The following is a 47,830-nucleotide window of genomic DNA, read 5'->3' on the forward strand; positions in this document are numbered from 1 at the left end:
GCAACGGGAGATACCGGGGCAACCGGAGTAGGGTTAGCTGGTATTTTGGCATTTGACCCAGCAACAGCTCCAACCTATACAGTAGGTCAAGTGGTGACATATGAAGGTGGAACTTATGTCGTAAATACAGCACCACCAACTGGCACACCAGATACGTCTCCAGATTACACGTTATTGGCAGCCGCAGGTGTGACAGGCGCCACGGGAGCAACCGGTGTCACCGGAGATACAGGTCCAACAGGAGCGACCGGAGTAACCGGAGCCACAGGTGTAACAGGAGATACGGGTGCAACAGGTGCTACAGGAACAGGCGCCACGGGAGCAACCGGTGCAACAGGCGCCACAGGTGCGACAGGATCAAGTGCGATTATTCCATTTGCATCTGGTACACCAGCTGTTTTAACCACAATCGCAGGCGGTCTAGTTGGAACATCTAGTTTGGTCGGATTCGGTAACTCGGCGACAGGTGTCAGTATTGTAGGAGGAATCATTGATTTAACCGGAGCAGCAGGAACATTGTTAAACATGGCATTCTCCGTTCCAAGAGCTGGAACCATTACGTCATTTGCCGGCTATTTTAGCACGACAGCAGCCCTTTCTTTAGTTGGCACGAGTATTACTGTAACTGCTAGTCTGTTTGCTTCACCAACACCAGATAACAGCTTCACTCAAGTAGCGAGCGTCACATTGGCTCCAGCGTTAACCGGTGTTTTAACGATAGGGGCTATTACAAACGGTATCGCTACTGGTTTAAATGTACCAGTCACACCGCAAACAAGATTGCTTGTCGTATTCTCGGCAACAGCTACTGGTCTTTCCTTAGTGAATACTGTAGCAGGCTATGCAAGTGCTGGTTTATCCATCACGTAATAGGCACACAGGGATGACTCAATACTGAGTCATCCTTTTTTGTCTGTGTGAATTTTCTCTTAACTTCATGAGAAAAAATGATATGATTTTCTTAGAGTATATTCGGGTGAATCTACTGAATTAGGGGTTGTGCGGTGAGGATGGGCAAAAGGAAAGTCACTTTACAAACAAAAATTTTGGGGTTAATTATTGGTCTTTTACTTGTTGTTATTGCCTTATTGACCATTTGTTTTGGTTTTTTGCAGACATCAGAAAGGCAGAGCCAAGCTGAACAGCTGGCGGTGCAAACTGCTAGAACGATATCTTATATGCCGCCTATTAAAACATCGGTGGCCACGGGAGATTCGCAAAATGAAGAACAGGCTGTGCTTGAGCAAATGAAAGAGCAAGTAAGAGCGCATGCCATTTTTATCACCAATCAAAAAGGAAAGGTTCTTTTTCATACGAATCATGAGGATGTAGGGAAAACCATCAGTGTGTCGGAAGGAAGAAGTACACTGCTATTTGGAGGAACTTCCATATCAACGGGTGATTCTGATGGTGAAACCGTTGTCAGAGGAAGTGCTCCGATCATGAAAGAAACTGGCAGTTATGAAGAGATTATTGGGACCGTCAGCGTCGAATTTTTAAAAAGAGATATCGATCAAGCGACAGCTCATCAACTCTTCAAATTAAGTTATATTGCCCTTCTTGTGCTCTTGCCTGGGGTTTTTGGAGCGATTTTTTTAACAAGGAGTATTCGAAAAGATATATTAGGGCTTGAACCGCATGAAATTGCTTCATTATATCGAGAAAGAGAAGCGATGCTGCATGCGATTAAAGAGGGAATTATTGCATTTGACCGTAAAGGTGCCATTACGATGATGAATACGTCAGCTGAACAGATGCTACGCGTCTCTTCAACGCTGCCTCTTCATATTGATCAAGTGTTGCCAAATGCCAATCTTCTTTCCTATCTAAAGGTAGAGACGATTGAACCTAACATAGAATCAGTCGTCAATGATAAAACCTTCGTGCTAAATGTCAAAAAAGTGGTGCAGGACAATCGAGTATTTGGAGGAATTGTGAGCTTCAGGGAGAAAACCGAGCTGACAAAGCTACTGGATACATTGACAGAGGTCAGTCAATATTCAGAAGACCTTAGAGCACAAACACACGAATTTTCGAATAAGCTGTACGCTATTTTAGGCTTGCTTGAGTTGAAACAAGTGGATGAAGCCATTGAGTTAATTAAAGAAGAGTATACACTTCAAAATCGCCAGCATGATTTACTCATGAAGCAAATTCGCTCTCCGAAGATACAAGCCATTTTACTTGGGAAGTTAGGAAAGGCATCTGAGAAAAAGGTTCATTTTCACATTGATGAAAATAGTTCATTGGAGCCACTCCCAGCCCATTTAAGTTTATCTCACTTTATCACCATCATTGGCAATCTCGTAGACAATGCGTTTGAGGCTGTATTGAATAAAGAGAAAAGAGAAGTCAGCTTGTTCATCACAGATATTGGATTTGATATTATCATAGAGGTATCTGATTCAGGGGACGGTGTAGATGAAGGAGCCATTTCACAACTTTTCACAAGAGGGCATTCATCAAAGGGAGAGGGGCGAGGTTATGGACTTGCCAATGTCAAAGAAGTGCTAGATGAACTTGGGGCCTGGATTGAAGTTGCGAACCAAAAAGAAGGTGGTGCCATCTTCACTGTTTACATACCGAAAGGCACAAAGGGGGAATAGGTTGTGATCAAGGTACTCATTGCGGAAGATGATTTTCGAATCGCTGCGATTCATGAATCTTATATACAAAAGGTACAAGGCTTTCAAGTGGCCGGCAAGGCAAAGAGTGCAAAGGATCTGTGGGAGGCACTTCAAAAAGAACAAGTGGATCTCATTTTACTTGATGTCTACATGCCTGATGAGCTCGGCACGAACCTTTTGCCGCTGTTAAGAGAGCGCCATCCTGAAGTGGATGTGATCATTATCACGGCTGCAACGGAAACGATGCTGTTAAGAGACGCCCTGCATTATGGAGTCGTTCATTATTTAATCAAACCAGTGACCGCCCAAAAATTCACGCAGGTGTTAACCGAATATAAAGAGAAGAGAGAGTTAATCAATTCAAAAGAGGAAGTCAATCAAACGATGATTGATCTGTTTTTTGGTCAAATACAGGAAGAATCGCAACAAAAGGATGAGCGAGACTTGCCAACAGGCATTAATTCACTGACTTTGGACAAAGTGAAAACATTCATGGCAGCAGAGATGAACGGAATTACAGCAGAAGAACTCGGAGAAAAAATGGGCGCATCACGCACAACAGCAAGACGATACGTAGAGTATCTTGTGACAACGGGAGAATGCCGGGCAGAGCTGGCATATGGAATCATTGGTAGACCAGAACGAAAATATTATCCCGCCAAAAAACAAACGGAGTCATAAAAATGAAAAAAGGAATACTCTTACTCATTTTGGTCTGTCTTTGTACAACGCTCACCTTTAATGAAAAAACAGCAAAAGATTCTTTCCTGGAGCACAGCCCATTATACATTGTGGTATCAGGTGTACCTGATGGCGGATTTGACCAAACAGCTCAAGTGATGAAAACCGTGCTAGAACAAGAAAAGCTAGTGGAAGAGCCTGTGCATATTCTTTATCAAAGAGGCGGAACGGTTGATAAAGGATGGACCTATATGATGGAGCGAGATGCCAATTATATCAGTTTAAATTCAAGCTTATTATTAAGCCGTAATTTGCTGGGCAGCAGTAACGTGACCATGAATGATGTTACCCCGCTCGCTATTCTTGCGGAAGAGTGGCAGGTAGTCGCAGTGCCAGTTGATTCTCCTTTCTCAAATGGAAAAGAGCTATTACACGCACTAAAAAAGAAACCGGATTCCTTAAAAATTGGGTTTGCCCCGGACTTTGGAAATGATGATCAAATCTCATTCGCACGGGCTGCCGAAATGGCAGGGATAGATCCGTACCGCATTCAGTTTTTAAAATTTGACAGTGCAGATGATTTATTCCAAGCACTCATTGACCATGAGGTAGATGCGGCAACTACAACCATTACGGAGGTTCGCCACGATTATGAAAAGAAAAGACTGAAGCTTGTTGCGACCACAACGAATCAGCGTTTAGAAGGATTCAAAGACGTGCCCACTTGGAAAGAACAAGGGATTCCGCTCATTTTCTCTCATTGGCGTGGTGTGATGGGACCAAAGCAAATGAATCAGCACGACATTCGAGCATGGGATCAGCTTCTTCAAAAAATGACGCAAACGAAGTCATGGAAAAAGCAGTTAAAACAAAAAGGCTGGACAGGCCGTTATATGAATAGTAAAGAAGCAAAGGTCTTTATGGAAGATCAATTAAGGCGATATGAGCAATTTATACAAGGAGAACAAGCGGTCAAATGAGACCGCTTTTTTCATGGAACCAACAAACAACAACGATTACACAAAATGAACAAAAAGCATTTATCGACCAAAAAAGAATTAAAATTCATAATATTTACTTCAATTCAGGTGTCAGATATCATGACAGAAAGGGTTGGAAATGGGATACCAACATTTAATGAAAGCGTATACAACATAAGGGGTGAACGAAATGTTAGCGATCTTAGGATTTCTTATGATGATTGTATTTATGGTTTTAATTATGACGAAACGTATGTCTGTTTTAACGGCATTGGTATTAACACCGATTGCATTTGCTCTTATTGCAGGTTTTCATTTTACAGAAATTTCAGACATGATTGTCAAAGGTGTACAGCAAGTTGCACCAACGGCGGTCATGATCATGTTTGCCATTTTGTACTTCGGGATTATGATTGATGCAGGTTTATTCGATCCAATGGTGGCAAAAATTTTAAACATCGTCAAAGGCGATCCATTAAAAATTGTTGTCGGAACAGCTGTCCTGACGATGCTTGTCGCACTTGACGGTGATGGAACCACAACGTACATGATTACAACAACAGCCATGCTTCCACTATTTACACTGCTTGGCATTCGTCCGATTATTTTAGCGGGTATCGCCGGAGTCGGCATGGGGATTATGAATACGATTCCATGGGGAGGGGCAACACCTAGAGCGGCAAGTGCACTTGGCGTTGATCCATCACTTTTATTTGGCCCGATGATTCCAGTCATTGGCGCAGGGGTTTTGAGCATGATTGTGGTGGCATACTTTCTTGGGAAGTCTGAAAGAAAACGTCTTGGTGTTATTGAGCTCGAACAGCCGATTCATGCCAATGAAATGGCAGCGGCACTGCAAGATGATATTAAGCGACCGAAACTTTGGTGGTTTAACCTGACACTGACTTTGCTATTGGTTCTCTTGCTTGTGTCTGGAAAAGTAAGCTTAACGGTTCTGTTTGTTCTTGCCTTCTGCGTTGCCATTATCGTGAACTATCCGAATTTAGAGCAGCAGCGTGAGCGGATTGCGGCTCATTCAACAAATGTTTTGGCGATTGCTTCGATGATTTTTGCGGCAGGTGTTTTTACAGGCATCTTAACTGGGACGAAAATGGTTGATGAAATGGCGATTTCGATTGTTTCAGCTATTCCAGAGCAGCTTGGCGGGTTTATTCCAGTCATTGTCGCGCTAACAAGCGGGATCTTCACTTTCTTTATGCCGAATGATGCATACTTTTATGGGGTACTGCCGATCCTATCAGAAACAGCGGCAGCATACGGTGTCGATAAAATTGAGATTGCGAGGGCATCTATCATTGGTCAGCCGATTCACATGTTAAGCCCACTTGTTCCATCAACTCATTTACTTGTTGGACTCGTTGGGGTATCACTAGATCAGCATCAGAAATTTGGCATGAAATGGGCGGTTCTTGCAGTCGTCGCCATGACAGTGATGGCGGTTCTCATTGGGGCCATTTCGATCTGGTAATGAGAAGAGTGTCTGCTGCTTATGCAGGCGCTCTTTTTTAGGTCCTATTGCAGGGCAAGCTCCATTCAATTGCCCTATATAAAGCCATACATGATTCCTCCAAAAGATATATTTTTGAAAAATGCTGACACTTTTGCTGTTTTTTTCTTTATAATGCAAATCAACGAAGGGAGAGGATAGCATGTCCAAACAGAAAAGTACCATTCTTTTTGCTGCTGTATGCCTCATGGCAGGAAGTTTGTCGATGGTGACCCCAGCTTCAGCGAATGCAGAGACCCCTTATTATGGAAAAAGCTATGAGCAGCCAGCCTCGGTTCAAAAACTGTATCCTGAGCCTGACGAAACGTTTGATACCCCTGCTTTTCAGAAAAAAGGAAAAGCATTTACCACACAAGAAGAGCTTCAAGATTTTTTACGTGACATTGTCAGTAAAAGTCCTTACGCCACGCAGAAACAGATTGGAACATCCATTGAAGGCAGGTCCATTCCAGCCCTCTATTTTACAAAGGATCGTCACATCTCTCCACTGTCAAAAAAGCCAACGATCTGGCTTCAAGCACAAATACATGGAAATGAACCAGCCTCCGGTGAATCTGCCCTTGTCATCGCTAAACGACTAGCAGGTGATGAAGGAGAGCGCATACTGAGCCATGTCAACGTCATCATTGTCCCAAGAATCAACCCAGATGGTTCTTATGCATTTGACCGCAGGCTTGCAAACGGAATGGATGGCAACCGTGACCACATGACACTAGAATCTCCAGAGCTGACAGCCCTTCATCAAGAATTTAATCGCTATGCGCCCGAGGTCGTCATCGATGCCCATGAATATGATGTTGGTCAAAAGCAGTTTGAAGACATCGGTGCATCAGGTGCTCTCAAGTATCACGATTTGCTGATATTATCCGGTAAGAATTTGAACATTCCTGAAAGTATTCGTTTCACGTCAAATGAATTGTACGTCAACGGAGTGCGTGAAACATTGACGAATAAGGGATTTTCCAACGATTTATATTATACAAACACAAGAGGGAAGGACGGAAAGATCGACCTTTATGAAGGCGGAACTGATGCACGAATTGGCCGAAATGCCCTGGCGCTTTCACCAGCTTTATCCTTTCTTGTAGAAAGTAGGGGGATTGGAATTGGCAGAGAGGACTTTACCCGGCGCGTGGCAGCACAAGTCACCACTCATGAAAAAATCATTGAGACAACAGTGAAGCATGCTAAGCAGGTGAAGCAGCAAATGGTGACGGAGCGGCTGAAACTTGTGAAAAAAGGTCTTCAATCAAACGATGATGATCAAGTGGTCATTCAAGATGCTTTCAAAGCGCCTGTGAACGATTCACTTGAAATGGTGGATATTGAGAAAGGACAAACCACCAATGTCCCGGTACGTTTTCATAGTGCAAGTGATGCGGTTCCTGTATTGACAAGAGAACGGCCGACAGCTTATCTTATTCTCCCAGGACATGAAGGAGTAGATAGAAAGCTCAGGACTTTAGGGTTAAAAAGTGTGACATTGCCTGTTGGCATGAAAGTGCCAGTTCAAGCCTATGAGGTGACAAAACGAGTGGAAACAAGCAAAACAGATATTCAGCTTGAAACGAGGCTCGTTGAAAAGAAACGTCAACTGCCAAAAGGAACAAAGGTATATGTGACTGCACAGCCAGAGACCAATTTGTTGTCACTTGCCCTTGAACCAGAATCAAAAGACAGCTATATGTCATCAGGTTTTATTGCATCGAAAGTAGGCGATGAACTACCAGTTTACCGATTCTTGTTATCTCAAAAGACGTTAGGTATAAATAAAAAGGACTAAAATCAAGTTCATTTTAGTCCTTTGTCAACCACCCTAGAAGCGGCACAGTGCGTGCCGCTTTTTCTATTTTCGTCCAGCTCTGATCTCATCTGTCATGCCTTCATACGGTGCTTCTGCGATAATCGTTTCATCGTTTACCCCAGCATGGTGGATGTACGTAATGTCTGCGAATTCTGGTACGACATACTTCGGATAGGTTTCATATTTTTCACGGGATTCTTTCATGAGGTCGATATAGTCATTTTGATAGCAAACTGTGATATCTGGACGTTCATGCACCCATTTTGGGAAGAAAATGACCCCATGCATGCGTTTCTCCTCAGGCATAAAGTTCAAAGACACGTCTGTCCCAGTCGGTTCCGTCCAGGAAACTTTGTATACCCCTTTTGTCAGTTTCACAATATTCACTTCTTGATCACGAACCCAGCGGCCTCCAACCATTCCGCTATGAATGCGGTAATCAATGGTGTGATCATTTTTAATGTAAATCTCATATTCCCAGCCATTTTCATACGTATAAATCATATGAAGTCCAACGAATTGATCCATGTTTATTCCTTCTTTCAATTAAAATGATGTTGTTTCAAACATGTCATGATTTACATGTTTATTTTAGGGTGTATGGTATACTATTGTCAAAGAATATGCGTTGGAGGCATGTCATGAGAGTACTGAAATATGCCATTCTTGGCTTACTAGATCAGCGTGAGCTGACGGGATACGATATGAAGAAACACTTTGAAGATTCCCTTGGACAGTTTTGGAGTGCGAAGCATAGTCAAATATACCCTGAATTAAAGCGGCTAACAGAAGAGGGTTTTATTGAATTTGATATTCACATACAAGGAAAGAAGCTAGAGAAGAAGGTTTATCAAATCACTGATGCAGGAAAAAGAGAACTGCATCAGTGGTTAAGGAAAAAAGGCCCGATTCCAGACACAACAAAAGATGAATTTATGTTAAAAACGTTCTTTATCTCATCTATGGATCAAAAAGAAGCGGCCGGTCTCTTCTCACATCAGCTGCAGGAGCGAACAAAGAAAGTAGAGATGCTTGAACAGAAACTGAACATTTTAACAGAAGAAGATCCATCTGCCCAATCACTGCATTCAACACAATTCGGGCATTATTTAGTGCTGACAAGAGCAATTGAAAGAGAAAAAGGGTATGTTCGCTGGCTCCAAAAGACCCTTGAAGTCATTGATTCATCCATTGTCTAAGGACAATCGTCGCACGATATGATAAAAAATGGTTTGAAACAAGTGAATTTATCAATAGAAACCGCTACAATGGATATATTCGTATTAAAGTGAGGCGAGTATGTTTGAGTAACCAAGAAGCGTTGTGGAATGAAGCAGAAGCTTTTATTTCTGTATGCTATGAAGAATTAGGCAAGTCAAATGAAGAAAAAGCAGCACGTCTGCATGAAATAAAAAAAGAAATTGAGTCTGACGGCATGTATACTCATACGCAGGAAGAATTAGCTCACGGGGCAAAAATGGCATGGCGCAACAGTAACCGGTGCATTGGGCGCTTGTTTTGGTCAACACTGCATGTGCATGACTGCCGGCACGTGACAACAGAAGATGAGGTGAAAGAGGCACTCTTTCATCATATTGAGTATGCGACAAATGGGGGTAAAATCAAACCGTCCATTACCATCTTCCCACCAGAGAACAAGGGACGGAAGGAAGTCGTTATTTATAATCATCAGCTCGTTCGTTATGCGGGATATGAGTCTGAATATGGCATCATTGGGGACGAGGCATCACTTGAATTAACCAAGTTGTGTGAAGCGCATGGCTGGAAAGGCGAAGGCACGCATTTTGACCTTCTGCCACTTATGTTTCAGCTAAAAGATCAGCCGCCGGTTTTGTATGATCTTCCGAAAGAAATCGTTCAAGAGGTAGAGATCACTCATCCTGAATATGATGGGTTCGGTGATTTAGGACTGAAATGGTATGCTGTTCCGATTATTGCTGATATGAAATTAGAAATTGGCGGCATTCATTACAATGCGGCACCGTTTAATGGATGGTATATGGGAACAGAAATTGGCGCACGTAATCTAGCTGACGAAAACCGCTACAATATGTTGAAAAAAGTCGCTTCTATTTTAGGGCTCGATACAACAAAAAATTCGTCACTTTGGAAAGACAAAGCCATTGTCGAATTGAATGTCGCGGTTCTCCATTCTTACAGGGAAGCAGGGGTGACCATTGTGGATCATCATACAGCTGCCCATCAGTTCAAGCAGTTTGAAAAACAGGAAGAAAAAGCTGATCGTAAGCTGACTGGTGATTGGACATGGCTGATTCCGCCAGTATCACCAGCTGCTACGCATATCTTCCATCGTCACTATGACAATACGATCGTGAAACCGAATTATTTTTATCAGGAAAAACCCTACCACGGGACGGAAAGAGCCTAGCGAAAAGCTAGGTTTTTTGTATGAAATGAGTCTTTGGAATGTTGTTTGATTTGGAAAATGATGGTTTAATGGCGGTGAAATCAAAAAGGGGGAATATAGATGAAAAAAATGACGTTGCTCATATTTTTGGCTGTATTCAGTTTCAACGGATTTCTACCACTAGGTGATGAAAGAGCTAAAGCAACGACTGGAGCAATGGTTCAGAATGACATCGATTTAAAGGTGACAACCGATCGTTCAACTTATACTTCGCTTCATCCTCAGGTCAACGTCAACATGACAGCAATAACAAATGAAACACTTTATTATACAGCTGCTATTCGAAAACTTACTTTCCCAGTGACACCAGTCTTTACACACGAAGGGTCTATCTCTGGACAAAACGCTTTCGCAGCACCTACTCGTTTATTATTTCCTAACAGTGGATCAGCCAACTATGATGTTCATGTGAGTCTCTACAAAGATGTTTCACGTACAACCTTGATTGGTTATTATGTTGCAAACCCATTTACTGTTGTGAAATAAAGGATACACATCAACTATCCTCTAATCCGAAAGTCTTGATAATGGGCGAACTTGGTGAGCGGCTCCATGTCCAAATGTGTGACTTTTGAAAAAGGACTACCTTTACGGACGGTCTCTAAAAAGTCAAACACCTCCTGCTGCTCTCCTTCTACTTTTAACTCCACGTGACCCTCATCTGTGTTGCGTACCCAGCCTTTTATCCCTCGATTGACGGCTTCTCCTTGAACAAAATAACGAAAGCCGACTCCTTGCACTCGTCCTTTTACAATAGCGTGATAATGAACCAATGTCATCTCTCCTTTTTTCTCATCGTACCATAACCTGTCTCGTTCCTTCACGTACCGACTATGATTTGACTGTCAAACCATGTAAAATAAAAGCAATCAGACAATCAAAGGAGATGGCGAGAGTGGGGCAGACAAGGTACGACATCGAAGGAATTCAAGTAGGACAACCTATCACCACCTATGTGAATGGTAAAGAAATCAAAACAGCCATCAACAAAAAGCGTATTCACGAGCCTGTTTATTTGAGTAAGCTCAATTTTGATGGAGATGGACAAGGTGATTTGGTCCATCACGGAGGTGATGATAAAGCCGTTTGCGTCTTTCCATATGATCACTATACTTACTTTGAGCAATTTTTAGGGGTGCCGTTACAGGAGGCAGCCTTCGGTGAAAACGTGACCGTGCATCAGCTTGTAGAGACAGAAGTTCGTATTGGAGATGTATTTCAGCTTGGGGATGCGCTAGTTGAGGTCAGCCAGCCAAGACAGCCATGTGTGAAGCTCTCTCTTAAGCATGGAAACATGAAGCTTGTAAAGGAAGTGCAGCAAACGGGATATACCGGTTTTTATTTGCGTGTTCTGAAAGAAGGAATGGTCTCTCCTGATGAAGCTCTTGTGTTAGTCGAAAAAGCGCCCCATCCCATCACAGTCCACGAAGTCAATGAAGTCAAATACCGTCAAGTAGATCAAAACAGGCTGAAAGCAGTTCTTGAAGTAGATGCCTTAGCAGATGTGGTCAGAAAATCTTTAGAAAAACGTGTTCAGCCCATATAAAAAAGCCGTACATCTGCTATGGATGTACGGCTTTTCAACATTTAAGAGCTCGTTTTCTTTTGCTCAAGAAGATTTGCAAGGAAATAAGTTTTAAAGCTTTGAAGCTTTCTTCCTTCATGCTTGGTCACACCAAGCTTCTTTAATTCTTCGACATACCAGCCTTTGCTACCATAATGCATGATAGAAAACTCCTTTCAATGGAAACTGCCTGCATTGTAACATCTCAAAAAAGGACGTGAAAAGTGTGCAGGTGTTTAGAAATGAAAACTGATTCTATCTGCCTATGATCCATGTATATGCTGGAAATAATCATTTATGAATTTGGCGGGTTGAGGGTAACGATGATCATGCCGACTGTCATAATCATGATGACAATCCCGAGGTAGGTCATCATGGATTGTTTTTTCTTAATACCTACAACCGTTAAAATAATACTTTCAATAAAGAAGATAACACCGATGATGATGAACCACATATCAAATAAGACCCCTTTCGCATATCTTTGCCTATTTTACCACAGGCATTTTTGTTTAGTCGTGACAGATTCGTGAAAGGGATTGCAGATTGTTGAGAAAGGTCTAAAATGAACTTGATTTTAGCCCTTTGTCTTCTCTTCAGCGTGATAGAAAACCTTTGAAGTCTAGGAAGGACGAGTACTGGCGCGCAGGACTGACACCGAATGCGAGGGTTTGTCTACACGCTGAAACCCCCTCCAGTGAAGGAGGGGACCCGCTTACTTACAGCTTTGTTAAAATAATCGGTTCGTCTTTTGTGATCACAATCGTATGTTCAATCTGTGCGACCAGGCTCTTATCAGGTGTTTTAAATGTCCAGCCGTCATCTGCTTGATAAATCGATTCAGCATTTGTTGAAATGAAAGGTTCAAAGGCGATCACTGTCCCATTCTTAAACAAAGCATTATCGAATGGATCATAATAGTTCAAAATATGGTTAGGTGCTTCATGCAGGCTTTTCCCAATGCCGTGTCCTGTCAGGTTTTTAATGACGGTAAATCCTTGTTCTTTCGCCGTATTGTAGACTGCACGGCCAATTTGATTTTGTCTTTTTCCGGCTTTCGCGTGCTTTAATCCTTCAAGGAATGCATCCTCTGCACACTGGCATAATGCTTCAAGACGAGCATCTCCTGTACCTAAAACGAATGAAATCCCAGTATCGGAATAATATCCATCAAGCTCTGCTGAGATATCAATATTAATGAGGTCGCCCTCTTGTAAAATGGTTTTTTCACTTGGAATGCCATGTGCGACTTCATCATTGACACTGATGCAAGTCGTACCGGGGAAATCATATTCTTTTTCAGGAGCTGAATTGGCTCCATGCTCTTCTAATATTTTTTTCCCAATCAAATCTAATTCTTTTGTAGACATGCCTGGTTTCGCTTGGCTTTTCATTTCTTCTCTTGCCAAAGCGACAATTCGGCCGACTTTTTTTAAGGCTTCTAACTCATGATCATGTTTGACAATCACTGTTCATTCCCGCTTTCTATAACTTCATTCTATTCAATAGCTTACCACATTTTACGCCAAAAGAGTAAAGGCTGAGATTTGGGTGAGATGTGGACAAATTGGTATAGATAACTAGATGTGCATATGATATATTTTTTATGAACATCATGAGAGATTTGTTCATGATGATGACGAAGGGGGGAGAAATAAGATGGTGTTTCAGTTTTTTCAAAAGTTAGGAAAATCATTTATGCTTCCAATCGCTGTGCTTCCTGCAGCGGGTATCATTTTGGCTATTGGGCGTGAAGATGTATTCAACATCCCGTTTATTCATGCGGCAGGAAATGCAATTTTTGCGAATTTGGCTTTAATTTTTGCTATGGGTGTAGCGATTGGTATTTCAAAGGACGGTAACGGAGCAGCGGCGTTATCTGGAGCGATCTCTTATTTTATTTTGTCAGCTGGTACCACGTCGATCAATTCGACCAACAATATGGGGGTATTGGGTGGTATTTTGTGCGGACTTTTGGCAGGTTACGTTTACAATAAATTTAAGGACACGAAACTGCCGGAATACTTAGGTTTCTTTAGTGGAAGACGGCTTGTGCCAATTATGACAGCACTTTTTACCATTCTATTAGCAGCCGTTTTTGGATATGTATGGCCTCCAATTCAAAGTGTGATCAATGATTTAGGGGAGTGGATTTTAAGTCTTGGAGCAACGGGTGCCGGGCTGTTTGGCTTCTTTAACCGCTTGCTCATTCCATTAGGACTTCACCATGTGCTGAATAATCTATTTTGGTTTCAATTCGGTGAATTCAGCGGAGCGACAGGTGATTTAGCGCGGTTCTTCAAAGGCGATCCAAGTGCAGGTGTCTTTATGACTGGTTTCTTCCCAGTGATGATGTTTGGGCTGCCGGCGGCATGTCTCGCGATGGTTGTGACCGCAAAGCCTGAAAAACGAAAAGCAACAGCCGGTCTTATGATTGGGATGGCACTGACGTCATTTATTACAGGGATCACAGAACCAATTGAATTCTCATTTATGTTTTTATCTCCACTTTTATATGGTGTTCATGCGATATTAACGGGTCTTTCGCTCTTTATTGTCAACACCTTAGGCATTCATAGCGGTTTCGCTTTTTCAGCCGGTGCGATTGATTACGTTTTAAGTTTTGGAATTGCGCAAAAACCCATTCTGTTACTTGTGGTTGGGGTCATCTATGGCGTGATTTACTTTGTTGTTTTCTATTTCCTGATTAAATTGTTAAAGCTAAAAACACCGGGCAGGGAAGATGATGACATCGAAGATATCCCAGGGGATGATACACATACTGCCGGAGCAAGTATGCTCGTAGAGGGACTAGGCGGCAAAGACAATATCACCACAATTGACCATTGTGCGACCCGTCTTCGTTTAACAGTAGAAGATACAGATTTATTAAATGAAGGTACATTGAAAAAAGCAGGTGCCAAAGGGGTACTGACGTCAGGAAAAACTTCCGTACAAATCATCATTGGAACAAATGTCGAATTTGTAGCCGATGATCTTCGCAAGGAAGTCGCTCGGGACTAAAAAAAGCGTTCAGCCAGATCAAATGGGCTGAACGTTTTTTTGTTTTCGCTGTTCGATCACCAGTACAATGCTGATGACAACAAGTAAAAACCATGAACTGATTTTACCAAGATGGACGAGAGACCAAACATGCTGCTGATTTGGATATTGCCATGCTCCTAAAAATGTCGTGACATTTTCGGCCACCCAAATAAAAAAGCCAATCAGCAAAAACGAGATAACAAGCGGCATGCGAAAGGTCGATGAACCGACCTGAAAGGACACGGTTGTTTTTCGAAACACAACCACTAGGAGTAATGTCAGCCACCAGCGTAGATCATAAATCCAGTGATGAGTAAAGAAATTGAGATAAATACATAAACTGATCCCCACTGAAAGAAACGGGTGAGGCCACGCATTCACCTTCACGCGAAGCCGAGTCAGTGCTTGATAAATATAGCTTGCCACACTGGCATACATAAAACCGCTATAGAGCGGAACCCCAAAAATTTTCGAATAAGCCTCTTCAGGATAGGACCAAGAACCCATATGTACTTTGTAGATTTCTAAGCCTATTCCAATCACATGAAAGAGACAAATAACCTTCAACTCTGTCAGTGTCTCAAGCCGCAGCATCAGCATGAGGAGCTGTGCGATAAGGCAAAGCAGAAGAATAACATCATATCGAGGAAGAAAAGGAATAGACACGATCTTTGATAGGGCAAGCGCTGTAAAGATCATGACGGGGAATAGGCATGAAATAGCCTGTAAATAAGCAAAATGAAATAATGTTTTCATACAAAATGTAACCCCTTTTTACTGTCTGAAATAACTTAGACGGTGATAACAAGGGAAAAGTTTACCTCTGTGAAGCAGCAGCAAAGTTTTAATAGTATTCAGACATGCTTATTCTAAAGGAGTCTCTAAAGGTTCCTTCTCTTATAATCAGAACTAAATTTGCAACAGGTCACAGTATTTGGTCACTACTGGTTACAAAGAGGTTATCTTTCTTAGATATCTCTTTAAAAGTCCAGTAGGGGGAATGCACGTGAGAAAGTATTCGAAGAATAAGCATTCAGGAAAGAGAAAAAGGCGGCATCCAAAGAAACAAAGTCAGATCAATTATGATATGCTGACATGTCTCGCGCAAATTATGAGGCTCTTATTATGGTGTATCGATAAATACCGTAATATTTCTTGAAAGAGAAGCAAAAGGAAGAACACCCTCTATTTAGAGGGTGTTCTTCCTTTCTAAGATTACTCATAGCTTGATGAACTATCGGTACTCGTTTGTTTAATAAGGAATGTAATTAAATTTATTGTAATCAACCATCATTATCAATCTCATTTTTCTTTAAGAAATCCTAAATAAATTGTGCGTATTCTTCTTAATATGGTCCAAAAATGTATAAGTAATTCCAAACTGTGATGCTACTTGCTTTCTGTTTTTATGCGGTAACAGTCTTTCTCTTTAAGAAACGTCTTTCTACCAAATATACGACGAACATAGACAACAAGCCGACACCGATCGGTATGCTGAACGCTTCGTACGAAAATGGTGCTCCTTTAAGCTTAAGCTGGTTTGTGGCGCGGTACTCGAGCCGCTTGGCGGCGAATTTCGCCGTCAAGATATCTTCTTGCTTCGCCAAATCTTCAAACGCAGGTTCCATCGCGAATCGCTTTGGCGAATCACTGTGCAGGAAAAGCTGCTCTGCCTTTCCACCGTTCACGTTCCAGTTTCGGATATCATCTGTAGCGCGCGTCTTAACGTCCGGTCCTACAAAAATCATTTTGTCGAGTTTTGGTGCATCCTCTATTTGATATCGGGCGATCAGTTTCAGACCGTGTCGAGTAACCACTGGCTCGCGTTTGTTGGATATCGTCAATGTTGTTGTCGTTCCGGAAGCACCATACGTGTCAAAAGCGGAGGATAACATCAACTCGTCGGCACCGTCATACAGCAGGACCCCGTTCTTTTTCTTGCTCCATTGAAACGCATTGTTCAAAATATAGACGATATCGCTCAATCCGGCCGTGAAAGGCTCCATTTGCGGATGCTGAACAAAATCGTAGGAAGGGTAATTCATTTCCTTCGCTACTTTCTCCGCTATAGAATTTCCCATTTTATGGGATATAACATACAGCGTGGCATCAATCCCCGAAGTCAGGCCGGCCGAGGAGACTATGTTACCGTCATGCACGTAACGCTGATCCCTTTTCCAAGTAATCTCAGTATATTTCTTTTCCAATCTGCCGATATCTCCCCAATGTGTTGCTGCAGATTTCCTGTTCAGCAGGCCGGTATCCGCCAAATTTTCCGCCCCATTGCAGATGGATAACAATATCGTTTCCTTGCCGGAGTGCTTCCTTATCCAATCGCGGACGGGCTTGTATTTCGATTCATCCAAAATCGGCATGAAAGGAATCACGATGATATCCGGACTTTTGCCTGTCAATTTGTCCACCTCGTCGAAAGAGTAATGCGGTACGACATCAAGCCCGCCCGTCAACGATTTTATGTTTTTGTCGGGAGCTGCCGCAAACACATTGTACGAACCCGTCATGGAGAACATTTCGTATGGTACGAGAAAATCAAACACCTCGGTTACTTCATTCGCCAAAATAACGACCACTGTTGGCTTTTTCGAATCATAGGTAGGAGTTTGGATGCTTTGTAGAGAAGCAGGAACTGGCTTATCATAAACCGACATAGCCTCCTGCATCGTGCTCATGAAACCGATCGCTCCGGTTCCTCCAACAACCAGAACGAAAACGCATATATACATGATGAAACGCCATACTTTATTCAATCGCCTTTCTCTCCCTTAATTTTCTCTAGTAATTGTGAAGTGTTACTTACTTCGATAATAAAGAAAGGAGGAAATTGAATAAACCCGCCCGAGGCTTATATTTTCTCTGACTAAGGTCTTAGTAAAGGACCTTTTTCTCAGCAGACGAAAGCTTCTTTTAAAATATTAACTGACTGCACTTTTCTGAATATGACTCGACCGTGCTATTCCCACAGCGCCGAAGAAGCATGGTCTGTATATGCCTGGTGTTATACAGTTATTGCTGGTAACTAAGCAGTATGATAATGCTTAAACTACTTCAACAAGTCCTATTCACACGCACAAGTTACTACCAATCAATACCTCATCACTTCAACAATTTTCAACTTGGGTAAATGCTATTTCCATTTAGACAAATTCACAGAAACTTTATCGTACTTTGACACAGTAGTTGAGTGTCATGTTCCAAAAACTTATTTCAACAAGCTGAATTCACTGTTGAGATTAGGACAAATTAGATATTCATGAACAATTTGTGAATATATATGTGAAAAGGATCACAAATGTATATTAAGCAGTATAATAAGATCATAAAGAAAATGTGAAATAATTCACATAAATTAAAAGGAGGCATCATCATGTTTACAAAATTCTTACAAACGAATGTATGGGCAGCGGTTATCCTTTTGGCAGCAAGACTTTATATCGGATGGACTTGGCTGACATCTGGTATTGGAAAACTAACAGGTGGATTCGATGCATCAGGATATTTGCAATTTGCCATAGCTGAACCTGTTGTGAAAGATGGACATCTTGTTTATCCGTTCTATGTCTGGTTTTTAGAAAATGTCGCGTTGCCAAATGCCGGACTCTTCAGTGTCATGGTCATGTGGGGAGAAATCTTAGTTGGTCTAGGACTAATTGTTGGATTGTTTACAACAACTGCAGCCTTTTTTGGAAGCGTGATGAATGTCTCTTTCTTACTAGCTGGAACCGTCTCTGTTAACCCGCTTCTTCTTCTGATCGCCGTCTTTATCATAGCAGCGAAAGGAAATGCCGGAAAATTTGGTCTTGATTATGTAGCAGGTCCAGTCCTTAAGCGAAAACTGAAAAGAAAGCCGCATTTAGAAGTGGCATCATAATAAAGAAAAGCATCCTGAGTTTTTGCTCAGGATGCTTTTTATTTAAGAATCACTTTTTATAAGGTTGATATGCAAGACTGTTAACGAATGCTGACTGATATCTGGATCATGTCCGACGATAAATTCGAGCTCATAATCACCGGTCTGATAAACGTATTTTTTCTCTTTTGTTTGCGGGATGGTGCTGACTGAATCTGCTGATCCAAGCTGTTTCTTTAATAGGGAAGGAGTCATTCCTCCGATATTCGTTTCTTTTTCTACATTTGTTCCAAAATAACGGATTTCGTTAATCTTGCCTTTTTTGTCATAGTGAAAAGCAAATCCAGGGTTGCCCATCTCAGCATGATACAAATCAAAGCCGCTTTGACCGGTTTCTGGATAAGGCTGTCCTAGTTTATGCCGAACGTCTTTTTTTGTTTGAACCCCTATTTTGAGTCCTTCTGCATAGTATGGCATTTGTCCTTGATGTGCTAGCTGATAAATGCTGTTTAGCGCTGCTTTCGGCCCTTGAGGAATGGACTGTTCTGTCTCCGTTTTGGTTATGGTGTGCGCTGAAATCGCCGGGCTAAAACCGAATAAGGTGGAAGAAGCGAGTGAAGCGGTCACGACAAAAGCTGCTGTTTTTTTCATGATTAATCAATCCCTCCTTCTTCAACTATACCCGGTGCCATGTGGATCAAACGTAAAAAGCCCCAGCTGATCTTGGATCGGCTGGGGCCTTAAATAAGAAAGTTATTTGGAAGACGAGCTGGATTCATCTTTGGCGGAAGAGGAATCTTTTTCATCCTGTACTTTCTTTGTGTAGTCATAATCATTTCGCTCAATTGGTGTAAAGCCTTTAGGTTTGTAGAAACGGAGTAAATCTTCCGTGACAATCTTATCAGATGTCTCTAGCATTTTTTTCACCGTTTCGTTTTCTTGTGATGCCTTTTCAGTCGGCTCGATTTTTTCACCTGTTTTGTTGCTGTAATAGTTGTTGCCTACTTTCGTGTAGTCCTTAGACACGAAGTCTCCGTTTCTAAATGGCACAAGCTCTTTAAAGTTCTTCGATAAGATATCAGAACCAGACATTAAATAGTTCTTCGTATCATCTCCGAGCAGGTGGAGAAGGGTAGGCGCAACATCGACTTCACCAGAGTATTTATGAATCTGTCCGCCTTTTACGCCTGGCACATGGATAAAGAGCGGCACACGCATAAGCTGGGCATTTTCATAATCTCCAATTTTTTCGCCAGTCACTTTTTCCATCGCTTCATTATGGTTTTCTGAAATGCCGTAATGGTCACCGTACATAATGACGACGGTATTGTCATAGAGACCGGATTTCTTCAAGTCATTAAAGAACTGTTCAATGGCTTCATCTAAATAATGAGCAGATTGGAAGTAGTTATCAACGACGGAGTCTCCGAAGTCGCCAGGTTCAAAATCGGTATCACCTTCATCCATACCAAATGGGAAGTGGTTTGACAGCGTAATGAATTTCGAATAAAACGGCTGTTTTAGATTTTCAAGCATTGGCATGGATTCTTTGAAGAAAGGTTTGTCTTTCAATCCATAGTTCTTCGTATCTTGTTCATTCATATCGTAGTACTCAGAATCGTAAAATCTGTCATATCCAAAGGACTTAAACATTTCATTTCGGTTCCAGAACGTTTTCGTATTTCCGTGGAATTCAGCGGACGTGTATTGGTCCTTTTTCAAAATGCCAGGAAGCGCCTGATATGTGTTTTGAGCTTTGTTAATAAACACAGAGCCTTGTGATAATGGGAAAAGCCCCGTATCCATCATAAATTCCGCATCAGATGTCTTTCCTTGTCCTGTTTGATGGAAGAAGTTATCAAAATAAAACGTTTTGTTGTCATGGGCTAATGAATTGAGGAAAGGAGTGACCTCTTTTCCATTCACTTTGTAATCAATGACAAAGTTTTGCAGTGATTCAAGAGAAATTGTAATGACGTTCATGCCTTTCGCTTTCCCGTAATAAGCCGGGTTAGGATCAGCGCTGTTCGCCTTTAGATAATTCTCTACATCTGTTACGTCACTTGAATTTGCCAGGGCACGCTGGCTGTTTGATTTCACATTTTGAATGGCATCAAACACCGTAAAATTATAAGCACCCAAGTATTTGACTAAATAATTGCGGTCGAACGATCTTGATAAAAGCTCTGGGCGATCAATTTCTGCTGCGATTAAGTTGACAACAAAAATCAGAACAGAGGACACAAGAACGAGTCTAAACGATTTTGTTTTTTGAACAGGTACAGTCGCTGTACTTGTTTGCTGCTGTCTTTTCATGCGGACTGCGAGTACGATCAAGATGATGGTATCGAGAAAATAAAACATATCAGTCCAACGCATGAGTGAAAATGCACTATCACCTAATTGTCCGCCATTCGTTCCTGCCTGCATCACTGTAGGCAGCGTGATAAAGTCATTGAAGAATCGATAGTACACGATATTTGCGTAAAGTAAAAAAGACATGAAAAAGTGAATCACAATGATAGCGGCAGGCTGCCATTTTTTCTTGAACAATAAAGCAAAGCCAAGAAAGAACAAGCTGGAGCTAATAGGATTCACAAAAAGCAAAATATGCTGAAGCACATTTGATATACCAAGTTTAAATTCGATTAAATAAGCTGTATACGTCTTGAGCCATAACAAGATGGCTGCAATTACAAAGAAGCCGAGGCCCCTTTTTTGAATAAATGTTTTCATTTAAACACTCCTTTTCTCCGTTAAACGGAAGAGGCGGAACGAAAGAAAACGAACCATTAGAATATACCATGAAATGCACAAATAGAAAAGTCATAACCGGTGAGCACCTAAGGCAACCTGTCCGAGCTAGAAATGGGAAGACATCGAAAATATTCGATCTCCGAAAAACTTTTTGTGAAATTCATCCTAATAATTACAGAAAATTCTGTAATTTTCCTGTTGCTATATCAATAAAACAGGTAAAAAGACACAAGTCTAAAGAATTAATTTGATTTCTACAATGGTGCATTTAGGCGGATTTCCAGTGTTTATTAATGTTTATGCAGGTTAAGTAAAAAAAATGAATGAATAAACCGCTGAATTGTCTGGATAATAATTCCTTCAAGAAAGTATATTGATATATATTGTTGTTTCACAAACATAATGGTTTTGATGTGTATTGTAAGGGTTTTATTCTTTTTGACAGGTGAACAAATTATCTAAATATACTTAAGTGAACAGTTCGACACTATAAACTTTTGAAACGGGGTCGATATAGACAGTGACAGGAAATCTTCCATTGAAAGGATTGATAGTATATGACTGTACGAGCACAGAACCTCGTTCAGAACTGGTTTCCGAGTGAGGACGGAAATGCAGAAGAGCGGAAAGAACTCATTAAATTAATGGAACAGATCATTTCAGGGGTCGATGACCTGAAGGATCCGAACCGTGCTCACCTAAAAGGTGAAAAGAATCGTGAGGAGGACTTTTACAAAAAGCTCACTGAAACAAGTCAAATTCCGATGAACGGACAACAAGCGGAACTTGTGAATGAAGAATTACTGAAGCTTTTACATAATCATCCATACCACACGAAGTATTTCTTCACGAACATTTTGCCAATGGCAAGTACACCAGGAATTCTAGGCATGCTGACGGCTATGCTGGTTAACGGAAACAACCTTTGGGATGTGTATGGACCAGCAGGCGCAGAAGCTGAGGTCAGAGTGGTCTCAATGATGTCTAAGCTCATCGGGTATGATCCAAATGTGAGCGGGGGCTACACAACATGGGGAGGTCAAGGGGCTATTTTCTCGGGACTTCGTTTAGCGATTGCGAAAGTTGCACCGGAGTCATTACGAAAAGGTGTCCCGCAAAATCTTTATGCGTTTTGTTCTGATGCAGCACATTACAGCTTATTTAAGTCAATGGAAGCAACAGGGATTGGCACAGACAACTTAATCAGAATTAAGACGAATAAAGATCATTCGATGGATATGGAAGATTTGCGTTGTCAAATGGAACATGTTGCCCAAAATGGCGGAATTCCCGTTTATATTGTGGCAACAACCGGAACAACAGATGCCATTGCAATTGATGATGTAAAAGGGGTGCGTGAAACGGCAGAAGCCATTGCTGAGAAGTATGGTCTCAAGGTGCCGCATATTCATGCAGATTCGGCGCTTGGTGGATTCTTTGCTTTCTTTAATGAGTATGATGTATCTGAAAACCCGCTGCAATTCTCAGACGGTGTTCTTCGTATGCTAAAAGAAATCAAAGCGAAATTCCAGCATCTTTCTCTTGCTGACACGATGTGTTTTGACTTTCAAAAACTCGGACAAACACCATACACATCTAGTTTATTCTTAGTGAAAAACGCTGCTGACTTAAAGCGCTTGGACCTAGAAGAACAAGAAACACCATACGTTGGACATAGAGGATACGGGGAATACCATACCGGTTATACACTGGAATGCTCAAGAATGGGAAGCTCCATCAGCATGCTAAGTGTGCTGCTAACGTTTGGAATTGAAGGATACCAGCGCTTGCTCGGTCAATTTTTAGAGGTGAACCTTGCATTTAGAGAAGCACTTCGTCAGGAAATTCCACAAGCAGAAGTCGTCAATGATGACAATGTCGGAATGGCTACATTGTTTAGAATTTACCTAGACGGCTCTCCTCGTTTTAAGGAAGAAGTGTCTGGTGAAGCAACTGCTATGGAAATTGAGCGCAACAATGATTTGAACAAAATCCTCTTTGAAAAGCTTGGAGAGAAAAGAGACGAAATGTTCTTTGGCGATACAACGAAGTTTTTACAAGTCAATGCCAAAGAAGGTCAAGAATTTTATCTAAGTGTGAGTAAATTTTTTGTGATTTCACCTTATACGTTACCGGAGCATATCCCTCATATCGTATCTTATTTAAAAGATGTCATTGCATCTGTTTGTGGACAATTTGAAAGTGTAGAGGCTTAAATTAAAATTGAGAGTGGAGATGTAGAAAAAAATGGCGAAACAAAGGAAGTTTGGAGGACTTACGATATCCTCCAAAATCATGTCAGTCGTTGTCGTAACATTACTCGCAACCGTTGCATTATTCGTTCTAACATTTTATTTAGTTAGCCAGGATTTATCTTCCCAATTATTAAAGCAATTTGATTATCGATTAACAACAGATATTGATACAGCGAAAAAAGAAATCGATAATATTGATGGAAATGTCCTTAGCATTAGCGGGAAGGATGATCCCATTTATGTGGAGATCAAAAAGAAATTCACAGAGTTACAAAAAGATCATACGCTTGAGAACTTATACGTGTTATCAAATAAGGGCGGCAAAGAAAGAATCATCGTACTAACAGGGCAAGACAATGATTTTGATCAAGATTATGTCTTTTCAGATGAAATGAAACAAGCTCTTTCTGAAGATAAAATGGTCAAAAGTGATATTTACGTTGATTCGTTCGGGACTCATAAATCCGTCTTTTTACCAATTAAAGATTCAGGCGGTGAACTCACGGGGATTTTAGGAATTGACTTAGATGCGTCTGTTGTTCCAGCAACAACGAAAAAGCTGACAATTTATATTACAGTAGCATCTGCGATTGTGCTCATCGGTGGATTACTCTTCTCATTCTTCATGGGAAGAAGAATTGCAAAACCAGCACGTTCATTAATGGAATCAGCAGATCGAATTGCAGATGGTGATTTAACTGGCATGGTAGAAGTTCAAAGTAAAGATGAGATCGGTCAATTAGCAGCTTCCTTCCAGAAAATGCAGGGACGGATCAAAGAGCTTATTGGAAAGATCTCAAACTCATCAAGTGAAGTGTCGAAAATGTCTTCACAGCTTCGCACAGTGACAACAGAATCTAGTCAAAGTGCACAACAAGTGTCAGAAGCGATGACGAATATGAGTGAAGGAATCAATGATTCAGTCGCAAACATTACAGACTGCACAACATCTGTTGCGGAAATCGATACTCAAATCGAAGGCGTGACAAAAGAAGTGGATGAAATGAAATCTGTTTCATCAGAAGTACAAGAGCAGTCAGAATCTGGTCAAAAATTGGTGCAGCATGTGCTTGAACATCTCAACATGTTACACGACATGATGACAAGCTCAAAGCAGGCGGCAGAAGAATTGCAATCACATTCAACAGAAATTGAAAGTGTCATCTCCATTATTACGGACATTTCAGCGCAAACGAATCTGCTTGCACTGAATGCTTCTATTGAAGCTGCACGTGTAGGAGAAGAAGGAAAAGGATTTGCTGTTGTGGCTGATGAAGTCCGTAAGTTAGCTGAACAGTCAGCTGATGCAGCTAAAACGGTCTCAGACTTAGTCATTGGCACACAGGAAAATAGTCAGCGTGTCCTTGAAAGCGTGGAGGAAAGCAGTAAAGCAGTGGAAGAAGGCCGGGAGCAAATGAAAGGCACCTCGCAGAACTTCGCTGGTATTTATGATGGAGTGTCTCAATTTGCAAGCAGAACGAACAATTTGCTTCAATCTATTCAGCAGGTAGAACGCGCTTATCAAACAATTTCTACATCGATTGAACAAATTTCGGTCGTGTCAGAAGAACATGCGGCAAGCTCTCAAGAAGTAGCGGCAGCAACAGAACAGCAAAGTGCTGGCATGCAGCAAATTTCAAGTGCGATTGAACAGCTCTCTGACATGTCAGAGGACTTGGCACAAATGGTATCTACTTTTAAAATCGACAAAAAATAACGAGAAAGCTGGCTCTTGTGAGAGAGTCAGCTTTTTTGCTATGCTTAACCAAAATATCAGACGATCTGAAAGGAGACGTGTCATGGATTTTGCGCAGAGATTGTCAGAAGAACGGATCAAAAAGGCGATGGACCATGGAGCTTTTGAAGGACTAGCAGGTTTTGGGAAACCTCTGCCAAAGGATGATGCTGCTCATGTACCTGAAGAACTGAGGATGGGCTATCGAATCATGAAAAATGCTGGCTTTGCCGGGGAAGAAACCGCTTTGAAAAAAGAACTAATGACGGTCAAAGAGTTACTGAAAACGAGTATAGATGGAGAAGAAAGAAAAAAACTCTCTCTCGTATGTGAGGAAAAACAAAAACGCCTTGATGAACTCACATCCAAGCGCCAAACATTTGCTCGTCCAGCCTCCTCCTTTTATAAGAATAGGGTCTATGAAAAACTAACGGAGCATAAAAAAAGATGATGACACGCTGCCTCTCTGAGCACATTGAGGGAGCTTTTTTTATGAAAGCGCTACATTTTATTGTTGACTACATGTATATACAAATATAAAATATGAAATATGAAGTGGACATGTATATACAAGTTTTGATTCTTTTTTCTTATAAAAAAACGATCTCGGAGGGGATAGCATGGCTGATTATCAGGCAGCGGCAGATCAGATTGTGAAAGCCATTGGCGGCAAAGAAAACATTGATCAAGCCACACATTGTGTGACAAGACTTCGTTTTGTGCTAAAAGATGAAGGTAAGGTGGATGAGAAAGCACTAGAACAAATTGATGAAGTGAAGGGATCTTTCTCAGCGAATGGCCAATACCAAGTGGTCATTGGTCAAGGAGTGGTGAATCGGGTTTATGCCGAAATGGTCAAACAGACGGGAATCGGCGAAGCGACAAAAGAGGACGTCAAGCGTGCCTCTGATCAGAAATTAAATCCACTGCAGCGTGCTGTGAAAACGCTTGCAGATATCTTCATTCCAATCCTTCCAGCTATCGTGACAGCTGGTTTATTGATGGGGATTAATAATATTTTAACAGCTCCTGATATTTTCTTTGATCAAAAATCCATTGTGGATGTGTATCCGGCTTGGGCGGATTTAGCAAATATGATCAACTTGATTGCAGGCACTGCCTTTACCTTTTTGCCAGCATTAATCGGTTGGTCGGCTGTCAAGCGGTTTGGAGGTAATCCACTTTTAGGGATGGTCCTTGGACTGATGCTTGTACATCCAGATCTGTTGAATGCGTGGGGATATGGGGCGGCGGAAAAGACAGGTGACATTCCTGTTTGGAATTTGTTTGGACTTGAAGTACAAAAGGTAGGTTACCAAGGGCAGGTTCTTCCGATACTCGTCGCCTCCTATTTACTCGCAAAGCTCGAATTATTTATTACAAAGCGGACACCTGAAAGTATTCAGCTGTTAGTTGTTGCACCAATTACATTACTACTCATTGGATTTTTATCATTTATCGTCATTGGTCCCGTTACATTTGCGATCGGAAACGTATTAACATCTGGACTCGTCACTGTATTCCAGCAATTCGCAGCACTTGGCGGCCTTTTATATGGCGGATTATATGCAGCGTTAGTCATTACAGGCATGCACCATACGTTCCTAGCGGTCGATATTCAGCTGATTAACTCAAAACTGCACGGCACGTTCCTATGGCCAATGCTCGCCCTGTCTAATATTGCTCAAGGATCAGCGGCACTTGCGATGATGTTTGTCTTAAAAGATGAAAAGCAAAAAGGGCTCTCGCTGACATCAAGTATTTCTGCTTACTTGGGCATTACTGAACCGGCGATGTTTGGGGTGAACTTGCGCTATAGATTCCCGTTTATTTTTGCCCTGATCAGTTCAGGGATAGCTGGTATGTTTATTGCCTCACAAGGGGTACTGGCAAGTTCAGTCGGCGTTGGAGGCATTCCAGGAATCTTCTCGATCATTCCGAAATATTGGGGGGCATTTGCCATCGGAATGGTGATTGTGCTGATCGTCCCATTCATTGGTACCCTTTTATATGCAAAACTTAAAAAGAAGGATGTATCACAAGAACTTAACTAGTGGTGGTGAAGGAAATTGAATCAACAAACAAACGAACCGTGGTGGAAAAAAGCCGTGGTCTATCAAATCTATCCGAAGAGCTTTTTAGACACAACAGGCTCTGGTACAGGTGATATCAATGGCGTGACGAAAAAGCTCGACTATATCAAAGAACTAGGGGCGGATTGTATTTGGCTGACTCCTATGTATGAGTCACCACAGCATGACAACGGTTATGATATTAGTGATTATACAAAAATCCATGACATGTACGGCACAATGGCCGATTTTGAGCACATGCTGAAAGAAGCACATGAACGAGGGATTCGTGTCATCATGGATCTAGCTGTGAACCATACATCTATCTTCCATGAGTGGTTTCAAGCCTCCCGAGAGTCGAAGGAGAACCCGTATCGAGACTATTATATTTGGAAGGAGCCGAAAGCGGACGGCTCTCCTCCGAATGACTGGCAGTCAAAGTTTGGCGGCCCAGCGTGGGAATTAGATGAAGCGACAGGTGACTATTATCTTCATTTATATGATGTTACCCAGGCAGACCTCAATTGGGAACATGATGAAGTGCGCAGGAAAGTATATGACATCATGCACTTTTGGTTTGAAAAAGGGATCGATGGATTCAGACTGGATGTCATCAATAACATTTCAAAGGATCAACGCTTTTTAGATGATGCCGGGCAATCAGTGCAAGGTGATGGACGTATGTACTATACAGATGGGCCGAGAATTCATGAATTTTTGCATGAAATGAATCAGGAAGTGTTTTCGAAATACGATAGCATGACCGTGGGGGAAATGTCTTCAACGAATATTACAGACTGCATTCGGTATACAAGACCTGATCGGCAGGAGCTGGATATGACGTTTAATTTTCATCATTTAAAAGTCGACTATCCTAACGGTGAAAAGTGGGCCATTGCGCCATTTGATTTTCTAGAGTTGAAATCAATTCTGTCAGAATGGCAGACGAAAATGCATGAGGGCGGCGGCTGGAACGCACTCTTTTGGTGCAACCATGACCAGCCACGCATCGTGTCTAGATACGGTGATGATGGCACGTACCATCAGCAATCAGCGAAGATGCTGGCGACCACCATTCATTTGATGCAAGGCACTCCTTATATTTATCAAGGTGAAGAAATTGGGATGAAGAATCCTCGCTTTGAGGACATTTCGTCATACCGCGATATCGAATCACTCAATATGTACGAAGTCATGCTTGAAAAAGGGAAAACAAAGGAAGAAGCTTTGGCGATTTTACAGGTCAAATCAAGAGATAACGCAAGGACACCTATGCAATGGACGTCGGAAAAAAATGTGGGGTTCTCAAAAGGTACGTCTTGGATTGAACCAGCTCAAAACGGCATTTCAGTAGAAGCTGCCTTAAAAGATGAGACGTCGATTTTTTATCATTATCAAGCCCTTTGCAGGCTTCGTAAGGAACTTGATGTAATCACCTATGGGAGCTTTACTTTACTGCTGGCAGATGATCCAAAGGTGTTTGCGTATGTCCGAGAAGGCAAAGATGAGAAGATTCTCGTGATCAACCATTTTTATGCAGGCGAGACGGACTTTACACTTCCAGATGAGCTTGCAAAGGATGTCAATGAAATGGAAGGGCAAGTTCTGCTGTCCAATTATGAGGATGTGCCGGCAGATATCAAGGGATTTACGTTGCGCCCATATGAGTCAATCGTTTATCATTTAACCAAACGCTAGTAAATGGGGCGGAAGGAAAATGAAAGAGAATAAGTTTCGAGTGATTTATGATCAGCTCGCAAGACGAATTGAACAAGGTGAATGGCAGGATAAAGGCATCCTCCCATCAGAACATGAGCTGTCTGTCATGTATGACACATCCCGTGAGACGGTGAGAAAGGCATTAAACATCCTTGTGCAAAATGGCTATATCCAAAAAATTCGTGGGAAAGGCTCAGTATTGCTGAATCGAGAGAAAATGCAGTTCCCAGTTTCGGGTCTTGTCAGCTTTAAAGAGCTTTCCCAAACGCTTGGACGCAAGACGGTAACAACGGTTCACGAGTTCGGTTTAATCAAGCCAGATCAGTATATTCAGTCTCAGCTGAAAATCAGTGGGCAGGAGGACGTTTGGGAAGTCATTCGCTCTCGCAATATTAGCGGAGAAGAAGTCATTTTAGACAAAGATTACTTTTTGCAAAAACATGTGCAGGTCTTGTCTAAGGACATTTGTGAAGGATCGATCTACGAGTATATTGAAGGAGAACTTGGGGTTTCGATTAGCTACGCACAAAAGGAATTTGTGGTCGAGCCATGTACAGAAGAGGATGAAAGGTATCTCGATTTGAACGGGTTTGATCATGTGGTGGTGGTGAAAAATTATGTGTTCTTGGAGGATACGAGTCTATTCCAATACACTGAAAGCCGCCACCGGCTAGATCGTTTCAGATTCGTGGATTTTGCTAGAAGAGAGAAGTAGACAGGGCCGAAGCTCTGTCTATTTCAGGTTGTAGGGAAACAAGGGATTAAACAATAACGAGAGCAACATCTCAGGAGGAAAAATGATCAGACTGAATAGACCACTCAAATTACGAGATTTAGAAATTTTTAGCGTGATGAAAGGTCACAGGATTTTATGTTATGTCATCATTGAAGACACGCGAAAACCGTTTACGGAAGAAGATAGAAAATTAGAGCCATTATGTTATATGGATGAAGAAGACATTCAAGCGATTTTGAATGTATTTCATATTTCAATTATCAGTGATGAAACATTAAGTGAAGAAGATTTAACCCTTGTGAAATCGTACTTTGCTGAATTTGTGAATAACACGAACTTAACGAATTTCATTACGAGAGAATATGTTCAAAAGGATTTATATGCCGTTGATGATGAAGATGATATCACGTTCTTTAATAGAATGCTGCGTCATATAGGGTCAGATGATGTGAAAGAATTTGATGACCGTCATTGGATGTATTTATCCCAAGATTGATAGTGAGATGCAAAAAAGGACAGAGCAAATGCTCTGTCCTTTTCTATTAAGATGATACTTTGTTTCGTGTGCGCTTGCGCTGGTAGTAATAAAGGATACCGCCTGAGGCGAGCATGAGTAAGCCAATCAATACCGCTGTATACATCATCGTTGCCGTATTCGGCAGTGTGCCGCCTGGTAAGCCGCTTCCATCCTGACTTGGATCCGAACCGCCTGGAGCAGAAGTTCCACCGTCTCCGCCATTTTGGTCTGGACTTGTTCCAGCAGCTTCACTTTGATTGAGTACGGTGTATTCACTAAAGTGCTCCGTTTTACCTGAGACAATCCCGTTTTCGAATGAACCGTTACTTGTTTTGGCATAGCGGTTTTTCTCACGATCGACATAATAGACACCTGGTTTTTTCGCTTTTTCAGGCGCATCTAATGTAAAGAACAGTGTGACGGGATCTTTAAAGGTAGACACATTTTTCTGATCTTGTTTGATTTGGAAATCGTAAGTGTCGGTTAATGCGTTTTTCACCTTATTTGTTTTTGCCATCGATATATCTGCATGTTGCTCTGACAAATTGGAGAGCGGTAATGCTAGACCGACTTTGTCATGATAGATGGTGACGTTTGGATCTTGCTCTCGTTTCTTCAGTTCAGCTACCTGCCCTTTTGATAGAGACAATTGAACCTTTTTCGCTTCGGTTGCTTTGTCTAAATAGAGCAATGCTTTGTTCGTATGCTGCACATACGTTTGGAATTTCTCATCATCTTGAATGTCATAGGCGCCTTTTCCTTTCAAGCGAGGAAGGAATACTTCTTTCACTCGATGGTCGATGACTGGAGAAATATGACCGTCTGCCTGTTCAATTTGCTCTTTGAAAATTTCATAGTCAACATAGCCTAAGTCTTCACCATGAGACGCTTCTGTAAAGACGCTGTAGCCATCACCGCCTGTGCCGACAAATGCATTAGTCGCCACGCGGTATGTTTTCTGATCATCAATGTCAGTCAGATTGCCCTTTTGATCTTTCAATTTGACATCAATCAGTCTGCTGCCAGCTGGTTTACTCAGTGTAAACGTATATTCAATACCGGCTACATGAGGGAATGCGCCTCCGCCTTCTTCAATGCCTGAAAGACCTTGTTCAAGCGCTTTTTTAATTTGACTGCCTTTTAAATCTGCGACATATAGTGTGTTTCCAAAAGGCATCACGGTTAAAATATCCCCTAATGTGATATCTCCTTTTTCAATGCTGCCTCGAATACCGCCGCCGTTTGTAATGGCAAGGTCAGCCCCAGCAGATTCTTGTGCTTTCTTTAACATGCCATCTGCAATAAAGTTTCCAAGGTTCGTTTCCTTTGCACGGACGTGTTCACGTTGTCCATCTAAAAAGACATCTGACGTCCCGACTTTTTCGGTTTTTAAATCTTGGATATCTGCTTTGTACTGATCAAGAATCGCTTTTGCGTCCGCATCTTCTTTCACAGAGTCGTCGATCGTGATGAGGTCAAAAGTAGATTCTTTTGGCTGTACAACGCCTTTTTTGTCAAAGGCCACGTCTACTTTTCCTAAAAATTGTCCGTAGTCTTTTACTTGCGCAACAATCGTAGGTTCTTTTTTATTGATGACCTTTAATTTTTCAACAAGGGTGTGGGTGTGACCGCCAATGATGAGATCAATGCCATCTACTTTTTGAGCCAGTTCTAGATCACGGTTATAGCCAATATGTGTAAGCGCAATAATTTTATTAATTTTTTCCTCAGTTTGAATGGTATTGACTGTTTCTTTTGCTTTTTTGTATGCATCTTGAAATTGAATGTTTGGACCACTGCTGGATGTAATGGCTGTGTCTTCAGTGGTTAGACCGAATACAGCGACCTTTTCACCATTTACGTCAAGTAGAATGTAAGGGTAAATGCCAGCTTCTTTTTTCTCACCAGCTTTAAATGTTGCTGGTTTTTTCACTAAATCGCTTAACTGTTTTTCCTTAGAGACATTCACGTTTGATGACACGATCGGGAAGTTCGGTTTTTCAAACTGGTGACGGTTTTGAGCATCTACGCTGGATGCATCACCTGTCAGGAATTGACGAAGGACAGATGGACCTTTGTCAAATTCATGATTCCCAAACGTCATGGCATCGTATTTCATTAAGTTCATCAGTTTCAGATCGGCAAGTCCTTGCCATTTTGTGAAATAGAGATCACCAGAGAAGACATCTCCAGCGTCTAATAAAATATTGTTTTCGCTTTGGGCGCGAACTTCTTTGATCTTAGTTGCGCGTCTTGCTGCATCATCCAGATGGGCATGTGTATCGTTTGTATGCATCACCGTTAAATGCCAATTGTCTGTTGCAGGTGGTTCTGTTGTACCATCATCTTTAAACGCTAGCTTGTACACGCCAAGTCCGTCTGTGCTGGCATTTCGAATAAAGTCGACGCTGTTTGATTTCTCTGCGAACGGTTTTGCAAGTAGAGAAGATTCAAAGGTGACTGTTGCGCCTTTTACTGGTGCAATGGACCAGTTTTGATCTGCGCTTGGGTTAATGGTTTTTTGTTCAATAATATAATCCATCAGCACTTGGCGGTTCTCATCTGCTGAGGCAAGCACCACTTTATCTTGTGTGAGGTGCGGGAAGCCTCCGCCGCCAGATGCACGGTAGTTGTTTGTCACGATTAAAAATTCTTGATTGTCAGAAACGGGTTTTCCGTTGTAAGACAAGTTTTTGATGCGGTTCGCATTAGCGTTAACAAGTGTGCCTGTTGTGCTGTATTTAGCAGGCTGTGTGACATCTACTTGGTACGTCACACCATCGATCACATCAAAATTATATGAGCGGTATTCTTCGTTTAAAATAGGCTGTTCATTTGAAGTATTTGGTTTGATTTGGTTAAACTGACCAGCAGACATTTCAAGCCAGTCTTTTACTTCACTGCCTTTTAGTTTTACAATCTGTACGGTGTTATCGTAAAGATAGAGATCGCCGATGTTTTTAATCGCTAAATCACCTTTTGCGATATTTGTATAATAGTTCACACCGTTGCGTCCACCGGCTTTAAATGGCGCACCCGCAGAGAGAATCGGCAAGTTTTTGTACGAAGTATCTTTCATTTTTTCTTGTGCATACCATTTCTGGGCATCTGTCACGATTTGAATAGAAGGGTCATCCATCACTTGAGCGAAAAAGCTGTTAATGTCTGCTTCTGTTTTTCCAACTGGCTTTCTGACGTAATCCAGGGTGTTTTGGTGAGTTGTTTGAATGGCATCTTTCACTGTACTGTTTTGAGATGTCACCCCGGCAACGGATTCGATTTTGCCTGTTCCGTCTGTGACTTTCCATTTGCTGCCGTCTGGTTCTAGTGTTAAATCAATGACTCCGAGGTAGCTTCCCCAGTTTTTTGACATGACGACAGGAATGCCATTAATGGTTCCCTTTGCGACATCAAATTTGTCAACGCCGCTATATTCAGCGCTTGGGAATGTGCCATGCTGGTGGCCAGACACAATCGCATCAATGCCTTTTGTTTTTGTGGCAAGGTCAAAGATCATATTTTCTGATCCTTTAGGTGAAGCTGTTTTTTCAATTCCTGTATGAGCAAGAGCGACGATGACATCTGCGCCTTTTGCTTTCATTTCTGGAATGGTTTCATTGGCAGACTCCACAATATCTTGCACTTGAACTTGTCCATCTAAATGTTTCTTATCCCACGTCATAATTTGTGGTGGTACGAATCCTATGTAACCGACTTTCACAGTTTGGGAGGCTCCGTTTGCATCTTTAAAGGTTTTATCCTGAATGACATAAGGAGTAAATCGGTGTTCTCCGTTTAACTTTTTGACGTTCGCATTGACAATCGGGAAGTTGGCGCCCGCAATGGTACCGTCAAGAAAAGATAAACCGTAGTTAAATTCATGATTGCCGAGTGTACCTGCATCATATTTTAATTTGTTGAGTGTATGAATAATGGGGTGAACCTTTGTTTGATTGATGATGCTGTCTTTTTCATTTTTATAAACGTATTCTCCAAGAGGGGTTCCTTGAATCAGGTCTCCGTTATCAACAAGGAGTGTATTAGGATTTTGTGAACGGTGCTTGTCAATCAGCTCGGCTGTTTTTGCCAAACCGAATTCATTTGTTTCTTTGTCGCTGTAATAATCGTAATTCATCATGTTCGCATGAACATCCGTTGTGGCTAAGATACTGACCTTTACGGCGCTGCCGCTTTCTGTTTCTGCATGAGTAGGTACTGCTGGGAGAATGAGACTAATCAACATCATGGAAGTGAGCAGAATAGACAGGTTTTTCCTTCGTTTAGACCTATGTGCTTGCTTCTTCACCTGATCTCCGCCTTTCTAATTTTTTTGACCACAATACCTATTGTAGAAATGTTTCGTTAACTTTTGTAGTTATTTTTTGCAGATTATTGTAAAGATAACATAAATCATACGAATTACCTTGTTAAGGGAATGTGAATGAGTCTAAATGCTTATTTTTATGAAAGGGGGTTTTCTCATAGGGATAGGATGTTTGATTTCAATTGGCGGGGGTATAGTGTGTAGTGTAAACGATAATCAAGCAGGAGGGTTTCTACATGGGTAAGAAAATTGCAGTTGTCTTAACAGATTACTTTGAGGATGTTGAATTCACCGAGCCTGCAAAAGCCTTTAAAGACGCAGGCCATGAGATCACAGTCATTGAAAACGAAAAAGGAAAAACAGTGAAAGGAAAGCAAGGAGAGGCAGAAGTAAGAGTCGATGCGTCTATCGATAACGTGAAACCAGAAGACTTCGATGCACTTCTGATTCCTGGCGGCTTCTCACCAGACATTCTGCGTGCGGATGATCGCTACGTGCAATTCACAAAAGCCTTTATGGACGAGAAAAAACCAGTATTTGCGATCTGTCATGGACCGCAATTGCTTATTACAGCGAAGACGCTGGAAGGAAGAGGCGCGACCGGCTATACATCCATTCAAGTAGATATGGAAAACGCAGGCGCCAAATTCAAAGATGAAGAAGTCGTCGTTTGTCAGGATCAGCTTGTCACAAGCCGTACACCTGATGACATTCCAGCATTTAACCGTGAATCATTAAAACTGCTCGCCAAATAAGTAGTTTTGACAGGATAAACAAAGCCAGCACCTTGCGAGGTGCTGGCTTTTTCTGTGCATGGATATAAGAAAGCGGCGTCAACCGCAATTCAGTATCAGGTGCACGATTATTTTCTTAAGCTTTTCAGCTCGCTTGCAATGGCTTGCATTTCACTTGGGCTGAATGAAGATTTTTTCATCACCATTTGGTGAAGAAATTCAATATCTTCATACTTATCTGGACTGAAGTCTTCTGCTTTGATGACTCCAATATTCAGCATATTGAGCTTTTGCGAAATGTCTTCAATCAGCTGATTGACTTCAGCCGCTTTTTGCTGTGACAAGGGCGGCACGTCCTTTCCTGCATGTGTCGAATAATATGTCTATTTTAACAGAAAAGCAAAAGAATAAAAGGGCTATTATGACGACACTGAAATGTTTTTTTCCTTTTTCTCCTCTTTGATCTTATCAATGATTCGTTTGGATTCAAACACCACAACACCTGATAAACCGATGAGTCCAATTAAGTTTGGAATGGCCATCAGTCCATTGAGCATATCTGCTACGCCCCAGACGAAGTCATTCTTAAACACGGCACCGAAAAAGACAGCTATCACAAACACGATACGATAATACATGACGTACGAATCCTTCGCCAAATATGTAAAGCATTTTTCCCCGTAATAGGACCAGCCAATGATGGTTGAATAAGCAAACAGGAGCAGCCCGATTGCCACGATGGTTGAGCCAGCTGGACCGAGGAAGTGAGCAAAGGATAACGAAGTCAGCGCATCACTTTTTTCTGTTAAATACATATCTGCCATGACAATCGTAATGCCAGTGATAGAACAAACAATGATGGTATCAATAAACACTTGCGTCATAGAGACGAGAGCTTGACGGGCAGGCATATCCGTTTTCGCAGCTGCAGCAGCAATTGGTGCTGATCCAAGACCAGCTTCATTGGAAAAGACGCCTCGTGCGACACCCCAGCGAATAACGGTTCCAATCGCACCACCTGCCACGGCTTGACCTGTAAAGGCATCTGAGAAAATAAGACTGACTGCGCCAGGAACAAGATCAGCATTCATGACAAGAATGATGAGCCCGCAAATGACGTAAAATAAAGCCATGACTGGTACAAAAATAGATGTCACTCGGCCGATACTTTTAATTCCGCCTAAAATCACGAGTGCCGTAAAGGCGGTAATGATGATACCTGTTACCCAAGTTGGAATTTGAAAAGTAGAATTCATGACGCCTGAGATGGAATTAGACTGTACCAGGTTGCCGATCCCAAAGGCAGCACTGGCACCGAAAACAGCAAATAGCACCCCTAGCCATTTCTGTTTTAAGCCATGCTCTAAATAATACATAGGTCCGCCAGACATTTCGCCTTTTTCGTTTTTGACCCTGTATTTTACAGCCAGAACAGCTTCTGCAAACTTGGTGGCCATCCCGAAAAATGCAGCAAACCACATCCAAAATACTGCACCAGGACCACCTGCAATGACAGCTGAGGCAACACCGACGATATTCCCTGTACCGACAGTTGCAGCAAGAGCCGTCATTAATGCTTGGAAATGGGAGATATCTCCCTCTGATGTTTTGTCTTGTTTTGAAAAAGCGAGCTTTAAAGAATAAGGAAGTAATCTAATTTGAATGAAGAGGATCCGAAAGGTGAGGTAGATTCCAGTACCAACAATTAAAATTAATAGGGGAGGCCCCCACAAAAAATTGTTCATCGTCGTGACAAATTGCTCAATGATTCCCATCTAATGTCCCCCTTTGTTTGTGTAATTCTCCTAAAGTTTCTCCTTTTTTTGTGTATTTTGTCAATGCCGATGGGAGTTTTTCTTGCAAAGTTTCCAAAAGAAAAAGGGCTTGATATGATAGAGAAAAGGTTTTCCAAAGGGACTCTTAGGGAAAAGATAGGAGGAGAATGAAGGATGATTCATGTATTATTTGTATGCCTCGGCAATATTTGCAGGTCACCGATGGCAGAGGCGATGTTTAGAAAACGAGTCGAAGACGAAGGGCTGAGTGAACACTTTGTGATTGATTCAGCAGGCATTGGCGGCTGGCATCAAGGCAGTCCTCCGCATGAAGGAACACGAAAGCTGCTTGATGAAAAGGGCATCAGCTATGAAGGAATGACGGCAAGACAAATCATGGATAAGGATATCACCACATACGACTATATCATTGCGATGGATGCTGAAAATGTAGGCGCCCTCCGCAGTTTAGCCGGCTATGGAAAACATCACTTTATTGGCCGTCTTCTTGACTTTGTAGAAGACGACGATCGAGACGATGTGCCAGATCCTTATTACACTGGGAACTTTGAGGAAGTACATGATTTAATTGAAACAGGAATTGATCGTTTTTTGACGTATGTAAAAAAAGAGAAACACCTTTAACTGAAAGGAGATCAGATGAGATGGAAGAGAACAAACAAATCGTGCTTCGGGGAGCTGTTATAGGCGCAGCCTGCGGCATATTGCTGACATTATTTCATCGTCCAACAAGAACTGCACTGAAAGAAAAATGGAATGACTGCCAGCAAAAGCTGGATGAATACCGCCTGGAGCCTGGCAAGATGTCTGCTTGCGTGAAGGAAAAAATGGAAGAAACGAAGCAATTGATGAGAACGGTCTCAGATGATTTGTCTTTTCTGAATGAACAGGTGAATCAGTTAAAGGAAACAACACCAAAGGTATTAGAGATTATTGAAGAAACAAAGGATCACTTTCAAAAGAAACAGAAAGATTGATCATTGGAGATGAGGCGTATGGGTTTTGTTAAAGCGTTAATTGGACGCTTTTTGCTGCATGAAGGACCGGCAAAATCAGCTGAACTTGCGTATTTCTTTTTGCTTTCATTATTTCCGTTTCTCATCTTCGTGCTGACGCTTGTTGGTTATTTGCCGCTGACATCAAAGGATGTTCTAAGCGTCATTTCTGGTTATGCGCCAGAGGGAGCGCTTTCGATGATTGAATCCATTGCCGAAGAGACGCTGAATAACCGTAACGGCGGATTGTTGTCATTCGGGATTATTGCCGCCCTATGGTCTGCATCCAACGGCATTAATGCGGTGGTCAGAGCATTTAACCACGCTTACGAAGTTGAGGAAAATCGTTCCTTCATTCTCGTACGTTTAACATCGATCATCTTAACCATTGCGATGGTGCTTACGATTATTTTTGCCTTGATGCTGCCTGTCTTTGGAAAAGAGCTTGGTTTATTCGTTGCCAAATTAGTAGGGCAGTCAGATGCGTTTCTCACCATTTGGACAGCCATGAGATGGATTATTAGTCCACTGATTTTACTGATTGTTTTTACATCCCTATATTATTTTGCCCCTAACATCAGGCTGAAATTGAAATTTGTGCTGCCGGGCGCCATATTTGCTTCTGTTGGCTGGATTCTCGTCAGCATGCTGTTCTCATTTTATGTAGGCGAATTTGCCAACTATAGTGCGATGTACGGGAGCATTGGGGGAATCATAATATTAATGATCTGGTTTTATTTAACCGGCATTATGATCATCCTCGGCGGCGAGCTCAATGCGCTTTTACATAAGCGTAAAATCGTACCAGGCAAGGTGTGAAGAAATCCGGGCATCCTAAAGGAGAACGAACATGTTCAATCTTGACGGATGGGGGAATAACGAATGTCTAAACAATCGAAAAAAGGCGGAAGCAACACAAAACAAAACAAAGGCCATCAGCCAAAGCACAAAACAAGTGGAAGTGCGAATGGGCAAAATGGGTATCACTAGATGAAAAAACTCCTCTGCATTGGTGCAGGGGAGTTTTTAATGAGAAATGGATTCGTTTGGAGTGTCGACCACTGACTGTGTACGCCCAAATCGAACACAACAAAATACAAATAAAATCACAATGCTGACAAGGTAAAGTAAATTCATGCCCTCGAACGTCTGCACAAAGAATCCGCCAAGAACCGGACCGAGAATACTTCCTGCACTAAACGCCATCCCGCACATCAAATTCCCAGCAGGCAGCAGATGCTTTGGCAATAAGTCCGTCATATAACTGATGCCAAGTGAGAAGGTCGAACCTACAGCCATACCTGCGATAAAGAAACAGATCGCAACAGCCAAAACGGACTGAATGAAAATCCCTGCTAAAAGGAAAAAGAATGAACCGACGAGTGTCACAACTAAAATCATGAGTCGTCTGCCGAAACGGTCACTCAGCATCCCAAGAGGAAGCTGAAAAACAATACTCCCAATCGCAAACGCAGGTAAAATAAACGCAACAGCATCTATCGTCACCCCACTTCTCAGCGCATACACAGGGAAGTTACTATTGAGCGTCGTTTCTAAAAAGCCATAGCAAAACGGCATCATAAACGCTACCCAGCCAAATTGAAACGCCTTCTTGAAGCGCTTCAAACTATTTGTCTGCTCTGACGTCTGCATTTCACCTGTATCAGGATATGTATTTTTTAAAACAAACACAAGCAGCCAAATACACAAACTAACTGCACCAGACACAATAAACGGCAAAGATGGATTGATTTCAATGAGTGGTGTTAAAAAAGGGCCGGCGGCAAAACCGAGTCCAAAGGATAACCCATACAATGAAATATTTCGCCCGCGATTTCTAGATGATGAGGCATAGGTTACCCACGTCTGTGTGGAGAAATGAAGCATATGATCACCGATGCCGATCATCAGCCGCAAGAAGAACCAGACGACATAAGATTCAATAAAGACAAAGCTAAACAAACTTAAAAAGACAGCAGCGCCCCCAATGACGATCAATGGTTTAAATCCGAAGCGGCGCAGCGGCGCTTCCATAAAAGGAGACGCAAGCAGCACGCCGATATATAAACCGGTGGCATGCAGTCCGTTTAACGTCGGGGAAGTGCCGGCATGTTCGAAAATAATCGAAATCACTGGCAGTAACGCTCCCTGCGAAAAACCAGATACGGATACAAGTAAAATTAAAATCATAAAATGAATTCTCGACATAAGAAGCTCCTTACAAGTTCATGCTTTCATCGTACAATGGAACCATAGGGGTTTCAATAGAAAGGTGGAAAAGGAATGAAGCTGATATACGAAAATGATCGGTGGGTCGCAAATGCTGATCAAAGGCAGCTACATATTTCAGGAAATGAAGAAGCGGGATACAGGCCGTATCAATTGTTCACCTCGGCTATTGCGGGCTGTTTTGGAGAAATGGTCATTCATGTATGCCGGAAAAAACGAATATCCTATCAAGGACTGACCATTACGCCTGAAACGACAAGAGAAGGAACTGTAAACAAAATCACTCATATTCATTTACATATGATCTTTGAAAGCATCAGCACCTCTGATGAACAGCTGGAAAAAGTAATGAAACTTGCGTTGAAGCATTGCTCCATGGTGCAATCCGTGAAAGGAACGATTGATATCACCCTTTCACACGAACGAATCTAAATGTATATGATGCCGGCACTCACGAAAGAATAACAGTCAGATATGATGTAAAGGAGATTGGCTGTATGAATCGTTTGTTTCTTGTGATTGTCGCAATCGGTGTTCCATTATCTGTAATTGGTAGTTTTCTTCATTTTCCGCAGGCTGTCATGTTCGCCGTCTATTGTATCGCCATCATCGGTCTTGCAAGTTATATGGGAAGAGCGACAGAGAGTCTTGCCATTATAGCGGGACCAAGAATTGGTGGGTTATTAAACGCTACTTTTGGAAATGCAGTGGAATTAATCATTTCATTTTTTGCATTAAAACAAGGACTCACCGCCATTGTCCTTGCTTCACTCACTGGCTCAGTGATCGGCAATTTACTGCTCGTGGCTGGATTGTCTTTTTTCGTTGGCGGATTGAAATTTAAACGACAAGAGTTCAATGTCCACGATGCAAGGCATAACTCTGGGCTGCTTATGTTTGCGATTATTGTGGCATTTGTCATTCCAGAAGTCTTTTCCATAGGGATGGCAGAAGATCGTCAATTTGCTTTAAGTATCGGCATTAGCATCGTGATGATTTTGCTTTATGTCGCAGCACTCTATTTCAAACTGGTCAGCCACAGAGGTGTTTATGTTGCCAAGCAGGAAATTACGGAAGGAGAAGCAGCGACGGAAGAAGAAACACCAGAATGGTCTGGGAAGTTTGCCACGGCGATTTTACTCCTTGCGACAATTGCTGTGGCGTATATTTCAGAGCGGCTCGTCCATACATTTGACACAGTCGGAGAACAGTTTGGCTGGAGTGAACTGTTTATCGGGGTCATCATTGTTGCGATTGTCGGTAATGCAGCAGAACACGCATCTGCTGTCATTATGGCGTATAAAAACAAAATGGATGTCGCGGTCGAAATTGCTTTCGGTTCTACGCTTCAAGTCGCCATGATGGTCGCACCGATCCTTGTGATCAGCTCTCTGTTTTTTGAAAAGCAAATGCCACTGATCTTCTCATTACCAGAGCTCATTGCCATGGCATCCTCTGTTTTACTAACGGTCATCCTTTCAAATGATGGGGATACGAACTGGTTTGAAGGTGCTACATTGCTCGCTGCCTATTTCATTATGGCGATTGGATTTTTCCTTTTATAATCTTTTGTGGATAAGGGACGTCTTTCGGGAAAATACTATGGAAAAATGAATGAGAAAGAGTGATGATATGAAAAAGATGCCCCGCATCATGTTTGTTGTTCTCTTATCCTTAAGTTTTCTATACAGTTTTCCAGCCGAGGCAGCAAAGCCGTTTAAGGTGCCATCGTCTGTCGCCAGTATCTCAAAGGAAAATACGTATCCAAATGCGTCACAAGATCAACCGCTGCTACAGCCGAGCGAGCTGACGGCCGAATTATTTAAAACAACAAGTGTACCAATTGAAAATACACATTTGATTAAAATGTTGAATGAATCCAGTATCTCAGGTACACCGTTAGCAGTTGGCTACAGGGCAACGATTTTTCTTGGAAGATGGGCACTTAGCTATGATTCAAACGAAACCGTCGCCAATTGGGAATACAAAAAAGTGAACACGAATCACATTGATAATAGAGGCGGAAACAAAACAGCCATCGGCAAATATGTGCAAAAGCAACAAGTAAAAGTAAGTGGAGGGCTCACAGCAAAAGTACCAAACCCAGAAGATGTGAAAACATTGATGATGCAAAAAGCCATCCAAAAAACAAAACTTCCGCTCGCCTTCGACACAGTGATTGGTGCAGGAACAAAGCGAGATCAGTCCTACCATGTATCTCCGAAAAAAGCAGCAACCCTGCATGCATACGCTCCAGCCATTAACGAAAAAGGAAAGGTTACTTACGGAGAAGTGTATCTTGTGCTCAAAGGAAATAAACGCAAACTCGTCGTGAAAAACGTGACCTCACAAGGAATTGGCGCTTGGATTCCTGTTCAGGATCACCTGACGTTTGGGTTTCAAGGGATGAATTAAAAACAGTCATCTCCTCTTACCAAGGGGAGATGACTGTTTTTTGATTAAGATGTCCTATCTTTTTTCTTTTTCATTTCATGAATGTAAAAATCAAAGGCGTTATATAAAACCCATACAAAGAAAAGAAAGAGAAAGACTTTAGTGAATATCGTCAAGTTGTTGAAAATTAAGCATAGGCCAATAAAAGGGAGGATCATAAAGCCATAATACGAAAACCACCATGTTTTAAAAATGAAACTCAGCTCCTTGGTTATTTGTGGAAACGACTCTTTCTTCATATTACATGGTCTTGAGTAGAACGTAAACCTTACCTAGACAATAAAAAAGCCAACGCAGAAGTTGAATGAACCCAACAACTACGATGGCTTAGCTGATTATTCCCCTAAATCCACATTATGATAAACTTGCTGCACGTCTTCAAGCTCTTCTAATACATCGATTAGTTTCTCGAATTGTGCTTTCGATTCATCATCTAATGTCACTTCGTTTTGAGGCAGCATTGTGATTTCGGCGACAGTAAATTCTTCTACGCCTGCCTGTTTGAACGCTTCTTGAACTTGATGGAATTGATCTGGTTCAGCATAGACGATCACCGTATCATCTTCTTCCATAATGTCACGTACATCAATGTCTGCTTCCATTAAAAGTTCAAGCGTTTCTTCTTCACTTTTCCCCTCGACACCGATCACCGCTGTTTGGTCAAACATGTAAGCAACAGATCCACTGACGCCCATATTTCCGCCGTTTTTCCCAAATGCTGCACGAACATCAGACGCTGTGCGGTTGACGTTATTGGTCAGGGCATCAACGATCACCATAGATCCGTTTGGACCAAATCCTTCGTAACGAAGCTCATCGAAGTTCTCTTCTGCGCCGCCTTTTGCTTTTTCAATCGCACGGTCCACAATGTGTTTTGGGACACTATATGTTTTTGCACGTTCTAGGACAAAACGAAGTGCTTGGTTTGATTCTGGATTTGGCTCACCTTGCTTGGCAGCCACATAGATTTCACGCCCGAATTTTGCGTAAATACGACTTGTATTGGCATCCTTTGATGCTTTCTTTTCTTTAATGTTGTTCCATTTACGACCCATCTTATTCACTCTCTTTCACTTAGTAAATACACAGTATGAGGGTCCCCATGCTGCATGAAATCAATCTGCTTTCTATTATACATGAATCAGTCAAGAGGATAGAAGTAAGAGGGCTGAAAAGAAAAGAATTCCTTAGCTGATATGTCCAAGTTGTTCAAGCGTCTTATTTTTCTCATGCGGTCTAGTCAGCTCATCACACCGAATGATTCTACCATCTAATAAAGTAAATAACGCCATCACATCTATTAGACCGTGGTCTCCTGTGGACAGCTCAACATGTACAGTGTAACGAAAACACCCTTGCTGAGTCTCTTCATCAAACAACATATCATGAAAGGCGGGGATGTCGAGCTGTTTGGTCATGACTTTTAATGTGGAGAGATGCTTTTTAAATTCATCAAGGGAAGAGACCTTTCCATCAGTGACTTGCTGATAATCTGAAGAAAAATAAGTCTCCACCTTTTCTATATCTAATTGGATTAACACCTCTTGATACATTTGCTTAATAAAAAAAATCGCTTCAGTTTTTCTCAATGTAAACATCCTTCCTTTTAGTTAATTGGTTAACTAAAAACAATCAAAAAAATAACCCCATCAAAATGAGGTTATTTTGCAGGCTGTGGATAGACGAGATCCTCAAGCAATTTCACATCATGCTGATGAAGTTGTGTGATCATTTCTTTTCGCACAGCGAGGGCGGCTTCGAAGTATTTTTCATCCTCGACCATTCCTTTTACGGTGATCTCAATCCCGCGATTCAATTTATTGAGCCCCATAATGCCATGAACCTGAAAAGGTTCAATGGCGTTTTGGAATTCATCTTTTTTCAGTAAATCATGATGCATTTGATTTAACTGATCACATGCTGTTTCTAGCGCCTTGAAAGCAATGTCAGGATTTTGGTTTGCGCTGATCAAGACTGACTCTGTGATTCGCATGTAGTGCATATTGTAGTTTTGGATTTGACGAATGTCTCCGTTTGAAATGGTTAACAGCTTGCCGCTCCATTCTCTAATTTGCAAAGACCGGAGACCAATTTCTTCAATGGTTCCGTTAAAAAGATTATTGACCGTCACATAGTCACCTTTATGAATTTGCCGTTCATAAATGAGGAAGATACCAGCTAAAATGTCACGAATCAAGGTTTGAGCACCAAAACCAATGACAATTCCAGCCACACCAGCCCCCGCAAGAATCTTCCCAAAGTCATGAAAGAATAAAGAAATCACATATAAGACAAAACATATGGAAGCTGTATACTTTGAAACTGATTTGACCAAGCTCTCAATCGTTTTTTTCTTTTTATCTTCAATGAATTCAGTGCGTTTAAAGAAAATCTGAAGCGCTTTGTTGATCATAAAGACGGCAAGCCAAAGAATGAGGCCAACAAGGAGAATTTCAATGTATTTGTTCTTGACCACTGTCAGAAATGTTTCGTCCATCTATCGGTTACCCCCTGGCTGTACGAGAAGTAAAATCAACATCTTGATAATAACTGTTTTTCACAAGAACATTCGGACCAAGGCATTGCACACTTGGGCAATGACAATTCAGTTCATTTGCCAATTTTGTGTTCATCCAGCGTGTATAAGCTGATTGCAACGTATCGGTTTCAATATTTCCTAATGGCGGTGTATCGCCAAAGTCTGTCACAATAATATTCCCATCAAAAATATTCACATTCAACCGTGAACGGCCATCAGGGTCATTTCGTACTGTCACATTTTTCGCTTGACGCAATCGAGTCAAGAGGCGCTGGTCTTCTTCATCTGTGCTGCATGAATAAAATGGCAATGTGCCAAACAGCATCCATGTGTTCTCATCACGAACATCGAGCAACTGATGAATCGCATCCCGCATTTGCGGAAGCGACAATGATTCAAGGGCGCTGGCAAAATCACTTGGATACATCGGATGAACTTCGTGGCGCTGGCATTTCATCTCGTCCACGATTTGACGATGGATGTGTTCAATATAAGGAAGCGTACGCTTATTCAGCATCGTTTCAGCAGATACGGTTACACCCGCTTTCACAAGGGCCTGACTATTCTCGATCATGCGGTTAAACAATTTTTCGCGCTGCTCAAAGGTTGGCTTTCGGTCCATCATTGCAAAACCAACCGTAGCAAACTCTTCGACTGTTCCCCAGTTATGTGAAATGTGTAGGACATCCAAGTATGGAATAATCTCTTCATATCGAGCCAAATCAAGCGTTAAATTCGAATTAATTTGGGTACGGACGCCGCGTTCATGGGCATACTTTAATAAAGGGACGACATATTCCCGTACAGATTTCAGAGACAGCATCGGCTCTCCGCCTGTAATGCTAAGGGAACGCAAGAGTGGTACTTCATCTAAACGGCGAAGCAGTAAATCGAGTGGCAGTGCATTCGGATCTTTTGGCTGCAAAGTATAGCCAACCGCACAGTGCTCACATCTCATGTTACACAACGTCGTTGTCGTCAATTCAATATTTGTCAGCTTCATTTCTCCGTAATCCTGCACATCGAGATAGGCTTCCCAAGGGTCGAATGCAGGTGTAATCGGACGAAGTGCTGTTTTTTGGTTCATGGTATCTATCTCCTTTTCATTCGGGCAAACATAGACCCGCCAACAGTTAATTTTAAGCCCCATCACCGTTATACGCAAGAGGGGACACAATTGATTTACAAAGGAAAAAAAGATAAGCTATAAACAAATGCTAAAGGGAGTGTATCTATGGGCAAGGCAGCAGACAGCAAAGAGCAGCAGGTTGATTATTTAAAGAACCGATTAGATATGTTTATGAATGTGATTGATTCATTAGATCCTGAATCCACAGACGTTGAGGATATAGACAGACTCATCCAGATGATTGACGACCTAGAAGCGAAATATGAACGATTTAAAACCGATTGGAAGGAAGAATAGCTCGCGCTGATGCGGGCTTTTTTCTTTAAATTGGCAGGTGAAAAAGTGTATGAGTACCCGGTATATTCTGCACAATAGAAGAAAAACCGGGAAGTGACGTAAATGAAAAAATGCATACTGATCTGTCTATGTGCGCTTTTTGTATCGATGCCTTTTTCAAACTTAGAAGCCGTGTCTAATCAGCCGATTCATTGGGGATTTGCTAAAAGCAAAGAGCACAAGCCAGCAGATGCCGGCAAGGAACTGACGACACTCTTAAAGAAATATGATGCTTACTATTTAGGAAATACGAAAAAGAAAGAGATTTATTTTACTTTCGACAATGGCTATGAAAATGGGTACACACCCAAAATCTTGGACGTACTGAAAAAGCATCAAGTACCGGGCACCTTTTTTGTGACTGGGCACTTCGTAAAGGACCAGCCCAAGCTCGTCAAACGTATGGCAGAGGAAGGTCATATTATTGGCAACCATTCCTATCACCATCCAGATTTAACAACAAAGAGCACGAAAGAAATCAAAGAAGAGCTAGATCGTGTCAATGAAGCGGTATACAAAATCACAGGAAAACAAGATAACCTCTACCTTCGTCCACCGCGCGGGGTGTTCAGTGAAAGGGTACTAAAGGAAACGAAACAGCTTGGCTACCAAACCGTTTTCTGGTCAGTAGCGTTTGTAGATTGGCACATCCACCATCAAAAAGGAAAACAGTATGCGTACAATCAAATGATGAAACAGGCGCATCCGGGTGCCATTTACTTACTTCATACCGTCTCAAGGGACAATGCCGAGGCACTTGATGATGCCATCACTGCTTTAAAAAAACAAGGATATACCTTTAAAAGCTTAGACGATCTCATGCTTGAAAAAGTATGGCATCTCCCTCAGCTATAGAAAAAAGCTTGCAGACATCTGCAAGTTTCAGCGTGTAGACAAACCCTCGCATTCTTTGTCAGTCCTGCGTGCCGGTGCTCACGAATGTGAAATTCGCTCCGC

General features: G+C 41.8%; 46 protein-coding genes. 29 read left to right on the forward strand and 17 right to left on the reverse strand.

Annotated features, from left to right (window positions below; all coding sequences use genetic code 11):
* From ACTJJQ_RS18790 to ACTJJQ_RS18815, 6 genes are all read left to right on the forward strand, one after another.
* Nucleotides 1-870: exosporium glycoprotein BclB-related protein (locus tag ACTJJQ_RS18790; RefSeq protein WP_440600497.1), on the forward strand; the 870-nt coding region annotated here is incomplete at its 5' end.
* 140 nt (nucleotides 871-1,010) lie between these two features.
* Nucleotides 1,011-2,606: an ATP-binding protein gene (locus ACTJJQ_RS18795; RefSeq protein WP_440600498.1), complete on the forward strand. Its 1,596-nt coding sequence runs from the start codon at nucleotides 1,011-1,013 to the stop codon at nucleotides 2,604-2,606.
* 3 nt (nucleotides 2,607-2,609) lie between these two features.
* A complete protein-coding gene (locus ACTJJQ_RS18800; protein ID WP_025206910.1) occupies nucleotides 2,610-3,308 on the forward strand; it encodes a response regulator in 699 nt (232 codons plus the stop codon).
* Between the two features lie 2 nt (nucleotides 3,309-3,310).
* Entirely contained in the window at nucleotides 3,311-4,288 is a 978-nt protein-coding gene (locus tag ACTJJQ_RS18805; RefSeq protein WP_017358771.1) for a tripartite tricarboxylate transporter substrate-binding protein, read from the forward strand.
* Nucleotides 4,289-4,478: 190 nt separating this feature from the next.
* Nucleotides 4,479-5,777: a citrate:proton symporter gene (locus ACTJJQ_RS18810; RefSeq protein ID WP_056408464.1), complete on the forward strand. Its 1,299-nt coding sequence runs from the start codon at nucleotides 4,479-4,481 to the stop codon at nucleotides 5,775-5,777.
* Nucleotides 5,778-5,958: 181 nt separating this feature from the next.
* Nucleotides 5,959-7,599 carry a M14 family metallopeptidase gene (locus tag ACTJJQ_RS18815; RefSeq protein ID WP_135010350.1) on the forward strand — a complete coding sequence of 547 codons (1,641 nt, stop codon included), beginning with the start codon at nucleotides 5,959-5,961 and terminating at the stop codon, nucleotides 7,597-7,599.
* 63 nt (nucleotides 7,600-7,662) lie between these two features.
* Here the strand turns inward: ACTJJQ_RS18815 and ACTJJQ_RS18820 are convergent, their stop codons facing one another.
* The gene (locus ACTJJQ_RS18820) at nucleotides 7,663-8,148 is read right to left on the reverse strand and encodes a phenolic acid decarboxylase (protein ID WP_008341777.1); all 486 of its coding nucleotides are present in this window, start codon (nucleotides 8,146-8,148) and stop codon (nucleotides 7,663-7,665) included.
* 113 nt (nucleotides 8,149-8,261) lie between these two features.
* On the opposite strand from ACTJJQ_RS18820, the gene ACTJJQ_RS18825 reads away from it, so the two are divergent.
* The 3 genes from ACTJJQ_RS18825 to ACTJJQ_RS18835 all read left to right on the forward strand — a co-directional run bounded on the left by ACTJJQ_RS18825 (nucleotide 8,262) and on the right by ACTJJQ_RS18835 (nucleotide 10,555).
* Nucleotides 8,262-8,819, forward strand: a complete 558-nt coding sequence (locus ACTJJQ_RS18825) for a PadR family transcriptional regulator (RefSeq protein ID WP_017366806.1) — start codon at nucleotides 8,262-8,264, stop codon at nucleotides 8,817-8,819.
* Nucleotides 8,820-8,923: 104 nt separating this feature from the next.
* The gene (locus tag ACTJJQ_RS18830; protein WP_058214353.1) at nucleotides 8,924-10,030 is read left to right on the forward strand and encodes a nitric oxide synthase oxygenase; all 1,107 of its coding nucleotides are present in this window, start codon (nucleotides 8,924-8,926) and stop codon (nucleotides 10,028-10,030) included.
* A gap of 99 nt (nucleotides 10,031-10,129) precedes the next feature.
* Nucleotides 10,130-10,555: a hypothetical protein gene (locus ACTJJQ_RS18835; protein WP_440600499.1), complete on the forward strand. Its 426-nt coding sequence runs from the start codon at nucleotides 10,130-10,132 to the stop codon at nucleotides 10,553-10,555.
* Nucleotides 10,556-10,569: 14 nt separating this feature from the next.
* Here the strand turns inward: ACTJJQ_RS18835 and ACTJJQ_RS18840 are convergent, their stop codons facing one another.
* Nucleotides 10,570-10,842 carry an acylphosphatase gene (locus ACTJJQ_RS18840; RefSeq protein ID WP_039962563.1) on the reverse strand — a complete coding sequence of 91 codons (273 nt, stop codon included), beginning with the start codon at nucleotides 10,840-10,842 and terminating at the stop codon, nucleotides 10,570-10,572.
* A 122-nt stretch (nucleotides 10,843-10,964) separates the two neighbouring features.
* Here ACTJJQ_RS18840 and ACTJJQ_RS18845 point away from each other — a divergent pair, with 122 nt between their 5' ends.
* Nucleotides 10,965-11,615: an MOSC domain-containing protein gene (locus ACTJJQ_RS18845; RefSeq protein ID WP_046342941.1), complete on the forward strand. Its 651-nt coding sequence runs from the start codon at nucleotides 10,965-10,967 to the stop codon at nucleotides 11,613-11,615.
* A 41-nt stretch (nucleotides 11,616-11,656) separates the two neighbouring features.
* Here ACTJJQ_RS18845 and ACTJJQ_RS18850 read toward each other — a convergent pair whose 3' ends face one another.
* From ACTJJQ_RS18850 to map, 3 genes are all read right to left on the reverse strand, one after another.
* Nucleotides 11,657-11,794 (reverse strand): YflJ family protein, encoded by a 138-nt coding sequence (locus ACTJJQ_RS18850; RefSeq protein WP_008341771.1) that lies wholly within the window; start codon nucleotides 11,792-11,794, stop codon nucleotides 11,657-11,659.
* 134 nt (nucleotides 11,795-11,928) lie between these two features.
* On the reverse strand, nucleotides 11,929-12,090 hold the full coding sequence (locus tag ACTJJQ_RS18855; protein WP_008341770.1) for a hypothetical protein: 162 nt from the start codon (nucleotides 12,088-12,090) through the stop codon (nucleotides 11,929-11,931).
* Between the two features lie 262 nt (nucleotides 12,091-12,352).
* A complete protein-coding gene (gene map, locus ACTJJQ_RS18860; RefSeq protein ID WP_008341769.1) occupies nucleotides 12,353-13,102 on the reverse strand; it encodes a type I methionyl aminopeptidase in 750 nt (249 codons plus the stop codon).
* Between the two features lie 190 nt (nucleotides 13,103-13,292).
* On the opposite strand from map, the gene nagE reads away from it, so the two are divergent.
* Entirely contained in the window at nucleotides 13,293-14,657 is a 1,365-nt protein-coding gene (nagE, locus tag ACTJJQ_RS18865; protein ID WP_019743522.1) for an N-acetylglucosamine-specific PTS transporter subunit IIBC, read from the forward strand.
* Between the two features lie 18 nt (nucleotides 14,658-14,675).
* Here the strand turns inward: nagE and ACTJJQ_RS18870 are convergent, their stop codons facing one another.
* Entirely contained in the window at nucleotides 14,676-15,434 is a 759-nt protein-coding gene (locus ACTJJQ_RS18870; protein ID WP_440600500.1) for a DUF817 domain-containing protein, read from the reverse strand.
* A 650-nt stretch (nucleotides 15,435-16,084) separates the two neighbouring features.
* Nucleotides 16,085-17,446 carry a DJ-1/PfpI family protein gene (locus ACTJJQ_RS18875; protein ID WP_440600501.1) on the reverse strand — a complete coding sequence of 454 codons (1,362 nt, stop codon included), beginning with the start codon at nucleotides 17,444-17,446 and terminating at the stop codon, nucleotides 16,085-16,087.
* A gap of 617 nt (nucleotides 17,447-18,063) precedes the next feature.
* On the opposite strand from ACTJJQ_RS18875, the gene ACTJJQ_RS18880 reads away from it, so the two are divergent.
* Complete coding sequence (locus ACTJJQ_RS18880; RefSeq protein ID WP_017366814.1) at nucleotides 18,064-18,567, forward strand: DoxX family protein; 504 nt, start codon at nucleotides 18,064-18,066, stop codon at nucleotides 18,565-18,567.
* Nucleotides 18,568-18,609: 42 nt separating this feature from the next.
* Here ACTJJQ_RS18880 and ACTJJQ_RS18885 read toward each other — a convergent pair whose 3' ends face one another.
* Nucleotides 18,610-19,197, reverse strand: coding sequence for a YjgB family protein (locus ACTJJQ_RS18885; RefSeq protein ID WP_440600502.1), 588 nt, complete (start codon nucleotides 19,195-19,197; stop codon nucleotides 18,610-18,612).
* A 102-nt stretch (nucleotides 19,198-19,299) separates the two neighbouring features.
* Entirely contained in the window at nucleotides 19,300-21,282 is a 1,983-nt protein-coding gene (locus ACTJJQ_RS18890) for an LTA synthase family protein (RefSeq protein ID WP_017358781.1), read from the reverse strand.
* Nucleotides 21,283-21,860: 578 nt separating this feature from the next.
* On the opposite strand from ACTJJQ_RS18890, the gene ACTJJQ_RS18895 reads away from it, so the two are divergent.
* The 7 genes from ACTJJQ_RS18895 (at nucleotide 21,861) to ACTJJQ_RS18925 (ending at nucleotide 30,316) form a co-directional block, all read left to right on the forward strand.
* Nucleotides 21,861-23,519, forward strand: a complete 1,659-nt coding sequence (locus ACTJJQ_RS18895; RefSeq protein ID WP_440600503.1) for a pyridoxal phosphate-dependent decarboxylase family protein — start codon at nucleotides 21,861-21,863, stop codon at nucleotides 23,517-23,519.
* A gap of 31 nt (nucleotides 23,520-23,550) precedes the next feature.
* Nucleotides 23,551-25,275, forward strand: a complete 1,725-nt coding sequence (locus tag ACTJJQ_RS18900; RefSeq protein ID WP_440600504.1) for a methyl-accepting chemotaxis protein — start codon at nucleotides 23,551-23,553, stop codon at nucleotides 25,273-25,275.
* A gap of 82 nt (nucleotides 25,276-25,357) precedes the next feature.
* Nucleotides 25,358-25,744 carry a J-domain-containing protein gene (locus ACTJJQ_RS18905; RefSeq protein WP_008341761.1) on the forward strand — a complete coding sequence of 129 codons (387 nt, stop codon included), beginning with the start codon at nucleotides 25,358-25,360 and terminating at the stop codon, nucleotides 25,742-25,744.
* 169 nt (nucleotides 25,745-25,913) lie between these two features.
* Complete coding sequence (gene treP / locus ACTJJQ_RS18910) at nucleotides 25,914-27,347, forward strand: PTS system trehalose-specific EIIBC component (RefSeq protein WP_017358785.1); 1,434 nt, start codon at nucleotides 25,914-25,916, stop codon at nucleotides 27,345-27,347.
* 15 nt (nucleotides 27,348-27,362) lie between these two features.
* Nucleotides 27,363-29,063 (forward strand): alpha,alpha-phosphotrehalase, encoded by a 1,701-nt coding sequence (treC, locus tag ACTJJQ_RS18915; RefSeq protein WP_366968831.1) that lies wholly within the window; start codon nucleotides 27,363-27,365, stop codon nucleotides 29,061-29,063.
* 19 nt (nucleotides 29,064-29,082) lie between these two features.
* Complete coding sequence (gene treR / locus ACTJJQ_RS18920; protein ID WP_007496585.1) at nucleotides 29,083-29,799, forward strand: trehalose operon repressor; 717 nt, start codon at nucleotides 29,083-29,085, stop codon at nucleotides 29,797-29,799.
* 82 nt (nucleotides 29,800-29,881) lie between these two features.
* The gene (locus tag ACTJJQ_RS18925; RefSeq protein ID WP_025206926.1) at nucleotides 29,882-30,316 is read left to right on the forward strand and encodes a hypothetical protein; all 435 of its coding nucleotides are present in this window, start codon (nucleotides 29,882-29,884) and stop codon (nucleotides 30,314-30,316) included.
* 46 nt (nucleotides 30,317-30,362) lie between these two features.
* On the opposite strand, the gene ACTJJQ_RS18930 is transcribed toward ACTJJQ_RS18925, so the two are convergent.
* Nucleotides 30,363-34,643 (reverse strand): multifunctional 2',3'-cyclic-nucleotide 2'-phosphodiesterase/3'-nucleotidase/5'-nucleotidase, encoded by a 4,281-nt coding sequence (locus ACTJJQ_RS18930; protein ID WP_440600505.1) that lies wholly within the window; start codon nucleotides 34,641-34,643, stop codon nucleotides 30,363-30,365.
* Between the two features lie 254 nt (nucleotides 34,644-34,897).
* Between ACTJJQ_RS18930 and ACTJJQ_RS18935 the strand changes: the two genes are divergently transcribed.
* Nucleotides 34,898-35,416 (forward strand): type 1 glutamine amidotransferase domain-containing protein, encoded by a 519-nt coding sequence (locus tag ACTJJQ_RS18935; RefSeq protein WP_007496591.1) that lies wholly within the window; start codon nucleotides 34,898-34,900, stop codon nucleotides 35,414-35,416.
* A gap of 107 nt (nucleotides 35,417-35,523) precedes the next feature.
* On the opposite strand, the gene ACTJJQ_RS18940 is transcribed toward ACTJJQ_RS18935, so the two are convergent.
* Both ACTJJQ_RS18940 and ACTJJQ_RS18945 read right to left on the reverse strand, forming a co-directional pair.
* A complete protein-coding gene (locus ACTJJQ_RS18940; RefSeq protein WP_008341757.1) occupies nucleotides 35,524-35,739 on the reverse strand; it encodes a DUF1128 domain-containing protein in 216 nt (71 codons plus the stop codon).
* A 75-nt stretch (nucleotides 35,740-35,814) separates the two neighbouring features.
* Nucleotides 35,815-37,170, reverse strand: a complete 1,356-nt coding sequence (locus ACTJJQ_RS18945) for an alanine/glycine:cation symporter family protein (RefSeq protein ID WP_039168032.1) — start codon at nucleotides 37,168-37,170, stop codon at nucleotides 35,815-35,817.
* Between the two features lie 174 nt (nucleotides 37,171-37,344).
* Between ACTJJQ_RS18945 and ACTJJQ_RS18950 the strand changes: the two genes are divergently transcribed.
* Genes ACTJJQ_RS18950 through ACTJJQ_RS18965 form a run of 4 tightly spaced genes read left to right on the forward strand, consistent with a single transcriptional unit; the run spans nucleotide 37,345 to nucleotide 39,180 of the window.
* Nucleotides 37,345-37,815, forward strand: coding sequence for a low molecular weight protein-tyrosine-phosphatase (locus ACTJJQ_RS18950; protein WP_008341755.1), 471 nt, complete (start codon nucleotides 37,345-37,347; stop codon nucleotides 37,813-37,815).
* A gap of 20 nt (nucleotides 37,816-37,835) precedes the next feature.
* Nucleotides 37,836-38,168, forward strand: a complete 333-nt coding sequence (locus ACTJJQ_RS18955; RefSeq protein ID WP_035391343.1) for a hypothetical protein — start codon at nucleotides 37,836-37,838, stop codon at nucleotides 38,166-38,168.
* 18 nt (nucleotides 38,169-38,186) lie between these two features.
* Nucleotides 38,187-39,005 carry a YihY/virulence factor BrkB family protein gene (locus ACTJJQ_RS18960; RefSeq protein WP_008341753.1) on the forward strand — a complete coding sequence of 273 codons (819 nt, stop codon included), beginning with the start codon at nucleotides 38,187-38,189 and terminating at the stop codon, nucleotides 39,003-39,005.
* Between the two features lie 31 nt (nucleotides 39,006-39,036).
* Complete coding sequence (locus tag ACTJJQ_RS18965; RefSeq protein ID WP_162484020.1) at nucleotides 39,037-39,180, forward strand: hypothetical protein; 144 nt, start codon at nucleotides 39,037-39,039, stop codon at nucleotides 39,178-39,180.
* Between the two features lie 32 nt (nucleotides 39,181-39,212).
* Here ACTJJQ_RS18965 and ACTJJQ_RS18970 read toward each other — a convergent pair whose 3' ends face one another.
* Complete coding sequence (locus tag ACTJJQ_RS18970; protein WP_440600506.1) at nucleotides 39,213-40,394, reverse strand: MFS transporter; 1,182 nt, start codon at nucleotides 40,392-40,394, stop codon at nucleotides 39,213-39,215.
* A 75-nt stretch (nucleotides 40,395-40,469) separates the two neighbouring features.
* Between ACTJJQ_RS18970 and ACTJJQ_RS18975 the strand changes: the two genes are divergently transcribed.
* The 3 genes from ACTJJQ_RS18975 (at nucleotide 40,470) to ACTJJQ_RS18985 (ending at nucleotide 42,830) form a co-directional block, all read left to right on the forward strand.
* Nucleotides 40,470-40,847, forward strand: coding sequence for an OsmC family protein (locus tag ACTJJQ_RS18975; protein WP_041090698.1), 378 nt, complete (start codon nucleotides 40,470-40,472; stop codon nucleotides 40,845-40,847).
* A 65-nt stretch (nucleotides 40,848-40,912) separates the two neighbouring features.
* Nucleotides 40,913-41,980: a calcium/proton exchanger gene (gene cax / locus ACTJJQ_RS18980; RefSeq protein WP_440600507.1), complete on the forward strand. Its 1,068-nt coding sequence runs from the start codon at nucleotides 40,913-40,915 to the stop codon at nucleotides 41,978-41,980.
* A 67-nt stretch (nucleotides 41,981-42,047) separates the two neighbouring features.
* Nucleotides 42,048-42,830, forward strand: coding sequence for a YfkD famly protein (locus ACTJJQ_RS18985; RefSeq protein ID WP_017366830.1), 783 nt, complete (start codon nucleotides 42,048-42,050; stop codon nucleotides 42,828-42,830).
* A 374-nt stretch (nucleotides 42,831-43,204) separates the two neighbouring features.
* On the opposite strand, the gene ACTJJQ_RS18990 is transcribed toward ACTJJQ_RS18985, so the two are convergent.
* From ACTJJQ_RS18990 to yfkAB, 4 genes are all read right to left on the reverse strand, one after another.
* Nucleotides 43,205-43,924 carry a YebC/PmpR family DNA-binding transcriptional regulator gene (locus ACTJJQ_RS18990; protein ID WP_007496614.1) on the reverse strand — a complete coding sequence of 240 codons (720 nt, stop codon included), beginning with the start codon at nucleotides 43,922-43,924 and terminating at the stop codon, nucleotides 43,205-43,207.
* A gap of 132 nt (nucleotides 43,925-44,056) precedes the next feature.
* Complete coding sequence (locus tag ACTJJQ_RS18995; RefSeq protein ID WP_017358797.1) at nucleotides 44,057-44,458, reverse strand: nuclear transport factor 2 family protein; 402 nt, start codon at nucleotides 44,456-44,458, stop codon at nucleotides 44,057-44,059.
* Nucleotides 44,459-44,529: 71 nt separating this feature from the next.
* The gene (locus ACTJJQ_RS19000; protein WP_025206933.1) at nucleotides 44,530-45,366 is read right to left on the reverse strand and encodes a mechanosensitive ion channel family protein; all 837 of its coding nucleotides are present in this window, start codon (nucleotides 45,364-45,366) and stop codon (nucleotides 44,530-44,532) included.
* 7 nt (nucleotides 45,367-45,373) lie between these two features.
* Complete coding sequence (gene yfkAB / locus ACTJJQ_RS19005) at nucleotides 45,374-46,495, reverse strand: radical SAM/CxCxxxxC motif protein YfkAB (RefSeq protein WP_366968837.1); 1,122 nt, start codon at nucleotides 46,493-46,495, stop codon at nucleotides 45,374-45,376.
* Between the two features lie 147 nt (nucleotides 46,496-46,642).
* Here yfkAB and ACTJJQ_RS19010 point away from each other — a divergent pair, with 147 nt between their 5' ends.
* Together ACTJJQ_RS19010 and pdaA are read left to right on the forward strand one after the other, a co-directional pair.
* A complete protein-coding gene (locus ACTJJQ_RS19010) occupies nucleotides 46,643-46,834 on the forward strand; it encodes an SE1561 family protein (protein ID WP_003218031.1) in 192 nt (63 codons plus the stop codon).
* A 102-nt stretch (nucleotides 46,835-46,936) separates the two neighbouring features.
* On the forward strand, nucleotides 46,937-47,728 hold the full coding sequence (pdaA, locus tag ACTJJQ_RS19015; protein WP_440600508.1) for a delta-lactam-biosynthetic de-N-acetylase: 792 nt from the start codon (nucleotides 46,937-46,939) through the stop codon (nucleotides 47,726-47,728).
* The last annotated feature ends 102 nt before the right edge of the window (nucleotides 47,729-47,830 follow it).

The sequence above is a fragment of the Bacillus sp. 22483 genome (assembly GCF_052044605.1).
Classification (GTDB): domain Bacteria; phylum Bacillota; class Bacilli; order Bacillales; family Bacillaceae; genus Bacillus; species Bacillus altitudinis.

Excerpts from the sequence above, each read along its gene's own strand:
- ACTJJQ_RS18795 (WP_440600498.1), top strand. The coding sequence starts at position 1,011 with ATGGGCAAAAGGAAAGTCACTTTACAAACAAAAATTTTGGGGTTAATT.
- ACTJJQ_RS18805 (WP_017358771.1), top strand. The coding sequence starts at position 3,311 with ATGAAAAAAGGAATACTCTTACTCATTTTGGTCTGTCTTTGTACAACG.
- ACTJJQ_RS18810 (WP_056408464.1), top strand. The coding sequence starts at position 4,479 with ATGTTAGCGATCTTAGGATTTCTTATGATGATTGTATTTATGGTTTTA.
- ACTJJQ_RS18815 (WP_135010350.1), top strand. The coding sequence starts at position 5,959 with ATGTCCAAACAGAAAAGTACCATTCTTTTTGCTGCTGTATGCCTCATG.
- ACTJJQ_RS18820 (WP_008341777.1), bottom strand. The coding sequence starts at position 8,148 with ATGGATCAATTCGTTGGACTTCATATGATTTATACGTATGAAAATGGC.
- ACTJJQ_RS18825 (WP_017366806.1), top strand. The coding sequence starts at position 8,262 with ATGAGAGTACTGAAATATGCCATTCTTGGCTTACTAGATCAGCGTGAG.
- ACTJJQ_RS18835 (WP_440600499.1), top strand. The coding sequence starts at position 10,130 with ATGAAAAAAATGACGTTGCTCATATTTTTGGCTGTATTCAGTTTCAAC.
- ACTJJQ_RS18850 (WP_008341771.1), bottom strand. The coding sequence starts at position 11,794 with ATGCATTATGGTAGCAAAGGCTGGTATGTCGAAGAATTAAAGAAGCTT.
- ACTJJQ_RS18855 (WP_008341770.1), bottom strand. The coding sequence starts at position 12,090 with ATGTGGTTCATCATCATCGGTGTTATCTTCTTTATTGAAAGTATTATT.
- nagE (WP_019743522.1), top strand. The coding sequence starts at position 13,293 with ATGGTGTTTCAGTTTTTTCAAAAGTTAGGAAAATCATTTATGCTTCCA.
- ACTJJQ_RS18870 (WP_440600500.1), bottom strand. The coding sequence starts at position 15,434 with ATGAAAACATTATTTCATTTTGCTTATTTACAGGCTATTTCATGCCTA.
- ACTJJQ_RS18880 (WP_017366814.1), top strand. The coding sequence starts at position 18,064 with ATGTTTACAAAATTCTTACAAACGAATGTATGGGCAGCGGTTATCCTT.
- ACTJJQ_RS18885 (WP_440600502.1), bottom strand. The coding sequence starts at position 19,197 with ATGAAAAAAACAGCAGCTTTTGTCGTGACCGCTTCACTCGCTTCTTCC.
- ACTJJQ_RS18890 (WP_017358781.1), bottom strand. The coding sequence starts at position 21,282 with ATGAAAACATTTATTCAAAAAAGGGGCCTCGGCTTCTTTGTAATTGCA.
- ACTJJQ_RS18895 (WP_440600503.1), top strand. The coding sequence starts at position 21,861 with ATGACTGTACGAGCACAGAACCTCGTTCAGAACTGGTTTCCGAGTGAG.
- ACTJJQ_RS18900 (WP_440600504.1), top strand. The coding sequence starts at position 23,551 with ATGGCGAAACAAAGGAAGTTTGGAGGACTTACGATATCCTCCAAAATC.
- ACTJJQ_RS18905 (WP_008341761.1), top strand. The coding sequence starts at position 25,358 with ATGGATTTTGCGCAGAGATTGTCAGAAGAACGGATCAAAAAGGCGATG.
- treP (WP_017358785.1), top strand. The coding sequence starts at position 25,914 with ATGGCTGATTATCAGGCAGCGGCAGATCAGATTGTGAAAGCCATTGGC.
- treR (WP_007496585.1), top strand. The coding sequence starts at position 29,083 with ATGAAAGAGAATAAGTTTCGAGTGATTTATGATCAGCTCGCAAGACGA.
- ACTJJQ_RS18925 (WP_025206926.1), top strand. The coding sequence starts at position 29,882 with ATGATCAGACTGAATAGACCACTCAAATTACGAGATTTAGAAATTTTT.
- ACTJJQ_RS18935 (WP_007496591.1), top strand. The coding sequence starts at position 34,898 with ATGGGTAAGAAAATTGCAGTTGTCTTAACAGATTACTTTGAGGATGTT.
- ACTJJQ_RS18945 (WP_039168032.1), bottom strand. The coding sequence starts at position 37,170 with ATGGGAATCATTGAGCAATTTGTCACGACGATGAACAATTTTTTGTGG.
- ACTJJQ_RS18950 (WP_008341755.1), top strand. The coding sequence starts at position 37,345 with ATGATTCATGTATTATTTGTATGCCTCGGCAATATTTGCAGGTCACCG.
- ACTJJQ_RS18955 (WP_035391343.1), top strand. The coding sequence starts at position 37,836 with ATGGAAGAGAACAAACAAATCGTGCTTCGGGGAGCTGTTATAGGCGCA.
- ACTJJQ_RS18960 (WP_008341753.1), top strand. The coding sequence starts at position 38,187 with ATGGGTTTTGTTAAAGCGTTAATTGGACGCTTTTTGCTGCATGAAGGA.
- ACTJJQ_RS18965 (WP_162484020.1), top strand. The coding sequence starts at position 39,037 with ATGTTCAATCTTGACGGATGGGGGAATAACGAATGTCTAAACAATCGA.
- ACTJJQ_RS18970 (WP_440600506.1), bottom strand. The coding sequence starts at position 40,394 with ATGTCGAGAATTCATTTTATGATTTTAATTTTACTTGTATCCGTATCT.
- ACTJJQ_RS18975 (WP_041090698.1), top strand. The coding sequence starts at position 40,470 with ATGAAGCTGATATACGAAAATGATCGGTGGGTCGCAAATGCTGATCAA.
- cax (WP_440600507.1), top strand. The coding sequence starts at position 40,913 with ATGAATCGTTTGTTTCTTGTGATTGTCGCAATCGGTGTTCCATTATCT.
- ACTJJQ_RS18985 (WP_017366830.1), top strand. The coding sequence starts at position 42,048 with ATGAAAAAGATGCCCCGCATCATGTTTGTTGTTCTCTTATCCTTAAGT.
- ACTJJQ_RS18990 (WP_007496614.1), bottom strand. The coding sequence starts at position 43,924 with ATGGGTCGTAAATGGAACAACATTAAAGAAAAGAAAGCATCAAAGGAT.
- ACTJJQ_RS19000 (WP_025206933.1), bottom strand. The coding sequence starts at position 45,366 with ATGGACGAAACATTTCTGACAGTGGTCAAGAACAAATACATTGAAATT.
- yfkAB (WP_366968837.1), bottom strand. The coding sequence starts at position 46,495 with ATGAACCAAAAAACAGCACTTCGTCCGATTACACCTGCATTCGACCCT.
- ACTJJQ_RS19010 (WP_003218031.1), top strand. The coding sequence starts at position 46,643 with ATGGGCAAGGCAGCAGACAGCAAAGAGCAGCAGGTTGATTATTTAAAG.
- pdaA (WP_440600508.1), top strand. The coding sequence starts at position 46,937 with ATGAAAAAATGCATACTGATCTGTCTATGTGCGCTTTTTGTATCGATG.